Origin of the sequence: Mycobacterium sp., from assembly GCF_035314665.1 — a bacterium.
GTDB lineage: Bacteria > Actinomycetota > Actinomycetes > Mycobacteriales > Mycobacteriaceae > Mycobacterium.
Map to the genome: position 1 here is coordinate 1 of NZ_DATFZD010000145.1, position 44,180 is coordinate 44,180.

Here is a 44,180-nt window from a genome sequence, read left to right on the forward strand (position 1 = left end):
GGCCGGCTGCATTCATCGGCCGCCGATTCTGTTGAGCACCCGGGCCGTACCGCCACCGACGAACAGACCAAAACCGAGGTCGTCGACCAAGCGAGGATTGTCGTCGCCGTCGGTGCGCTTCAAAACGCAACGGCGGGTTACCTTTTGATGTCCTGTAAAAGCCGCGATGCTCCTCCCTATCAAGGAGCGGTCTACCTGAACTTCGCCGTCCCCACCGATGCGCACGGCGACGAGTATTTCCGGAGCATCGCGGCGGCCATGGTTGCCCGCGGCTGGCGTGAGGGGTTAGCGCCCCATCAGAACGTTTTCGGCAAGACACTGTCCAAGGATGGCGTTACCGCGATCCTCTACCCGGACAGCGATTCTCCGCAGCAGGGAGTCGGACGTATCTATGGTCAGTGCCGCGACATGAACAACCATCGTGGCGACTCGATGGCATGGATTGACATCAGCGACCGGCTGCACTGAACTTTGCGCCAAAAACTGCGCTTGACGGATCACCGTCAAGCGCAGTTTTGCTCCCGAGGCTGTTACCCGCCGGCGTGAGCGCCGAGAGAGCCCTGCAGATCACCCTTCATGGCGTTCAGCGCGGCACCCCAGTACTCCCAGCTGTGCGTGCCGTAGGACGGGAAGTTGAACACGGCGTTGTGGCCACCCGCGGCCTCGTAGGCGGCCTGGAACTTCTTGTTGACACCGATCATGAAGTTGCTCTCGAGGAAGGTGGCCGGCAGATTGGCGCCACCCAGTTCGTTCGGAGTCCCGTTGCCGCAGTACACCCAGAGCCGGGTGTTATTCGCGACGAGTTGGCCGACGTTGACCAAGGGGTCGTTGCGCACCCATGCCGGGTCGCTGTCGGGTCCCCACATGTCTTCCTTCTTGTAACCGCCGGCATCGCCCATCGCTAGGCCTATCCAGCCCTGCCCGGTGGACGGGCTGAGGTAGCCGGACAGCGAACCGGCGTAGATGAACTGACCTGGGTGGTAGATCGCCAGATTCATTGCCGATGCACCCGCCATGGAAATCCCGACCGAGGCGCTACCGGTCGGCTTGACGCTCTTCTCCGAGGAGAGATAGCCGGGCAGCTCGCTGGTCAGGAACGTCTCCCACTTGTAGGTCGAGCAGCCGGCCTTGCCGCAAGCCGGGCGGTACCAGTCGGTGTAGAAGCTGGACTGCCCGCCGACCGGCATCACGATCGACAGCCCGGACTGGTAGTACCACTCGAAGGCGGGGGTGTTGATATCCCAGCCGTTGTAGTCATCCTGGGCACGCAGGCCGTCCAGCAGATACACCGCCGGCGAGTTGGCGCCGCCGCTCTGGAACTGGACCTTGATGCTGCGGCCCATCCCAGCCGAAGGTACCTGCAGGTACTCGACCGGAAGGCCGGGCCGGGAGAACGCCCCTGCCGTCGCCGATCCACCGAGAAGGCCGACGAGGCCCGGCAGTACGGCGACCGCAAAAGCGGCGACCGCAAGTCGCCGCACCCAGCCACGCATCTTGTCGTTCACGTATGTCATCCCTGCCCCTTGTCGTAGGCCGTCGTGCGCTAATCGCAAAACTTACCGTGTGGTACTCCATATGTCGATCAGGACGCAAAGGTGTCTCGATTCGGTATCGGCCGTCGCGACCTGCGCGGAGCCTGTGGTAGCTGGGTCCTTGGCAACGTGCCGATGCAGTTTTTAGAGCCGGAATTTGGCGGCTCTTTCACTACGCATGGCTGGTCCGCTGACCGTGTGGCTGCGCGTCGCCTGCAGGTGTCTGGCGCGATGTCGCAGGTCATCGCGACCTCGCGCGGGGCTATCGACACCCGTTCAGCTGTTGTCGCGATGAGCGCGTAGGCTCACCCGGGGTAGACCGACGAGACCACGTAGTCCCGGTCCTTCCGCAGCACACGAACCAACCCGCATCGACGGTTTCGTGCTGGCGGCGGCGCATGGGCATTGGGACACGATTGAGGTGCAGATTTGGACACGGTAGTTGGACTGTCGCTGACATCCACATCGGTCGGCTGGGTCCTCGTGGAAGGCCGCGACGCCGACGGGACCATCCTGGATCACGAGGATTTCCAGGTGGATTGCGGTGGCGGAGTGCGTGTCGTCAACACCTCAGAGCAGGCGACTGCGGCCGTGTTGGACGCGCAGGCGGCCGCAGCCAACTATGACCGCCGTCTTCACGTTATCGGCGTCACCTGGAGCGACGAGGCCGCCGCCGAGGCTGCGCTGCTGCTGGAATCCCTGACCGACGCCGGCTTCCACAATGTTGTGCCGATTCGGTTGCACGATGCGTGCGACCTGCTGGCCCGGGCAATCGCGCCGGTCGTCGGCTATGACAAGGCCGCGGTCTGCGTGCTGGACGGCGATTCGACGATCGTCGCAATGGTCGACACGTGCGACGACGAGCCGCAAACCGCCGTCAAGCATCTGACCGGCGGCGCGGGCCGACTCGTCCAATGGCTGACCAGCCTGTTCGAGCGGAGTTCATGGCAACCGGGCGGCATCGTCGTGGTCGGCCCCGACGAGGACCTCGAAGCCTTGTCCTGGCGGCTCGAGAAGGCAGTCCCGGTCCCGGTCATTACGCAGACCGGTGCAGAGCTGGCCATGGCGCGCGGAGCCGCTCTCGCGTCGGCTGGCCGCACGGAATTCATCGACGCCGAAATGGTTGAGGCCGTCGACAGCGGGCCAGCGGAGCGGGAAGGCTCCCGGCAGAACTCCTACGCGGGGGCGTTGACGATGCTGGTCGCCGGTGCGGTCACGTTCGTGGCATCGCTGTCGCTCGCGCTGGGCCCCCATCTGGTTCCCAACCGCGCTACCGGATTGGTCCAACATGTGGCGCACCGGGCGGCGGCTCCTCCCGTCGTGCAAGCCCCGGCTCCGCAGCCGGCAGCGGTCGAGACACCGATTGCGCGACCAGCACCGCCGCCGGCACGGGCCAAACAGCCGACCGAGGCTCCGGCGGCCGCCCAGCCGCAGCCCGTCGTTTCCCAGCAACCGCCGGCCGAACTTCCCGCGGCCCAACCGGTCCCACCGCCGGCGCCGCCACCGCCGGTTGCCCCGCCGCCGCCCAATCCACATCCGCTGCTCACCAAGCTCCTTGAGCGTCTGCACGGTCAGCAGAACCCGCCGGACCAGCCGGCGCCACCGCAGGGCCCGCCGCCCAACCCGGGCGCGCCACCGCCATAATCCAGGACTATCGCAATACCCAAGCGGCTCAGAGCGTTTCGCGCAGCGTCAGAGCGTCGCAGTGCAGTAATAGTTGTTCGCGAACGACGGCTGACCGTTGGTGGGCGGAAGCGCCGGTAATCCGTTGTCGGCCAACAACGTGCTCAAGGGCGTGCGCACCACGTGCCATCCGCGGTCAGCCAGGTACGTCTCCACGTCATGACGCTCACCCTCGTAGCCGAGGGCGGAAAGCTCGATGTCGAGACCGTGTTCGCGCCACCGGGCCGTCGCCGAGTCCAGCAGGCTCGCAGACTGCCCGTTGTCGACGTCCGGCGCGTTGACAAAAATCTCAGCGGCCAGACGGCTGCCGGTGGCGCTCAGCGCGGCCACATTGTCCAGCAGCAGGTCCTGTGCCGCGGGCGGAAGAAATGCCAACAACCCCTCGGCAATCCACGCGGTGGGCTGGTTGGCGTTGAAACCAGCCTCCTGCAATGCTTTTGGCCAATCGTGGCGCAGGTCGATCGGTACCGCCCTCAGGTCGGCCGTCGGATCGGCGCCCAGGCCCGCGATCGTCGCGGACTTGAACTCGATCACCTGCGGCTGATCGATCTCGAACACCTTCGTGCCGCTCGGCCATGCCAACCGGTACCCGCGCGCGTCGAGACCGGAAGCCAGAATCACCGCCTGACCGATCCCGGCTGCAGTCGCGTCGAGCAGAAAGTTGTCGAAATACCTTGTCCGAGCTGCCATCAGATCGGCCATCGGCCGCATACCCCACGCCGTGTCAGGTGGATCGACGTCAGCGGGATCGAGCTCTCCGGTGGCCCATCGAGTGAAGAAATCGACGCCAACCGCGCGGACCAGTGGTTCGGCGAACGGATCGTCGATAAGCCCGTGAGGCGCCTTGCTGGCAACCGCCCGGGCAGCGGCCACCATTGTCGCGGTTGCTCCGACGCTGGTAGCCAGGTCCCACGTGTCGTTGTCTTTGCGCATGTTCTCCCTTTCGACGCGGCCCGTTCACCAGTTAGTTAGCCGAGGTAATGAGCTTCCTCCAGCGTACGCCTCGCGCGCGACTAGTGGACGGGGCGCTAAGTCGCGAAGGCCCTGGCGATTTCGGCGGCCATGGTCAACGCGGCAAGGTGCTCGTCGACCGACGCCAGCCCGGCCTTCATCGTGTTGATCGAAATATGCGAGGCACCGGCCTCGGCCCACACGCGAAGACCGTCGGCAAGGTCGTCGGCGCTGCCGTTCCAGGACACCCGACCCTCCATGGCGATCTGGGCCGGGTCGCGGCCGGCCTCCGTCGCGGCTTGCGTCACCGCTTGCAACGCCTGCTCGAGTTTGGGGCCGGGGCCGACCATGGGAAACCAGCCGTCGCCGAGCCGACCGGCGCGCCGGCATGCGCGCGGTGAAGCTGCCCCGAACCACACCGGAATCGGCCGTTGTATCGGCAGCGGCGCGATTCCGGCTCCGGTCACCCGGTGATGGGTGCCGTGGTAGGTGACGGACTCTTCGGTCCACAGCTTGCGCATCAGGTCCACCTGTTCTTCGCTGCGCTTGCCGCGGTTCGAAAAGTCTTCGCCTAGCGCCTCGTATTCGACCGCGTTCCAGCCGAGACCGACGCCCAGGCGTAGCCGGCCGCCGCTGAGCAGGTCCACCTCGGCCGCTTGCTTGGCAACCAGGACGGTTTGCCGCTGCGGCAGGATCACGATGCCGGTGACCAGTTCCAGTGCGGTGGTGACGGCGGCGAGATAGCTGAACGTGACGAGCGGCTCATGGAACGTGTCGTGCAGGTCATAGAAACCGTCCCAGCCGGCGTGCACCTTCGGATCGGCGCCGACGACGTGGTCGTAGGCAAGCAGGTGCGCGTATCCCAGGCCCTCGACGTGTTCGGCGTAGGCGCGAACCGCACCTGCGTCGGCGCCAATCTCGGTCTGCGGGAACACCACTCCGATCCGCATCGTCACTTCCCTTCGTCAGGTGTCTTTGGCGCGGGTCGCGGTGAACGACACCGTGACGTCATCAGCGACCTTCAGCGCGCCCAGCAGTTGCGAGTACGGCTTCACACCGAAATCGGATTGCCTGATCGCGGTCTCGCTGGACAACCGCCAGGCATTGCCGAGATCCTCGGTCCGCAGGTCGATTACCTGCGGTCGCGTCTTTGCGCGGATCTGCAGTGCTCCGGCCAGCCGGTAACCGTCCGGGCTTTGCTCGATCGTGTCGGCGGTGAAGCTGATCTGGGGATAGCGTCCAGCACCCAGCTGCCGTAAGGCGTTGGACCGCACCAGGATTTTCTCCGGCCCGGACAACGGTGTCAGACCACCTTCGCCTTGCCGGACTTCGAGCGAATCCACGTCGACTTCCAGTTGCGCCGCCGCGGGTTCGCCGTCCGACCACGTCACCGTGGCCTGCCAGCGCTTCATTGCGATGGTCAGCCGGTGACCCATCTTCGCCGCCCGGCCCGCGACACCGGTGTGAACCAATAACTCACCGTCGTCCGGATTGAGCGTCCACACCTCGTTCACATGGTCAAAACGGTGCGGTAATGAGCTCGCCCCTGCTCCAAGGTTGCGTAGCCTTCAGCAGCCTGCGACAACGGCAGCTCTTCGATCCAGGCCCGCACACCCGACAAAACCGCGAAATGCAGGGTGTCTTCGATTTCCTTCGCGGTGCCGGAGGGATGGCCGACGATGCTGACCCCCGGCGTGATGAGCTGGATCGGACTGATCGGCAACGGTTCGGGTGTCACGCCGACGGTGACGAGCTCACCCTTTGGTGATATCCCGCCGACCGTTGCGGCCATGGCCGGCGAGTTGCCCGCGGTCGCCAGCACGACCGCGGCACCGCCCAGGGCCTTGAGCGCTTCGGCGGGATCGTCAGCGGTGGAGTCGATGTAGTGATGCGCGCCCAGTTTGAGCGCGTCCTCTTTTTTGGCAGTGCCGCGATTGATCGCGATGGTCTCGAAACCCATCGCGCGGGCGAACTGCACGCCGAGGTGACCGAGCCCGCCGACGCCAAGGATGGCGACCCGGTCGCCGGCCACCGCCTTCGTGTGCCGCAAGGCGTTGTAGGTGGTAACGCCGGCGCAGCCCATCGGCGCGGCTTCCGCGTCGGAAAGTCCGGCCGGTATCCGGGCGAGCGCACTGCCCGGGACAGTCACCGACTCCGCATATCCGCCCGGATATTGGTAACTGGGGATCTTCCCGTTCTCGCAATGAATGAACAGGCCTTTTCGGCACTGATCGCAGTGATAGCAGCACCCGCCGAACCACCCGACCGCGACGCGATCGCCGACCGCGAAACCCTCGACACCCGCGCCGAGCTCCGCGATCGTTCCGGCGATCTCGTGCCCAGGGGTCAACGGCCACGTCATGCCCGGGAAGCCACCGGCGACGAAGTGCGCGTCGGTGCCGCAGATCCCGCACGCCGTGACCGTCAGCCGCGCTTCCTCGCGACCCGGCGGTTTGGTTTCGACGTCGACCAGCTCTAAAGATGCATTTGCGGAGGCTACGTGTACAGCTCGATGGGTCGCCATAGCTTGAATATAAGTCCTAGTGCGCGACAGGGCATTTCGCCCCGTCGGTGTGGTAGTCGACCTGCCAGTGCTTGATGCCGTTGAGCCAACCCGAACGCAGCCGCTCCGGCTTGCTGATCGATTCCAGATCGGGAATAGCGTCGGCGATCGCGTTGAACATCAGGTCGATCGTCATTCGCGCCAGGTTGGCACCAATGCAGTAGTGCGCCCCGGTGCCGCCAAATCCCACGTGCGGGTTGGGATCACGCAAGATGTTGAAGGTGAACGGGTCGTCGAACACGTCCTCATCGAAGTTGGCCGAGCGGTAAACCATCACCACCCGCTGGCCCTTTTTGATCTGCACACCGGACAGCTCATAGTCCTCCAGGGCGGTCCGCTGGAACGACGTGACCGGGGTGGCCCACCGGACGATCTCGTCAGCCGTGGTGACGGGACGCTGCTTCTTGTACAGCTCCCACTGATCGGGGAAGTCGGTGAACGCCATCATCCCCTGGGTGATGGAGTTGCGGGTGGTCTCGTTGCCCGCGACAGCAAGCAGGATGACGAAGAAGCCGAACTCGTCGTCGGAGAGCTTGTGGCCGTCGACGTCGGCCTCGACCAACTTGGTGACGATGTCTTCTCCGGGGTTCTGGGCCCGGTCGGCGGCCATTTGCATGGCGTAGGTGATCAGCTCGACCGACGCGCCCATGGCGTCATTGCGGGCGAACTCGGGATCCTGATCGCCAACCATCTCATTGGACCAGTGAAAGAGTTTCTTGCGGTCTTCCTGCGGCACACCCAGCAAGCCGGCGATCGCCTGCAGCGGAAGTTCACACGACACCTGCTCGACGAAGTCGCCTGAACCTTGTGCAGCCGCCTCGGCAACGATGCGCTGGGCCCGCTCGTGCAGGTCGTCGCGGAGGCGCTCGACAGCCCGGGGTGTGAAGCCACGAGAGATGATCTTGCGCAGGTGGGTGTGCTGTGGGGCGTCCATGTTGAGCAGCACGAACTTACCCGTGTCGCGCTGTTCGCGAACCGTGCCCTCTTTGTAGCGTGGCAACGCGGTGTTCTCCAGGCTAGAGAAGACGTCGCTGCGTCGTGAAATCTCCTTGACGTCCTTGTGCTTCGACACCACCCAGAAGCCGCCGTCGTCAAACCCGCCCACCCCGTCGGGCTGTTCGTTCCACCAGATCGGCGCGGTCTTTCGGAGCTCGGCCAGCTCTTCCACCGGCAGCCGCTCGGCGTGAATGTCGGGGTCGGTGAAATCGAATCCAGGCGGGATATTTGGAGTCGGCATTAGGGGGCACTCCTACGTGAATAGGACTTGAAGACCTCTGAAGATGACGCGTTCTGGCTCAGTAAAGCATCGTGACCGCCCAGATGGAACGTGTCTCACGGGATTGCCCGACGACGGATTGAAACGTGTTCTCGCGACCGGCTGCGATGAGTTTCGGCTGGATCTGGGGTCTGGATCTAATGCCAGGCAGAGCAACCAGGAAAGGGATCGGTCATGCACATCGCTGTCAGCGACTTCATCAGCCTCGACGGGGTTGTGCAGGCACCCGGAGGTCCGGGGGAGGACGACGACGGTGGATTCCGCCACGGCGGCTGGTCGATGCCGTACTTCGACCCCGGCACCATGGGCCCGGCGATTGACGAAATAATGGCCCCAACCGAGGCGCTGCTGTTCGGCCGACGTACCTGGCAGACGATGGCCGCCGCCTGGCCCGAGCGTGCCCGGCGACCCGTTCGCCGACCGGATGAATGAGATTCCCAAGTACGTGGCGTCGCGGACGCTGACCCAGCAGGATCTCACCTGGCCCCGCTCGACCCTGCTGCCCGCCGAGGACGCGATCGGCGCGGTGCGTGAGCTGCGTGCACGCGACGGCAAGGCGCTGCAGGTGATGGGCAGCGCATCGCTGGCTGCACAGTTGATCAGCCACGGGCTTGTCGACGAATACCGATTGATGATCGAGCCGATCCTGCTCGGAGGCGGCAAGCGATTGTTTCCCGACGACGGCTGGGCCCGTGCGCTCGAGCTGGTCTCGGCGACGACGACCGCTACCGGTGTCCTGATCTGCACTTACCGGCCCGCCGACCGCTGACCGACCGCTGGATGCCGACATGCAAAACGGCCTTGTGGCCCGGGCCGTACTGGCTATGCTGGCCCAAGACCGCCGGGGGCGTGCAATGTCCCCTGCAACGTGACACCGAAGGTGGGTCATGATTCGCGAACTGTTCATCGCCACTGCGATCACGGGTGCAGCTGTCGGCCTGGCGCCGGCCGCCGTTGCCGACCCAGGACATTACGACGGCGACGTGCCGGGCATGAACTACGACGCCTCGCTGGGTGCACCATGCGACAACTATGAGCGGTTCATCTTCGGACGCGGCCCGGGTGGTCAGGCCGAGGCGTGCCATTTCATCATCAATCAGTTCCCGGCCGCGCAGTCGGGGTTCTGGGTGATCACGTACCCGCTCAATGGAGTTCAGCAGGTCGGTGCGCCGTGCCAAAACCCCCGCGGGTCGTCGGCCCAGAGCCCCGACGGGCTGCCGATGCTCTGCACCGAACACGGGTGGCAGGTTGGTCAGCTGACCGGCGGCGGGTTCCCGAACGGTACTGGCGGAGGCTTCCCGTCGGACACCGGCCAGACCGGCTAACCACCTAACACACCTATCAGGAAGACTGCGATGGCTTTCAAGCCGAAAGATGCGATCGACGCCGCCCGAGACATCGTGACGAACGCCGTCGAGAGGTCGTCGGACATCGTCGAAAACGCCGGCCACATTATCAAGGGGGACATCGCCGGCGGCACGGGCGACATCGTCCATAACTCACTGGACATCGCCACCTACGCCGTCAGCAGAGCCAAAGAGGTCTTCACCGGCAAGTACCCCGACGACGACGAATAATCCTGCCGCGCAGGGCCGTTCGCTAGTCGGTGGCTGCCTCGTTGAGCTCGTCCAGCCGGTTCGTCGCCTCTAGGTACTCCTGCACCCAGCGTTCGATGACCGTCGACGTCTTTTCCACCTTGCTGAATTGTCCGACGACCTGACCGACCGGGTTGAACGCCACGTCCACGGATTCGTTGGGGTAGCGGTTCGTGGCCCGAACCGCCATGCCGGACACCATGTACTGCAACGGCATACCGAGCGGCTTCGGGTTGTCCGGCTGCTCCCAGGCTTCGGTCCAGTCGTTGCGCAGCATCCGGGCCGGCTTGCCGGTGAACGAGCGGCTGCGGACGGTGTCGCGGCTGCCGGCCTTGACGTAGGCCGCCTGCTGAACCGGGGTGTTCGACGATTCCTCGACCATCAACCATTGCGAACCGGTCCACGCGCCCTGCGCGCCCAGCGCCAACGCCGCCGCAATCTGCTCGCCGCTGCCGATGCCGCCCGCAGCCAGCACCGGTACCGGGGCGACCTCCTTGACGACCTGTGGCCACAACACAATCGAGCCCACCTCGCCGCAGTGCCCGCCGGCTTCGCCGCCCTGGGCAATGATGATGTCGACGCCCGCATCGGCGTGCTTGCGCGCCTGCGAGGGCGAGCCGCACAGCGCGGCAACCTTGAGTCCGGACTCGTGAATGTGCTTGATCATCTCGGCCGGCGGGGTGCCGAGCGCGTTGGCGATCATCTTCACCTTCGGGTGTTTGAGGGCCACCTCGACCTGCGGCGTGGCGGTCGCCTCGGTCCACCCGAGCAGCTGCAGGCTGTCGCCGTCGCTGTCCTCAATCGGGACACCATGATCGGCGAGGATCTTCTTCCCGAAATCCAGATGCTCCTGCGGCACCATCTTGCGCAGCGTGTCGGCCAGTTCCTCGGCGGACAGGTGCGAGTCCATGCCCTCGTACTTGTTCGGGATCACGATGTCGACGCCGTAGGGGTGATTGCCGATGTTCTCGTCGATCCACTTCAGCTCGATCTCGAGCTGCTCGGGCGTGAAGCCGACCGCCCCCAGCACACCGAAACCACCGGCCTTGCTCACCGCGACGACGACATCGCGGCAGTGCGTAAACGCGAAGATCGGGAACTCGATGCCGAGCTCGTCGCAGATGGGAGTGTGCATGCCTGATTCCTTACTGGTCTGCTTGCTGGCGACGTAATTGGAACGTGTTCTAGTTTAGTACGGAATTCTTCCGCTGTGACCATCCGGGTTGGTCAGACCACCGCGTTATGGGCCGTCCACAGCACCAGGAAAGCGAGCATGCAGCCCGCGCACACCAGATGATCACGCCAGATGGACCGCGCTAGGCGGGTTTGGTCGGCCGGACCGCCCGAACGACCGCCGAGTCGGACCGCGTTGGGAACCGTGCGTGTCAGTGCGAGCAGCACGGGCGCGCCCGCGAGCACGGCGGACGCCGCCACCAGCCAGCCCGGGTCGTTGCCTCGGACCGCGCGGAAAGCCAACGCTGCCAGTAGCACCACCATGACGACCGCGATCAGCCGGCTCATCGGCCGGGACTCGGTGACGGCGCGGCGGTAGTAGCCCGCGATGGAGGCCAGCACGGATTCGGGCAGGTCGCCGCCGGGTTGGCGGTCGGCGAGGACCTGGGCATCGAACATCAGATCCATCCACAACACCGCCAACAGAAACCCGCTGCACGCGGTGAGTAACGAGGTCGCGACGCTCATCGCTCGATTGTTTCCCAACTCGCGGCCGCTAGTCCGGCGGTGGAACAAGTTCTAATTCTTTGCCCGGCTGCGGTAGCCTGACGCCCCATGGGACGCGTGGACGGAAAAGTTGCAGTGATCAGCGGCGGCGCTCGGGGGATGGGCGCTGCCGACGCCAGGGCGCTGGTCGGCGAGGGCGCCAAGGTGGTGATCGGCGACATCCTCGACGACGAGGGCAAGGCGCTGGCCGACGAGCTCGGCGACGCCGCGCGCTATGTTCACCTCGACGTCACCCAACCCGACGACTGGGAAGCCGCGGTATCCACCGCGGTCAGTGACTTCGGCAGCCTCAGCGTGCTGGTCAACAACGCCGGGATCGTGGCGCTGGGCCAGCTGGGCCAGTTCAATCTGGACAAGTGGCACAAGGTCATCGACGTCAACCTGAACGGCACCTTCCACGGCATCCAGGCCGCGGTTGACCCGATGAAGGCCGCCGGCGGCGGTTCGATCATCAACGTCTCGTCGATCGAGGGCCTGCGCGGCGCCGTCATGGTGCATCCGTATGTCGCCTCCAAGTGGGCGGTGCGCGGCCTGTCCAAATCGGCGGCCCTGGAGTTGGCCCCGCACAACATCCGGGTCAATTCCATCCACCCCGGGTTCATCCGCACCCCGATGACCAAGCACTTCCCCGACGACATGGTCACCGTCCCGCTGGGCCGCCCCGGCCAGTCCGACGAAGTCGCCGCGTTCGTCGTGTTCCTGGCCAGCGACGAATCCTCGTATGCCACCGGCGCGGAATTCGTGATGGACGGCGGCCTCATCAACGACGTCCCGCACCGGCTCTAGCGGCTAGCGAACCTTCTCGATGACGGTCTGCGCGAACCGCTCGATCGACGGCCGATAGTCCCGGCCACCGGCCCACGGAGCACACATCACCGCTGTGATCCCGAGGTCTTCGGCGCGCTGGTAGAGATCAATCGACGGCGGCTCAAGCAACGCCAGCATGATCTCGAACGGTTCGCCGTGGCGCCCGTATTCGCGCCTTAGCGCGGTCAGCTTTTGCACGTAGCCGACCGCGTCGTCCCAGGCGTAGGCCGTGCCGACCCACCCGTCGCACCGCCGTGCGGCCCGGCGCAGCGCCGCCTCCGATTCGCCGCCGCACAGGATCGGCACCGGCGTGGTCGGGTGCGGCTCGAGCATCAACTCGGGCACCTGGTAGTAGCGGCCGCTCCAGGACACCCAGCCGCCCTGCCACAACGCCCGCAACGCCGGGATCATCTCGTCGAGCCGTTTGCCACGGTTGCCGAAATCCTGTCCCAGCAGGTCGTATTCCTCGCGCATCCAGCCGGTGCCGACAGCCAGTGACACCCGGCCCCCCGAAATGACCGACGCCGTGGCCACCTGTTTGGCGACTTCCAGCAGGGGACGGGCGGGCGCCACGTACACGGCGTTGGAGAAGCGCAGCCGACGCGTCATCGCCGCCATGGCACCGATGAGGATCCACGAGTCCGGCCACGCTGTCTCCGGCGGCCACGGCGGACGCTCCGCCCCGGTCGGGTATCGCGACCGCAGGACACGCGGGTAGATCAAATGGTCGGCACAGATCACCCCGTCATAGCCGTACTCGTCGAGCATGCTCGCGACCGCCAGCGCATCCGCGGAGTCCATAAATGCTGTGCCAGACCAGAACTGCATTACCCGGCTTTCCCGATGAACGACCTGGCCCGCATCCGGCCGCCCGACGCCGCCATCCGAAGCACCGGCCAACCGCGTTCGGCAGACACCGCCGCAAGCCGCGGCCGCGGGTTGACCGGTCGGGGATGGCCGACCAACGCCATCAGCGCCGCGTCCTCGTCGCCGTCGGCATAGAAGTAACTACTGTCCAGCGTGACTGCGTTGTCGGCGCAAAACTGTTGTACAGCTGTAGCTTTCGTCGGCCCCCACACGATCGGCCGGACAATATCCCCGGTCAGAAAACCGTGCTCGTCGAGCGCGAATTGGTTGCACAGCACGTAGGTGATGCCCAGGTAGCGGGCGACCGGCTGGGCGTGGATGGTCAGCGCCGACGAGCAGAGCGCGACGGTATGCCCACGCTGCTGATGCGCCTGGACGATCGCTCGCATGCCCGGAAAGACGCGTGCCGCGATGCGGTCGACGAACAGTCGCTCACCGATCTCTTCCAGCTCCGCCAGGGATTCACCGCGCAGGTAGCCGGCACCCCGCACCACGAGCCGCCCGAACTCCATGCGGCCGAACCGATATCGCATCATGGCTTCGGCGACGCCGAGGACCTCGCCGATCCTGGCCTGCCGGCGTCGGATCCGATCACCCGCATGAGCCGTCGCCGTGAAGCCGTCGACCAACGTGCCGTCGAGGTCGAAGAAGGCTCCCACCGCGGGGCCTGGCGAATCGGCGGCGATCTCCGCGAGGGCGCCGGCCGCCGACTGCGGATGATCGATGGGCACGTCGTAGTACTTTAATGTTCTTGAACTTGTTCCGCGGGTCGTGGTCGGTCAGAGCCCGTGAGTGCCGAGCCAGGCGGAAATTCGCTCGGCGACGCCAGTCCACTTCGGTTCGAGCATCATGTCATGACCCATATCGGCGAAGATCTCCGCGTCGGTGCCAGGGGTGGCGCTTCGTTTTGCGTAGCAGGAATCCAGCAGCCCCGCGCGGGGGGTACGGACGCGACCAGCACGCCGGCGGACGCGGGGTGCGTCTCCAGACACTTCTGCACGACGAAGCCGCCCACGGAGTGCCCGATCACCGCCGGCCGGGTGGGCAGACCGCTGGCCACCGAGTCGACATCCTCGACGTAGTCAGCGACCGAACACGCATGCTTACGCCGTGGTGTTGGGCTGTTTCCATGACCACGAAGGCTCACAGCTAGCGCGCGATAACCCCTATCCGCGAAGAGTCTAGGAAATACTCATCCCAGCACCATGCCGCATGCCAGGCCCCGTGCACGAAGAGCAGCGGCACCGGATGAGATGCACTGCAAGATCCCTTATCGACCACCTCGTGGAGCATGCGCGTGACTCCTTGCATGGGGCCCGTCAGGGGCAACCGAGGCCTGTGGGAAAGCTGCAATGCCGCTGAGAATAGCTCTTGGCCAGGTAGCGGACACCCTCAATTGGCTAGCCATTCGTGCCGACGACAACGCCAAGTGACGCGGCCAAGGTTGTCGAACTGATGCGCCGACAGGTTGAGCGCAATTCCTTTTCGAAATCCCGGGCGCAAGCAGGTAAGACGCGCTAGGAAAAGGATGGTGGATTTTGAACTCGACGCAGCGCAGAACGCCTGGTTGGCGGAGGTGCGTGACTTCTTGCAGGCGAACGTCACGCCGGCGCTGAGGTCCGAGCTGGCCGAACACGGCCAGGAGTTTCCCGATGGGGAAGTGGCGTCGTTTCGGCGCAAAATTGGCGCGCGGGGATGGTTCGGGCTGAACTGGCCGGCGGAATACGGCGGTCTGGGACTCGGCGCCATCCATCAGCACCTGTTGATGCGCGAGTTCGAATACTGGGGCGTCCCGGGGCCGGATCTCACCGTGACCTCGGTGGCGCCGATGATCATGCGGCACGGCACCGAACAGAACAAGACCGAATTCTTGCCGCCGATAGCGCGCGGAGAACTGACCTGCGCGGTGGGCTACTCGGAACCCGACGCGGGCACCGACCTGGCCAGCTTGCGCACCCGCGCGGTGCAAGACGGCGACGAATGGGTCATCACCGGATCCAAGATCTGGAACAGCGGCGCTCAGCGAGCAACCCATGAATGGCTGTGTGTCCGAACCGATCCCAATGCCCCACGGCACCAGGGCATTTCGGTGATCATGGTCCCGGTCGATTCGCCCGGTGTGCAAATCCGTCCCCTCTACGCCTGGTCGGGGTATCGCACCAACGAGGTGTTCTTCGACGAGGTCCGGGTGCCCGTCAGCAACCTGATCGGCGAAATCAACCGGGGCTGGACCTACATCACCGGTGCGCTGGATCTCGAGCGCGGGGCCCTGACCAACGCGGGCGATATGCGCCGCGCACTCGACGAGCTGACCGAGCTGGCCGGCCGTCCGCGTGGCGACGGCTCGATACCCCTGCAAACATCCAGCTTTCGGCGGCGGCTCGCCCAGGCCGAGGCGGATGTCGAGGCGGCGATGCTGATGGGATATCAGGCGGCGTCACTGCTGGACAGCGGCGTCATCCCGACCGTGGAAGTCAGCGTCGAGAAAGTCTTCAGCAGCGAACTGCGGCAGCGGATCGCCGATTTGGCCATCGACCTGCTCGGACCCGACGGCCTGTTGGCCTACCGCAGCCCGAACGCGCCCGCCGAAGGGAAGTTTGAGCGGCTCTATCGGGTATCGCCGCTGATGCGGTTCGGCGGCGGCACCAACGAGGTGCTGCGCGACGTCATCGCCCAGCGTGGCCACGGCATGCCGTCCTACGGACGGTGACGGCATGAGACTGCTGCCCAGCCAGGACGAGCGAGATTTGGCCTCGATGCTAAACGCGCTGTTTCTCGCCGAATGCCCAACCAGCCTGGTCCGCCAACTTCGTGATTCGGACCGGCGGCAGATGCCGGACAGGTTGTGGAAGGCGTTGGCCGATGCCGGGGTCTTTGGGCTGTTCCTTCCGGAGGAATACGGCGGCGCCGCTGGCACGCTGTCCGACCTCGGCGTGTTCTGCGTGGAAGCTGGCCGCGCCCTTTGCCCAACGGTCGTGCATACCACCCTGCAGGCGGCGCTTGCCATCCTGCTACTGGGCGGACCGGACCAGCATGCCGCGTGGCTGCCTTCGCTGTCGGCCGGAACGCTTTGCGCCACAACAGGTTTGTGGAGCGCACACGATGCCGCGGTGATCGCGCCGACAGTGCGAGCCTATGCGGGAGCTGGGCGAAGTTGGCGGCTGAGCGGCACCGTCGACTTTGTCGCAGACGCCGACCTGGCCGACCACATCGTCGTATCAGCAGCCTCCGATACGACTGCCGCGGCCGACCGCACATTGGGCTTCGTTGTCGCGCTATCGGCCGACGGAGTACATATCGAGGCGCAACCCCTGATGGGCGGCCATCGAGCGTTTCGCATCCTCCTCGACGCTGTCGAGGTGATGGATCGACGTGCGGTGCTTGCCGGGCCGCACGGTGAGGGCGTACACGATCAGGACCTGCGCCGGGTGGCCAACTCCGCGGTGGCGCTGCTGTCGCTGGACTTGGTCGGTGTCGGCGAAGCGGTGCTGCGGCGTACCGTCGACTACACGGTGGCACGTCAACAATTCGGCCGCCCGATTGCGTCCTTTCAAGCGGCGCAGCATCTGGTGGCGAATATGCATATCGCGCTGGCCGCAGCCCGGCTGGCAGCTCACTCAGCGGTGTTCTGGATCGGGCAAGGCCGCACCGGAACCCGGGAGACCGCGATCGCCCGAATGCACGCGGCCAGCGCTGCGAAGTCGATCACGCTCGACGCGCACCAATTGCACGGCGGCATGGGTTATGTGGTCGAGACCGACTTGCATTTGTTCTCCGAGCGCGCCCGGGTGCTGTCCACGCTGGGGGGCGGCGCGGATGTGGCAGCGACGTGGCTGGAGGAGGGACCTTGAGCGAGCAGAGTCTGATCGACGCCGAGTCGGCGTCGCGAGTGGGCACCGTCGCCGCAACCGCGACAGGCGAAGTCAACCGCCGCGATTGGCAACGCTGGGCCGCGGCGGTCGGTGATCACAATCCGTTGTGGTTCGACACCGAATACGCTCGCGCGCAAGGCTACCGGGACACCATCTGTCCGCCGCTCTTCCTGCAATTCGCCGTCTCGGGGGTCACCGCGCTGGACGGGTTGCGGCCGGATGGCTCTTCCGGCGCGGCATCGGGCAGCCTCGCGTTTCCCCGCGCGCCCAGACGCATGGCCGGCGGGGAGAGCACCACGTTCTTCGGGCCGGCGTATCACCGCGACGAGATCGAGATGGTGCGCACGATCCAGTCGATCGTCGAGAAGCAGGGTCGCTCCGGCCGGTTCATTCTGGTGACCTGGCGAACGGTGTACCGCAATCAGCACGGTGAATTAGTCGCCGAGGCAACAACGTCGATGATCGCCCGACCGTGAGGAGTGCTGTGACCCCCGAAGAAAGGCCGGTACAGGTTTTCTACGAGGACGTCCAGACCGGCGACTCGTTGCCCACGCTCGTGGTGACGGTCGACGAGCGGCAGCTGTTTTTCTTCAGCGCCGCGACGTACAACGCTCACCGCATCCACTACGACAAGGATTGGGCACGCAACGTTGAGGGTTATGACGATGTCATCGTGCAGGGCCCCCTGCAGGCCGCGTTGCTGGCCCGAGCAATCACCGACTGGATGGGCGGCGGCGGCCGGCTGGTCGAGTACGCCGTGCAGAACCGCGCGATCGCGTTCGCCGGCGAAGAGCTGACCTTCGGCGGGGTGGTGACCGGAAAACGGTTGGCCGACAACACCGGGCTCGTCGATCTGGACATCGCCGGGCGACGGGGTGACACCGTGCTGATGCCGGGGACGGCCACGGTCGCACTGCCATTGCGCGGAGATTCATCTTGACGGGCCTGCGCGGTGAGGCGGCCATCATCGGTATCGCCGAGCTGCCCGCCGAACGCAAGCAGACCCGGCCACCCTCGTTCACCCTGGACCAGTACGCACTGCTGGCCAAGATGGTCGTCGAGGACGCCGGTGTCGATGCCACGGTAGTCAACGGGCTGGTGTGCCACGGCGTTGCGGAATCCGATATGTTCGCCCCGGCCACGTTGTCTGAATACCTTGGCCTGCCGGTTGATTTCGGGGAACGGGTCGACCTGGGCGGCGCCACCTCGGCCGGGATGGTGTGGCGGGCGGCGGTCGCCGTCGAACTCGGGCTTTGCGACGCGGTACTGGCCGTCGTCCCCGGGTCCGCCGTGTTGCCCACGTCCGCCCGCCAACCGTCGTCACCGCCGGGCTGGCACGGTGCGTCGAGCAACAAGTACGGATCGCCGCAGGCCGAGTTCGAGATCCCCTACGGCAACGTCGGCCAGAACGCGCCGTACGCCCAAATCGCCCAACGGTATGCGGCTGAGTTCGGTTACGACGCAGCAGCTCTGGCGAAGATCGCGGTGGACCAGCGCACGAATGCGTGCGGGCATCCGGGCGCGGTGTTCCACGGCAAACCGATCACCGTGGATGACGTGCTGGCCAGCCCGATGATCGCTGATCCGATCCACATGCTCGAGACGGTGATGCGGGTCCAGGGCGGTGCCGGTGTTCTCGTCGCCAACAAAGAGGTGGCGCGCCGGGCGCGGCATAGACCAGTGTGGGTCAAGGGATTCGGCGAACACATCGCCTTCAAGACCGCGACCTACGCCGAGGACCTGATGACGACACCGATATCGCGTGCCGCCGAGAAAGCCTTCGCGATGGCGGGGCTCACGCCGTCCGCTGTCGACGTCGCGTCGCTCTACGACTGCTACACGATCACCGTGCTGATGACGCTCGAGAATGCCGGATTCTGCGGCAAAGGTGAAGGCATGAAATGGGTTAACCAGCATGACCTAACCTTCGCCGGCGACTTCCCGCTCAACACCGCAGGCGGGCAACTCTCCTTCGGACAGGCAGGCATGGCCGGCGGCATGCATCACGTTGTCGACGCGGCACGTCAGGTGATGGGCCGAGCGGGCCGGGCCCAGGTAACCGACTGCCACCGGGCGTTCGTCAGCGGCACCGGCGGCATCATGAGTGAGCAGGTCGCGCTGGTTCTGGGCGGTGACTGACGATGACCGAGCCGCGACCACTTCCCGAGGCCACACCGGTCTCAAAACCGTTCTGGCAGGGACTCGCCGACCACCGGATCCTCGTGCAATATTCGCCGTCGCTGGGACGGTACGTGTTCTATCCGCGCACCCTGGCTCCGGGCACGCTGGCCGACGACCTGGAATGGCGTGAAATCGACGGCGCCGGTTCGGTTTACACCTTCACGGTGGCACAGCGACCGACCGGCCCCCCGTGGGCGGATGCGGTGCCTCAGATCCTGGCGGTGGTCCAATGGGACGCCGGGCCACGATTCAGCACCGAGCTGGTGGACGTGAAGCCTACCGACGTCCGGGTCGGCATGCGGGTGAGCCCGGTGTTCTGCGACATTCCCGATACCGGCGTCACCCTGCTGCGGTATCGACCGGAGCCGACCGATGTTTGAGACCGTCCAGCAGCTGCTGCGGGCACGCATGCACGCCGACACCCCGGCGGTCGCCTACGGCGAGAAGACCTGGACCTGGCGCGAGCACCTCGACGAAGCAGTGGCCGAGGCGGCGGTGGTGATCGGGCTGGCCGACACCGCGCGTCCGCTCCACGTCGGTGCGTTACTCGGCAATTCGCCGGCCATGCTGCGCTCGATGGCCGCCGCCGCGTTGGGCGGCTACGTGTTGTGCGGCATCAACACCATCCGACGCGGCGCCGGGCTAGTCGCCGACATCCGGCGCGCGGACTGCCAACTGCTGCTCGTCGATCCCGACCATGCGCCGCTGCTCTCTCGCCCGGATCTGGGCGACGTCATAGTGCTCGACGTAACTTCGCGCCGCTACCTCGATGCGGTGCAGGCCGCGCCGCCGCTTGTGCCGCACCGCGAGGTGGGGCCGGGCGACACCTTGATGATGATCTTCACGTCGGGAACCTCCGGCGACCCGAAGGCGGTCCGGTTCGCCCACGTGGCCGCAATCATGTGCGGCGCAAGCCTGATCGCCCAGTTCCAGATCACCGATAGCGACGTGTGCTACTTGTCGATGCCGTTGTTTCATTCCAACGGCGTGGCGGCCGGCTGGGCAGTGGCCATCGGAAGCGGCGCGACGATGGTCCCGGCGCGGTTCTCGCCGTCGCGTTTCCTGCCCGATATCCGCCGCCACCACGTCACCTACGTGAACTATGTCGGCAAGCCGCTGGCGTTGGTGCTGGCCACCCCGGAGCACCCGGACGATGCCGACAACACGCTGCGCGTGGCGTTCGGCAACGAGGCGACTGATCGCGATATCACCGAATTCGCTCGACGATTCGGCTGCCGGGTCGTCGACAGTTTCGGATCGAGCGAGTTTGCGGTGATCGTCACTCGCGAAAACGGCACCCCGGCCGGGTCCATCGGCAAGGGATATCCCGGTGTCGCGGTGTACCACGCCGAATCTGTTACCGAATGCACGCCAGCGGTTTTCGACGAGAACGGCGCCCTCGCCAACTTCGACGAGGCGGTCGGAGAGCTGGTGAACACCCAGGGTGGCGGCGCATTCTCCGGCTACTACAACGATCCGACCGCCACCAACGAGCGGATGCGCCACGGCATGTATTGGTCTGGCGATCTGGCCTACCGGGACGCCGACGGCTGGATCTACCTTGCCGGTCGTACCGCGGATTGGCTGCGAGTGGATGGCGAGAACCTGGCCGCGGCACCGATCGAGCGAATTCTGCAGCGGCTGGCCCCGATCAACCAGGTGGCCGTTTACGGTGTGCCCGACGAACAGGTGGGTGATCAGGTGATGGCCGCCGTCGTTCTCAACGACGGTCAGTCCCTGACGCCGGAAGAATTCGAGAAGTTCCTTGCTGCTCAACCTGACTTATCCGCCAAGGCGTGGCCCCGCTTCGTGCGGATCAACAACGAGCTGCCCAAAACGCCAACCAACAAAATTCTTAAACGTGAACTGATTCAGGCGGGTGTCACCGCCGCGGGCGGTGTCTTGTGGAGGCGGGCGGACCGCGGAACTACGTACGTGGCGGGGGAGTAGTGCGGCGCGTGTGTTAACGAGTCGCGGTGATGTATTCGGAGTGCATGATCTGATCGACCTGCAGGTCGACTTCGGGTGGGGTCCGGCCGTACTCGGCCTGCAATTCGGGATTGGTGCGCACGGGCTCAACCGACCAGCCGTGGTCGGCGAGCCAGTCAGCGGGTTTGGTTTTCTCCGCGTCGTCGTAGGTCAACGTCGAGAAATTCACCTCGCCCGACAGATTGAGGCCGGGGTAGGTCTCTTCCAGTTCGGCGAGCCGGTCGTGGGCGAGAGACGAGCCCAGCGCACCTATCGCGAGTCGGCTGCCCGGCGCGGACAGGTCGCTGATACGGGCGAACAGCGTGTCCTGTGCGGCGCCGGTCAAGTAGGGCAGTATCCCCTCGACTGACCAGGCGGTGGGGCTTTGCGGGTCGAACCCCGCCGTCCGCAGCGGTATTGACCAGTCGTCTCGCAGGTCGGCTGCCACCTCGATGCGATGTGCGGCGGGCTCGGCCGCGAGCTCGGCCAGTACCCGCTCCTTGAACTCGAGGACCTTCGGTTGGTCTACCTCGAATACCGCTGTGCCACTTGGCCAATCTAGCCGGTAGGTTCGAGAGTCCAAGCCGGCCGCGACAATCACCGCTTGCCGGATGCCTCGGGCAGCAGCGGAGTAGAAGAATTCGTCGAAGAACCTTGTCTGGACCCCGTAAAGCCGTGGGAAGGCCGTCGCACCCTCAGACGTTCCCGGGTTGAGCAGCACACTATTCAGATACGGGTCCGCCGAAGCGGTGATGAAGTGCTGTGCGTAATCGTCTCGCGCCAGCGGCTGCGCACTCATGGCATGTAGCGCACGCCATCCGGCGACCAGCAGCGCGGTGTAGCCGACGCTGCTGACGATGTCCCACTCGTCGTCGTCGGATCGAGCCCATTTGCCTTGCGGTGCGGTCATTTAGCCTCCACCCGATGTCCCTTTTAGCCGAAGGTCCGGATGCGTGCGGTGCGCGTCGGCGATGACCTCAGGGCCGAGCTGCGTGACGTGATAGGGGCAGACAACCGTGACATCCCGGCCGAGGAAGGCCCTATTGATCAACACCTCATGCTGTACGCAGGCGGGGTATTCGACCTCAGATCGACTCGGCCACATCGGTTCGCCGACAATGCGCACCGGCTGATCTGCATGCTTGTCGACAAAGCCGCTGAGCACCTCGCCCAGAATTCGGCCGGGGTTGCGGCCCACCTCGATCATGTCGGTCATGACCACACGCTCGGCCAACCGGCCCAACCCCTCGGTGAGCACCGCCAGGTGCGGTGCTGGTACCGCGACCAGCACCGCTTGTTCTGCTTGGACGGACTCAGAGATAAACGGCAACAGGCAATCCAGATACTCCCGCTGCGTGCGGTAGAGGAAGGCGGCGTGACCGCTCCGCGCGTACGTCACGTCAGCTCCACAACACCGGGGCGCGGCCCTGCCAACCGCCGCATTCGAGTCACGCTACGCGCAGCCGTCCCAGATGCAACAATACCCGCCCATCACAGCTCCAGCAGAACGGTCACCGGGCCGTCATTGATCAGCTCGACCTGCATGTGAGCGCCGAATTTGCCGGTTTCTACGTCGGCGCCCTGCCGCCGCAGCGCCTGCGCGAACGCGTCTATCAGCGGCTCGGCGACGGCCCCCGGCGCCGCAGCATTCCATGACGGTCGTCGGCCCTTGGCGGTGTCGGCGTACAACGTGAACTGGCTGATCACCATGATCGGCGCGTTGATGTCAGCTGCGGACCGCTCGTCATCGAGAATCCTTAGCTGCCAAAGCTTTTCGGCGAGCCGCTGGGCTTTGCCGATATCGTCGTCATGGGTGATCCCGACCAACGCCAGTAGCCCCTGGCTGTTGGGCCGGATCGATCCCACGACGTGCTGATCGACCGACACCGTCGCCGATGAGACCCGTTGCACCAGAACCCGCATGGCCCCGATGCTGCCATGCGCCGCGAGTAGGGTCGTGTTGTGTCCGTACTGGTCGCATTCTCCGTCACACCGCTCGGCGTCGGCGAAAGCGTCGGTGAGATCGTCGCCGAAGCAGTCGGCGTGGTGCGGGATTCCGGGTTGCCGAATAAGACCGATTCGATGTTCACCGTGATCGAAGGCGACGATTGGGGTGAGGTGATGGCGGTCGTGCAGCGCGCGGTCGAGGCCGTGGCGGCTCGCGCGTCGCGGGTCAGCGTAGTGATCAAGGCCGACTGGCGATCGGGTGTCACGGATGCGATGACAACCAAAACCGAGTCGGTGGAACGGCACCTTTCCGCAGAGCGCGACGATCGCTGAAGCGAGCGGCGACTCTAACTCGATCATCGATCCCTCCTCCTCCACGCCTAGTGTCATAGCGGTGAGCGCACGCGCGAGCATTGTCGTCACCGGGACCGAGGTATTGACCGGCCGGGTCGCCGACCGCAATGGTCCATGGATCGCCGACCGGCTGCTCGAGTTGGGCGTCGAACTCGCGCACATCACCATCTGCGGCGACCGCGCGGCGGACATTGAGGCCCAGCTGCGCTTTCTGGCCGGCGAGGGCGTGGACCTGATCGTGACCAGCGGCGGTCTCGGGCCGACCGCCGACGACATGACCGTCGCGACCGTGGCGCGGTTCTGTGGACGCGAATTGGTGCTGGACACCGAACTCGAGGCCAAGATCGCGGCGATCTTGAAGAAGTTGATGGCGCGCCTGGGAAACGGGGATTTCGAGGCGGTGCGCGCCGCCAACCGCAAGCAGGCCATGGTCCCGGTCGGGGCGCTGGTGATGGACCCGGTGGGAACCGCACCCGGTGTCGTCGTCCCCGGTAAGCCGACCGTCGTGGTGCTACCCGGTCCACCCCGCGAACTGCAGCCCATGTGGCGGACCGCCGTGCAGCTGCCCGCGGTCCAGGAAGCCATCGCCGCCCGGACGATCTACCGCCAGGACACCGTGCGGATGTTCGGGCTGCCGGAGTCCGGCCTGGCCGAGACCCTGCGCGACGCGGAGCAGCACCTGGCGGGGTTCGACGAACTGGAGATCACCACCTGCCTGCGGCGCGGGGAGCTCGAGATTGTCACCCGCTACGAGCCCGACGCCGCCGAGGCGTACAGCCACCTGGTCGAATTGCTGCGCGATCGGCATGGGCAGCACATCTTTTCCGAAGATGGTTCGCAGATAGATGATCTGGTGGCGCGGCTGCTGACCGATCGCCGGATCGCGACGGCCGAGTCCTGCACGGGCGGGCTGCTGGCGGCACGGCTCACTGAGCGGTCAGGTTCGTCGGCCTACGTCGCCGGCGGACTGGTGGCCTATGCCAACGACGCGAAAACCGAATTGCTCGGCGTGGATCCGGCGCTGATCCGGGCAAACGGCGCCGTGTCCGAGCCGGTCGCCCAGGCGATGGCCGCGGGTGCGCTGCGGCGCTTTGCGGCCGACACCGCGGTCGCCATCACCGGAATCGCCGGTCCCGGCGGCGGGACCGAGGACAAACCGGTGGGAACGGTCTGCATCACCGTGATGTTGGCCGACGGCGGCGCATCGACTCGAACACTTCAACTGCCGGGCAACCGCGCCGACATTCGGGAGCGGTCGACGACGGTCGCGATGCACCTGCTGCACCGGGCGCTCGACGCGACGCCGCTACCATGACCGATTCGGCCCAAGCGCTTCAGCGGAGGACCTATCGGCGACGGTCTTCGTCAGTGAACGCGACGACGCTGCTTTGCTTGGTGCCGAAGCGGATTCCGGTGGCGTCCTTGCCGATCGCCGTCAATAGTGCGACGGCGAGCAATACCGGCACAATCGTCGCGGCCAACGCGAAGGGATAGCCGTGGGTGGCGGCCAATCGTTCTTGAATGGGCAAGTTGAATGCCGCCAGCACATTTCCCAGCTGATAGGTGACCCCGGGGTAGAAGCCCCGGATCGCGTCCGGCGACATCTCCGTCAGGTGCGCCGGGATGACACCCCACGCACCCTGCACGACGAGTTGCATCAGAAACGAGCCGAGGCACAGCATCGCCGCGCTGTGCGAGTAGGCGAACAGCGGCACGATCGGTAGCCCCAGCAGCGCGCAGAACACGATCGTGTACCTGCGGCCGAATCGTTGGGACAGTGTGCCGAACGTCAGCCCGCCGATAATGGCGCCGATGTTGTAGGTCACCACGATCCACTTGGCGGTGGTGCTGGACAGCCCAGCGCCGCCATTGTGCGTGGTTGACAGAAACGTCGGATACACGTCCTGGGTGCCGTGGCTCATCCAGTTGAACGCGGCCATCAGCAGCACCAGATAGATGAACCGACGGACGATGGCGGCGTCGCGCAGCACATCGCGGATTCTGGTCTGAGTCACCCGCATTCGGTCCTGTTCGGCCTCCCACACCTCGGATTCCTTCACCCGGTACCGGATGATCAGACTGACCAGCGCGGGGATGATGCTCAGCCCGAACAGCCAGCGCCACGACAACCCGAGCCGGTCCATCACCAACAACGACGCCAACGTCGCGAGCAGATAGCCGAACGCGTAGCCCTCCTGCAGCAGGCCGGAGAAGAAGCCGCGTCGCTCGGCCGGAACCTTCTCCATCGCCAGCGCAGCGCCCAGACCCCACTCACCGCCCATCCCGATGCCGTAAAGCAGCCGCAGGATCACCAGCACAGTGAAATTCGGTGCGAACGCACACAGGAAACCGACCACCGAATAGAACGCCACGTCCACCATCAGGGGCAGCCGTCGGCCCACCCGGTCGGCCCACACCCCGAACAGCAACGCGCCCACCGGCCGCATCAACAGTGTGGCGGTGGTCAGGAACGCGACCTGGGTTCTGCTGTGGTGGAAAGTCTTTGCGATATCGGCATAGACCAACACAACGAGGAAGTAATCGAAGGCGTCCATTGTCCAACCCAGCAGCGCGGCAATGAACGAGTTGCGCTGATCGTTGGTCAGCGGCAGTTTTCTGGGCACCCGCACCATGTATCACACCGTCGGCTGCGGCGTGGGTGCTCGGAAGGAAATCAGCTCTTCTCGATGCTGTCCCAAAGCTCGACCATGGAGTGCAGAATCTCCTCGGCGCGACCCAGCCCGGCCAGATGACTCTCACCGGGCAGGCGAAACAACTCCGCGTCGGGCAGCCGGTCGACCACGTGCTGCCCATGGGCGAACGGGACGATGTGGTCGCGATCGCCGTGCCACCACCGGACCGGGGTCTTCACCTGCTCGAGCCGGAACCCCCAGTCCCGGGCGAAGACAATGACGTCGGCGAACGGCGCCGCCAACTGCTTGCGGCTGCCGTTGAGCAGATCGTCGAGGAACATCGCCTGGAATTCCGGTCGCACCAGCAGACGGCGATCGGCCTCAGGCGACACCCGGGCATACGCATAAAGCGCGGTGGTGGCAACCGGCCGGATCAGCCGGATCAGACCGACCGCCGCCCACCGGATCGGAAATCCCGCCACTTGCAGCAGCGGTGCCACCTGCGAACCGAATGCCATCACGCCGCCCCCGACGGCGTCCGCGCCGACGGTGGGGGCGACGCCACCGAGCACTCCGACCGCCACGACGCGATCGGGTATGGCCGCCGCGCAGCCGAGGGTGTAGGGCCCGCCGCCGGACAGGCCGATGACGGCCATCTTGTCGATGCCGAGGGTGTCCGCCATGGTGCGCAGGTCATCAGCGAATGCGGCGACGGTGTCGTATTGGTAGGGCGTGGATGCGCCGATGCCGGGTCGGTCAACGCCGATCAGGCGGATGTGGTTCTCCTCGGCGTAGACCCGGGCTTCGGTCGGGATCTGCCGCCGCGCGCCCGGGGTGCCATGCAGCCAGAAGATGGCGCGTCCCTGCGGGTCCCCGAACTCGGCGAACCCCAGCTGACGATCGTCACCGACCGCGATGTTGCCTTCCAGCTTGGGACGAGCAATAGCGATAACCATGACCGCAGTGTTACATAGAGCGCACCAGGCAGCGGTAGGAGTGACGCATGCAGATCATCGACGCCGACGGACACGTCGCCGAGAACCCGTCGCTGGCGATGGAGGCCATGAAGCGCTGGCCGGACCACGTCAAGGCCAGTCCCGACCGCAAGCCGAGGCTGGTGATCGAGGGTCGCAAGTATCCGGAAGACACCGGCCCGGGCGCCGGTTGCCCGCCCGAGCACGGAATCAGTAACGCGTCGGACATCAACTGCAGATCGGTCGAAGGCGTGCTCGGCGACGCCGATCGCGACCAGATCAACACCATGGTGCTGTATCCCAGCCTCGGCCTTTGCGCGCCCAGCATCGAGGATCCGGAGGTCGCCGCCGGGTTCGCCCGCCTCTACAACCAGTGGATCGCGGATTTCTGCGCGCCGGCGGGCGGCAGGTTGCGCGGCGTCGCGGTGACCCCGATCGAGCATGGGCGCGCGGCGATCGACGTGATGCGGGAGGCCAAAGATCTCGGGCTGGTGGCCACCCTCGTCCCGCCGGCGCTGAAAACGCGCAACCTCGACCACCCTGACCTCGATCCGTTTTACGCCGCGGCGGTAGAACTCGACATGCCGCTCGGCATTCATGGCGCGCCCGGCATCCATCTGCCGAAGATCGGCGTCGACCGCTTCACCAACTACATCCAGGTGCACTGCATCAGCTTTCCGTTCGACCAGATGACGGCGATGACCGCGATGGTCTCCGGCGGTGTTTTCGATCGGCATCCCGGATTGCGGGTGGCCTTCCTCGAGGCGGGTGTGGGCTGGGTGCCGTTCTTCATCGACCGCCTCCACGAGCATTTCGAAAAGCGCGGCGACTGGATCGAGCGTGGCTGGCAACGCGATCCGCAGGAGTACGTGCGTGCCGGCAACATCTTCGTGACCTGCGAGCCGGAGGAGCCGATCCTGCCCGGCGTCATCGATGTGCTCGGCGACGACTTCATCATGTTCGCCAGCGACTACCCGCACTGGGACGGCGAATGGCCCGAGAGCACCAAGCACCTGCGCACGCGCCCGGACATCAGCGAAGCAGCCCGCGCGAAAATCGGCGGGCTGAATGCGCAGCGCTTCTACGGCCTCAACTGAGGCCGATCAGCGCGCCTGCCATTTCGGAGGTCGTTTTTCCGCGAAGGCACGCGGGCCTTCTCTAGCGTCCTCGGTCGCGAAAATGCGGTCGCTGTGCCGAGTTTCGTTGGCATACGCAGATTGCAGATCAAGCGCCAGGCCCTCGACAGCTGACTGCTTCGTCGCCGACACGGCAAGCGGCGCGTTGGCCGCGATGCGCTCGGCGTACTCATAGGCGGTGTTCATCAACTGGTCCGCCGACACCACACGGTTGATCAGACCGATGTCAACCGCGCGCTGGGCGTCCACCATGTCCGCGGTCAACAGCAATTCCATCGCAAGCGGGTAGGGCATCTGGCGGGGCAGTCGCACGGTGCTGCCGCCGCCCGCAAACAATCCGCGTTTCGGCTCCATCACGGCGAATCGCGCCTCGGGCGCGGCGATGCGGATGTCGGTGGAGGTCAGCATCTCGAATCCGCCCGCGACACACACACCGTTGACGGCTGCGACGATCGGCTTGTAGATCGGAAACTGGTGCAGGACAGCGTGAATGGCGTCGGTCTTGTTCCATCCGGCGGGCTGCGGTAAGTCGCCGGTCAACTCCGGAATGAACTTCTTCAGATCGGCTCCGGTGCAAAAGTCGCGGCCAACACCGGTGATAACGGCAACCCAGCCATCAGTGTCGTCGCGAAAGGCGGCCCAGGCGTGAGCCAGGTCGCGGAAGTGCGCCATGTCTAGCGAATTACGCGTCTCGGGCCGGTTGATCGTGATCGTCACGATGCGGCCGTCGCGCACGTAGTCGATGCTCACCGCGTCCTTCGAGATTTGCAGTCGCTATCTTTGCAATGATAGTAAATCACCTCGGCAGTGCTCCGGCCATCGCGTGGTACCGGAGTTAGCACTCGCATAGCCCGGACTGCTAGTTGAACGCACGCGCAGTATCCTGATGCGGATCGACGCCTTTGCCGATACCCTCTTTCGTGCAGCTGTCGAGACGGAAGTGGTCGAGGGCCGTCGACCCGAGCTGAACACCATCCACGAACTGAGGGACCATGGCCGAATTCGATCCACATGAAGGCGAAGCGCAAACGATTGTGAATCTCGCCGAAGCGGCGATGCACATGTACCGGTTTGCCATCGATTCTTTGCCTTTCCCTGAGGACAAGAAGTTTCAGAAGCGCGCCGAAGTGGTCCTGACCGGCATGCGGAAACTGCGCGCGGCGCTGACGGAGGCGGCTAGCCACAGCAGGCCGAGCCCCACGGTGATGATGGCGCTCAGCGATGTCCGCCGACGCTACGACGATCTGATGGAGCGTGCCGCGGACGCCCCCGGATCAACCCTCGGCCAACAGCTCTACAACGCACGCATTCACGCCAAGTTGACGGCACAGGAGGCGGCCTACGGGATGGGACTTCCACCCGATCTGCCCGACGAGCTCGAAGCCGGGGGCACTCCGACCGACAAGGAGACGCCGCTGATACAACAGCTGATTGCGGCGATCCGCACGGTCGCGGGACTTGGGGAAGCCGAGTATTCGCAGCCGCACGTCGACGAGCATGTCAGCGGCTGGGAGGAGGCACTCGTGGTGAACGGCGCCGGCGAAGAAGCCAACGCCACAGCCCACTAACTCACCGACTGGCTCGCAGTCACCGAATAGGAAGTCCCGTCAGCGCTCTGGCGATGACGAGTCGCTGAATCTCGCTGGTGCCTTCAAAGATGGTGAAAATCTTGGCATCGCGGTGCATCCGCTCGACCGGATAGTCGCGGGTGTAGCCGTTGCCGCCGAGGATTTGGATCGCTTCATCGGTGACGTACACCGCGGTCTCACTGGCAAACAGCTTGGCCATCGAGCCCTCTGCTGAGGTGAACGCTTTGTCGTTTCGCTGCATCCAACTGGCCCGCCAGACCAGCATTCGCGACGCGTCGATGCGGCTTTTCATGTCGGCCAGCTTGAACGCGATGGCCTGAAATTCGGCGATTTTGCGGCCGAACTGTTCGCGCTGGCCGGAGTATTCCAGCGCGTACTCGTAGGCGGCGCGCGCGATGCCCAACGCCATCGCACCCACGATGGGACGGGTGCGCTCGAACGTCATCATCGCCGCTTGGCTGGAGGTGCGATGTCCTTCTTTGATTTTGGCGATCCGGCGCTCGAATCGCTCTCGGCCGCCAAGGATCAGCTCGCCGGGGATGCGGACATCGTCGAGCACGACCTCAGCCGTATGGGATGCCCGGATACCGTGCTTCTTGAATTTCTGGCCTTGCGATAGACCCTTTGTGTCGGGCGGGACGATGAACGTCGCCTGCCCCCGCGTGCCCAACTCGGGTTCCACCGATGCCACCACCACATGGACATTGGCGATTCGCGACCCAGGGCGCCGGCGTGCTGGCCGCTGAACTCTGGGGTAACGATGGCGACCAAGCTCTCGAATCGGGCAGCACTTCGGCCCGCGGTGATCGCCGCGGTCAATGGCTTGTTCGGGGATGAATTGGCCGAGCGCGACCGCCCGCTCGCGGGGACGATGGCCATCCGGCGCCGCGGCAACGTGGTGGCGCCGACGGCCGACTGCCTTGCAGCCGCGTTTCCATCGGCCAGCTCGCGGGTCGTGGTGTCTATGCACGGCTGGTGTCTGACCGAAGGGTCTTGGTCTCGCCACCCGAGGACACGGAGGGAAACGACAGCCGCAGCTATGGCCAACGGCTGCGCGACGGCCTTGGATTCAGCCCGGTTCAGCTGCGCTACAACACCGGCCTGCGGGTGTCGGTCAACGGCCGGACGCTCGCGGAACTACTGCAGCGATTGCACACTCACTGGCCGGTTCCTATTACCGAGCTGGTGCTGGTCGGCCATTCGATGGGCGGGCTGGTAGCGCGCAGCGCTTGCCATTACGGCGCCGAGCAACTGCACCGATGGGCCGAGGCGGTGAGTCATGTCGTGTGCCTGGGCTCGCCGCATCTGGGGCCGATCTGGAAAAGGGCGTAAGCGTCGCGTCGTGGGCGTTGGCCCGGTTCCCCGAAACCCGTGCCATTGCAACCTTTTTGAACGCGCGCAGCGACGGAGTCAAGGATCTGCGCTTCGGCGCATGTCTTGACGAAGACTGGCACGACGCCGATCCGGATGAGTTCCTGCGGGATCGTTGCAACGAGGCGCCGTTTCTTCCGCACGCCACCTATCATTTCGTGGCCGCAACGGTCACGCCGCCGCTGCTCGGGATCGTCGCCGGCGACCACCTGGTGCGGCCGCATAGCGCATCGGGCCGCGGTAGATCACGGCGCATTCCCTTTGAGGAAGAGCAGGGACTGACGCTGACCGGGTTGAATCACCTCGACTTGCTGAACCATCCGCTGATCTACGCGAAGCTGCGGGACTGGCTGGCCCGCTAGGGAATCGTTGCGCCGCCGGGCGCCGCGGCGATGTGGGCCGCCACCTCGACCGCGACCGCCAGCGTCTCGGGGTCGTCGGCGGCCGCGTAGCGTCCGGCGGCGGCGTCGTAGCGGGCGCCGGCGATCGATCCGTGGTCGGCGGGTAACTCGACCACTTCCACCGGCCATTCGCTGCGCCGCAGGGCCGAGGCGAAGTCCCAGGTCGCCGCGACCGGAATGACCTTGTCGGCTAGCCCGTGCAGCAACCTGAAAGGGCGGCGGCGCGTAATGCGGTCGAGCTGGGTGGCCGGAACCCGATCGAAGATCGGGTCGCTGACCATGAACGCCCCGGCGAGACAGACGGTGTGCGCGAAATCGATTCCAAGCTCAGGTGCCTGGACCGTCAGCCCGGCAGCCGCTACGCCTCCCATCGACCAACCGACGAGTACCAAGCCGTCCGGGTCGTCGACGCGGTCGCGGGCGAAATGCACAGACCTCAGCAGGTCGGCGCGCCCACCGTCGTCGGCGTAAGAGTTCCAGTCGGGAACCACAACGCCTAGGCCATGGCCGGCAAGCAGCTCGGCGAGCGGCCGGACGGTGGCGCGCGCGTCGGGCTGCTGGCCATGCCACAACAGAACGGTTTGCTGAGACGGGTTGCCGAAAATGTCCGCCAATCGACCGGCGGCGTACTCGACGGTCTCCATACCCTCCAGGCTGCCCTACCGGCTAAGCCATCACGGCTTCGGTGGTGCTGGCGGTGCCGGTGCTGGTGGTGGTGGTGCTCCGCCTCCCAGCAGAGAGCCGAGGATATTCAACGGAAGGCCGGCCTGCTCCGGCGTCTTGCCCGGGTCGGGGACCGCCGCGTCGTCCTTCTGCCATGGCTGGCAGCCGTCGGTTTTGAACGCCTTATCGGTCGGGTCGATCCGCACCACCTGCGGCTTTTTGCTCAGCGCGTTGTCGACGAGCTGTTTGCCGTCATCGCCGGTGCCGATCCGCTTCCAGTAGCAGGTGCCATTTCCGATTGGCCCGGCGGAGGTGTAGGTGCCCGGCACGACATCGGTTCCCACCGCGAATGTGCCGTCGTGATCGATGGCGGTCTTGGGCCCCGGCCCCGGCGGCCCGGGGGCCGGTCCGGGCGGCGGCGCGGGTGGATCGGCATTGGCAAGGCCGGCGGTCGCACCCCAGCTCAGCGCAATAAGCGTCGCGGCCGCGACAGCGGTTGACTTCGACCTCACGAATAGCAGCATACGGGGTTTGCCCGGCCCGCGCCGGAGCCTGATTGCGCTGCTAGGCGGTCTTGGTGAGCAGCGGCAGAAGCATCCGGCGGCGCGCGGTGTTGGCGTCGGCGAAGTAGTGCAGCGCCTCGTGAACCGACTCAAAGATGGCGAAGCTCGATTCCTCATGGGTGATCAGCAGCGCGGTGTTCACCGCTTGGCTGGGAACAACGGCCCAGTCCAGCTCGCCGGCACCGCACACGTCATCGACACGGTAGAGAAGCCGAACAGCTTGTGCTGCAAAGCAATCCAGGCCCGACAGGTCTAGGACAAAAGGCTTGTCCGGCAGGATGAATCGCTTGGAGTACTCGCTGACCTGGTCGACATTCGTCGCGTCGACTATGCCGGTGATCGTTACGACGGTTCCCAGGCTGCGGCATTGGGCTCGCACCGCAGCACCGTTGCAGTCAAAAGGAAGAGGGGCGTGACGCGGTGCCACGCAAGCACCCGCCGTACCAAGCGAATCGGTCATGAGCGTCCCCCAGTTTCCAAAAGCTGTTGCTGCAATATCGGGTCGAAGAATGACCTCAACCTGTTTGAGACGCTAATTGGCTACTCTAAGGTCACTCGGTCCAGCCTTTAATACTTTGCTAAGAAACATTTTTCAGTTACCGGTCGGTAGCCCTTAGGCCAGTCGTCTGACCGGCCCCGCATAGCTCAGCGCGTGCTCGTAGATCTCGAGGTTGTCCCGAGAAATCTTCGCGTGCACCGGACGCTCGAGGAGGAATCGCAGCACGGGATTGAAGGCGTGATAGGTCTCGTGGAAGGTCAGCACGGTGCTGCCGTCGGCTTGCTCTTCCAGTTCGTGGTATCCGTCGGCGCGCGACCATAGCGGCTTGCCGATCGCCACATAACGCGAGAGCTGGTTGATCTTCGCCTCGGTGACGGTCTCCCACGAACGACCCTTGCCGCCCGACAGCAGATATCTAGGCACGGGAAAGACACACGTGCGGACCAGACCCTCGCCGGCCTCGTCGCCCTCGTTGAGGATCTCCATGCTGCCGGTCGGCCACTCGAGCACGCGCGGCTTGGGCGCGTTCGGCGGCACCGGTGGGTGCAGCACCCGCCACACCTTTTTCGGGGGTGCGTCGATGTGGAATCGCACGGTGTAGGACTGCATCAGCCTTCACCCCAGCTGTCCCAGTAAGTGATGCTCTCCGCCGGCGGCCGGACGGCTGGCCGGAAATCCGTCCCAATCGTGTAGGCCACCGGGAACAGCGCGGCCTGGGTGACCGTGTCCGGGATGCCCAGCAGTTCCGCGACCTCCCGCTCCTTGGCCAAATGCATTGTCGTCCACACTGATCCGAGACCGCGAGAGCGAAGTGCGAGCAAGAAACTCCAGCCGGCCGGGATGATTGACGCCCAAGCCGACGCGGCGGTCAACACGTTGGAGTTATCGATGCGGTTCTCCAGGCAGGGGATGACATGCACGGGAACTTGGCCGAGTGTGTCGGTGAGGCTGAAAGCGCTGGCGTACACCCGCTGGGTTTGCGGATCGGACGTGTCCTTGGCGGCCAGTGCAAGATACTCAGCGCCGATGCTGCTGTAGATCTCCGCGATCGCCGCGCGTTTGTCGGCGTCGGTGATCACCAGCCATCGCCAATCCTGCGTGTTGCTTGCCGTCGGCGCTTGCATCGCTAGTTGTATGCACTCGAGGAGCACCTCCCGACCCACCGGCCGGGTCAGGTCGAGACGTTTGCGCACCGACCGGGTGGTGCTCAGCAATTCATCGACGGTGGCCTTATCCATCCCGTCCAACCTCGCCTTCCCGCTGTGCTCAGATGTCGATCGCGCACGACTGATCGACGCCGAGCACGGTCAACGAACGGCCCAGACCGAGGAACACCGCCAAACACAACGTCAGATCGAGGACTTCCGGGTCGGTGAACAATCCGCGAAGCCGGCCGACGAACTTGTCGTCAATCGACCCATGGTCGGTTGCGAAACGCTCGGCGTACTCGATGGCCAGTCGTTGCCGCGCCGTATAGCCCGGGTAGGTGGCGTAGGCCGCGACGTTCTCATACAGCTCCGGTGCCACGCCCGCCTCGAGCACCGAATCGGCGCGGAAGTCCGAGCACGCGACGCAGTCATTGATCTGCGCAATCCGCATCCTGGCCAGCTCGCGCTCGTCCGGGGGCACAATGCTCTGCTGGTAAGCGCCCCGAATCATCCGCTCGACCATGTCGCCGAGTTGCGGTCGCAGCGTCCAAATCATCGCGGCCTCACCACCGGGGCCATCCGGCACATCAAGCCTAGCCATGGCGACGATGCGGCCGGAACGGCCGAGGAGGAGTCGGGCAATCAAGCCGGGCCATGCTTGCGAGCAAACCAGATGTCTGGCGTGACTGTCCAGGTCGCGGACCGTGGACAGGACGGGACGCCGGAGTTACCGTCCGTCTGAGCGAAAGCGCGGCGCAGCGCTCGCACAGGAGGTCTCGCGGCATGCTGTTCGTGCACGAGGTGCACAAGGTGCGGGGACGCGCCGAGGATGAGTTCGAGGCCGCATTCCGAGACGGCTGGATGGCCATGCTCGGTGCCGGTGACGAAGCCCGGTTGCTCTGGTACGCCAACCAGGCCCACGGCAGCGGACCCGCCTACACCGTCATCACCGTGACCGCCGTTCGCGACGGAGCAGCATGGGAACGCCTGGCCACACGGATTCAGAAAGGCGCTCTGCGGCAATGGATGCGCGAGCTCGACGAGCTCCGCCACGACGTCGACGCCAAGCTCCTCGTTGCGCTTCCGTGGTCGCCACTTCAGGACATCGCATTCGACGAAGTGCCCGTCGATGGAAGCGAACACGAGCTGACCCTCTACATGGAGGACACCATGTGGCCGTACGAGGATAAGTTCGTCGAATACATCGACCGCTGCGGTGAGGTGTACGCCAAAGGCCTCGACCGGCCGGCGTCGATGTTGACCATCCAGGCTGCGTTCCAGCCGGTGTTGGGCAGTCACCTGCGTCGAGAAGTGGTGCTGATGCAGCGCATCCGCCAGCCGGAAGCGCTGCTCAACCTCCTTCGGACCGAGATCCCACCGGACTACCGCGCACCGGGAACCTGGATGTACGACGCATTGGATCTGCGCGACCAATGGACCAGCCGGCTGCTTCGCACCTCCGCGTGGTCACCCCTGTATTGAGCCGCGAATGAACATCAGCATGCTCATCGACGCCGTCGCTACCGGTGATCCCGACCGCGTCGCGCTCATCATCGGCAAGCGCGTCACCGGTTATGGCCAGCTCGCGGCGGCTGTGGAACGGTGCGCCGCGGGTCTGGCCAACCACGGCGTGGCAGCCGGAACCCGCGTCGCCGTCGTCGACGGCGGCAGCCTGCTCTCCATCGCATCGGTTTTCGGCGCGGCGCGCATCGGTGCGGCGGCCGCGCTGATGAACCCCGCGCTCACACCAGCAGAGCTGCGGGTCCTGATCCAGAATGCGGGATGTGCCGACGTCGCGATCGCGGGAGAAGATTACGTCGATCGCCTCCGTGCAGCAGGCGCGAGCACGGTGTTGACAACCGCTGATCTGTTGAGCGACAGCCCGATTCCCGCGGCGAAGACAGCGGAGGAGACCGACGACCGCGACGCGCTGGTCTTGTTCACCAGCGGTACCACCGGGCTCCCGAAGGCGGTCGGAATCACCGACGGGCACCTGAGCACGCGAATCCGCGGAATGGCGCAATCGTTCCGCGCGGACACAGCACCCACGGTGACGATGATGTGTGTCCCGTTCTTCCACGTCGGCGGCTCCCTGGGCATCCTCGGCAGCCTGTACTCGGGCAACACCTCGGTCGTGCAGGAGCGGTTCGACGCCGCCGAGTGGTTGCGGCTGGTGCAGGAGCATCGGGTACACACCGCATTCCTGGTGCCGACGATGCTGCAGCGGATCCTCGACCATCGCGACTTCGCCGGCACCGACCTCAGCTCGCTGATCGCCATCGCCTACGGAGCGGCGGCCGCGCCCGTCGCATTGGTGCGCCGGGCAATGGCCGCCCTGCCACACGTCGCATTCGCCAACGTGTTTGGCCAAACCGAAACGCTGGGCGCCTACACCACCTTGTTGCCAGAGGATCACCGCGACCCCAACCGGGTGGGCTCGGTCGGGAAGCCGCTGCCCGAGGTTGAAGTCCGCGTGGTCGATCCCGACACGGGGACGGACGTCGACGCGGGAGTTGTCGGCGAGTTGTGGGTCAACACCATTCAGAACGTCACCGAAGGCTGGCTGCATACCGGTGACCTCGCACGGCGGGATGCCGACGGGTACATCTACCCCAGTGGCCGGCTCAGCGACACGATCAACCGCGGGGGCGAGAAGTTCGGGCCGATCGAGGTCGAGGAAGCACTGCGTACCCATCCGGCGGTGAGCGACGTCGCGGTCGCCGGCGTCACCGACGAGGAGATGGGTCAGCGGGTGGGCGCGGCCGTGGTGGCTGACCAGCCCGTGACGCTCGAGGAGCTCCGAACGCATTGTCGTCACCGGATCGCCTATTTCAAGCTGCCTGAGCGACTGATGATCGTCGACGGCATCCCGTACAACGCGACCGGCAAAGTGAACCGCCGGCAGCTCGCCGTGTTGATCGCCGACAACGCCTGAGTGGCCGAAAGGACTCGCCGTGCTGTTCCTTCACGAAACCCACCGAGTCGTCGGCGCCCGCGAGGACGACTTCGAGGCCGCCTACCGCGAAGGCTGGATGCCCACCTTGGCGCAGGAACAGAACGCTCGATTGCTCTGGTACACCAACCATGCGCACGGCTCGGGAGTGGCGTACAACGTCGTCACCGTCACCGGGATCGCCGACGGCGCGGCGTGGGAGAGCCTCGCCCGCCGGGCGCAACGAGGCGATCTGGCGCCGTGGATGCGCGAATTGGACAACCTACGCCACGAAGTCACCGGCAAGATCCTGCTGCCGGTCGAATGGTCGCCGCTACAAGAGGTGGACCTGATGACCGTGCCCACCGACGGTGCAACGCATCCACCGAGTTTGTTCATGGAAGACACCGGATGGCCGTACGCCGCGCTGGACGACTACATCCGCTCGTGGGACGAGATCTACTACCGGGTGCTTTCCAAGGCCCCACCCGGTAGACGGGTGCTCGAAATCCAAGCCTGCTTCCAGGTGGCGCACGGGAGCTACAAACGCCGAGAGGCGATGCTGTGGCAGAAGATTGACGCGACCAACGACTACGCCACCCTCAAGCATCTGCTGACGACCGACATCCCACCCGAGCACCGCGGACCGGGCACATACATGTTCGAGGCCCTGAAGTATCGCGACCAGTGGGAGAGCCGCTTACTTCGGACCTCTGCGTGGTCACCCCTGTACTGATCGAGGACTAAACCTGTTTTCTCCGTTCAGGATTCGATAGGCGTCAGCCGCCATCTCGACGACGATGTCAGCCGCCGGGCGAACTTCATTGATGCGTCCGATCGCCTCACCGACGAACATGGCGGCGATGTCGAAGTCCTCTGCAGCGACACCCTTTTCGAAGGTCTCGATCGCTTCGGGCAACGACGCCGAAAGTTGCGCCTCGTTGCCATGCCAGCCGTCGCAGAAGGGGTTGCTCAACGTTCGCTCGTTGTACTGGGGCGGCCAATCCAGCTGCCGCACAACGTCATAGACCCGCGTGCGGTAGGTGTTGTCGCCACCGGCCCGAAGGGCTCGCTCCTGCGCCCGCGGCGACACCAGCGCCTCAGACGAGGCCCAAAATCTGGTGCCGGCGAGCGCGCCATCGGCGCCAAGCGTGAGCGCCGCCGCGAGCCCACGCCCGTCGGCGACACCGCCGGCAGCCAGTACCAGCGTTTCGGGTGAACGTTGCGCCGCGAGGTCGACGACGTCGGGCACCAGCGTGAACGTCGAGCGCACAGTCATGCCATGCCCACCGGCCTCGCCACCCTGGGCCACCAGGATTTCCGCGCCGGCATCCAGAGCCTGACGCGCCTGGTCGAGCGTCTGCACCTGGGCAATGAGTGGGACGCCGGCGGCGTGGATACGGTCGGCGAACGGCTGCAGATCGCCGAACGACAGCATGATCGTGGCCGGTTGCCGCTCCAGCGTCTGATCCAGCAGCTCGGGCTTGCGGGCCAGGCTCCAGGTGATGAAACCGCACCCAACCCGCGTCCCCTCGGTCAGGTCGAATTCGCGCTCTAGCCAGTCCGAGTCGCCGTAGCCGCCACCAATGAGACCCAGGCCGCCCGCTCCCGTCACCGCGGCAGCGAGCCGGCCGCCCGAAATCATCGCCATCGGTGCGGCCAGAATCGGGTGTTCGATCCCGAAGAACTCGGTAAGACGAGTAGTCAATGGCATGGCGGCACTCACTTGAGCTCTCCGGTGAGGAACTGCGCCCGTCCATAGCCGAATGACCAGTCCTCGTCGTCGTTTTCGGTGATCGAGACGATCAGATCCGCCGGGTCGAGCCCGCACCGCTCGGCGAGATGTGATGCCAGCAGCTGGTAAAACCGTTCTTTGAATTCGCGCGGTCGTCGCCTGCTCACGACGTGCAAGACGACCTGCTGAGCTGACCGGTCGATGCCGAGACCGGTGTCCCAGGTGACGATCTCGTGAGCGGGATGGGTGTTCACCACCTGGTAGCGGTCGCGTTGCGGGACCTGAAAGGCTTCGACCACGGCCTCGTGGATTGCGTCCAGCAGTTCCTGAATCTCGGCCGGCGTGCGGCCTTCGATGATGTCGACATACAACAGTGGCATCTTTTCTCCTGACTCTGGTCTCCCGATGCTTCGGGACGCGGGGTGCGCCCCTCATGCCACCGACGTTAGACGCGGCAACAGGCGCTGTGAAATGCCCGCTGTAGAGCATCTATGCTTGTCAGGCATGAGCGCGCTGGGTAGCAGCCGAGTGGAACTGCGACACCTCCGCGCGTTCGAAGCGGTGGCTCGGCTCAAGTCGTTCACCCACGCCGCCGGCGAACTGGTGATCACGCAGCCAGCGTTGACGCGCACGATTCAGCAATTGGAAGACGCGCTGGGAGTGACACTGCTCGATCGCAGTTCGCGGCACGTTGAAGTGACCGCCGCCGGGCGGGCCTTCGTCGACTACGCGGAACGGATCCTCGCCGAGCTGGAACGCGGCATCGACGCTGTTCGGCAACAGGCCAGCATCCGCTTGGGGTTCAGCTGGCTACTGCCCGACCCATGGGCCCAGCAGACTGTCGTTCGCTTCGAGCAGGCCACTGGCATCACGGTCACGCTGGTCCGCACCGACGATGCGCTGGACGCCGTGCGACAGGGAAAGATCGACGTCGCGGTAGTGCGTGGACACGACACCCCGGCCGGCGTGCGCGTGGTGCACCTGTTCAACGAGTCGCGGGTGGCGGTGTGTTCGGTTAATTCCCGCTTGGCGAACGAATCGGAATTGGACTGGGCCGATGTCCCACAGTGGCCACTGGTCGTCAATGTCGCCAGCGGCACCACCGGACCGTGGTCGTGGCTGGCTGGAGCCGGGCCGAAAACCATTGTGGAGACAGGCAATTTCGACGAGTGGATCGAATCGGTCGCCGCCGACCGGGGCATCGGTGTGATCCCGGATCTAGCCGTCAGACGCAACATTCATCCGGGCGTGCGATTCATTGCGCTGCGCGGCGCCCCACCAAGCCCGGTCGTGCTGGCGTTTCTGCCCCGCGCGCATAGCGCCGCGCTGCGCCGGTTCGTCGAGGCGGCCGTGCAGGCCGCACGACACCCGGACGCATCGATTACGAAATGACGCCTCGCCTCGCAGCGAAATGCGCAGCGCCCGCTGGCCGTCCAAACACCGCTTTCTCAGGAGCCACACCGGGTTGACAACTCGCCATTCGGGTGATCGCACTGATACCCTCCCATCGCCGTGGTTTTGTCGGGTCGCGTGGAGTTAACCGCCCGGACAGGTGGCGCAGCAGCACAGATGAAGCGGCAGTGGCGATGACGACCAGTGGCCTGACGGAAAGAGTGTTGTGCGCAGCGGAGAGATAAAGGCCCTCACGGGACTTCGCATCATCGCCGCCGTGTGGGTAGTGCTGTTTCACTTCCGGCCGATGTTGAGCGATGCGTCGCCCAGCTTCCGCGACGCCCTCGCGCCGGTGCTCAACTGCGGCGCGCAAGGCGTCGACCTCTTTTTCATCCTCAGTGGATTCGTGCTGACCTGGAACTACCTCGATCGCATGGGCCGGTCGTGGTCGGCGCGCGCCACCCTCCACTTCCTGTGGCTGCGGCTGGCCAGAGTGTGGCCGGTCTACCTGGTCACGTTGCACCTCGCCGTCCTGTGGGTGATCTTCACCCTGCACGTCGGTCACGTGCCGTCGCCCGACGCCGGGCAGCTCACCGCGATCAGCTACGTGCGGCAGATCCTGCTCGTGCAGTTGTGGTTTGTGCCGTTCTTCGATAACTCGAGCTGGGATGGGCCGGCCTGGTCGATCAGCGCCGAATGGCTGGCCTACCTGCTGTTCGGACTGATCGTGCTGGTGATTTTGCGGATGACGCAGGCGACGAGGGCGCGCAGCCTGATGTTGCTAGCGTTCGCGGCGTCGCTGCCGCCGGTGGTGATGTTGCTGGCCAGCGGCCACTTCTACACACCGTGGAGCTGGCTGCCACGAATCGTGACGCAATTCACCGCCGGCGCCCTCGCCTGCGCCGCCGTGCGCAGGTTGCGGCTGACCGATCGTGGTCGCCGCATCGCGGGCTACACCTCCCTGCTTCTGTTGGTCGCCATGGTGGGCGTCCTCTACTGGTTCAGGGCGCATCCGATATCCGGGGTCGTGGAGAACGACAGCGGCGGAGTGGTCGACATGCTGTTCGTTCCGCTGGTGATAACCCTGGCGGTCGGCCTGGGCAGCCTGCCGAGGCTACTGTCGACGCGGTTGATGGTTTATGGCGGTCAGATCTCGTTCTGCCTGTACATGGTTCACGAGCTGGTGCATACGGCCTGGGGATGGGCGGTCGAGCAATTCGAGCTCACACCGTGGCATTCCGATTCCCCGTGGAAATGGAACGTCTTCGGCCTGGTGGCGATCGCCGTGGTTATCTCGGTCCTGATGTATCACTTCGTCGAAGAGCCCGCCCGCCGTTGGATGCGCAGGATGGTCGACTTCAGCGGCCCGAACGCCCACGCCCAGACCGATTCGGCGGCTCAACCCGCGACCGGCAAGCTGCAATCGGTCGACCGGGCGCTGGAGGCGCGCGCCGGGTAGCGATGGGCTCCGGACGCGAACGCTGCTGCGCCCCAGACTGATCAAGTACGATCCCTGTGGCACGGGCCCCTGGGTGTCCCGTGCCCGTCGACGAAGTGGGGGCCTTGACCTGCGCTGACCGGCTCCCACTCGGCGTCCAACTGGACACCCGCGCGTCGGCGGCGCAATGGCTTGTTTTGCTCATACGAATGCGGCACGCGGTCGAGGGGTGAACAGTGCAGGTAGCAGTGGTTCGGCTAGCGCCGGTGGTGATCTCCCTGGCGCTTGTCGTCGGAGTGGTCAGCCACCGACCGGCGCTGGCACGGCCGTATCAGCCCGCGGCCCGGGGCACCCCGATTGACCACGTCGCGGTGATCGGGGACTCCTACACCGCCGGCACGGATGAAGGCGGGCAGGGCTCGAATGCATGGACCACCCGCACCTGGCTGGCGCTCGCTCACCAGGGCGTTCAGATCTCGCCCGACGTGGCGTCCGAGGGCAGAGCCGGTTACGTCGTCCGCGGTGACCACGGCAGCGTTTTTGAGGATCTGACTGGCCGAGCGGTCCACCCCGACGATGCGCTCGTGGTCTTCTTCGGCTCCCGCAATGACCAGGGCGTGAATGCTATGCAGATGGCGGGCATGGCACACGACACTTTCGATCTGACGCGGCGCATCGCGCCCTCGGCGAAACTGCTCGTCATTGGGCCGCCGTGGCCGACCGCCGATCCGCCGTTCGACGTCTTGTACGTCCGCGACACCCTCAGAAGCCAGGCCGACTGGGCGGGGGCAACGTTCATCGACCCGATCGGCGAGGGCTGGTTCGTTGGTAGGCCCGACCTGATCGGCCCTGACGGGGTGCATCCCAATGACGCCGGACATGCGTACATGGCAGAAAAAATCGCCCCGCTGATACGTGCTCAGTTGTCCCGGTGGGCCTGAATTCCGGCGCGCAGTCAACGCGTTTCGCAACTACCGGGTCTGGGGTACCAGCGGGTGCACTTGACGAGACTGGGGATTGCGCATGAAGTCTGAAGTTCGGACGACGCTGGCATTGTTCGGCGCTGCCGCGATGCTCATGTTTCCGGTTGGCTGCGTAGTCGGCGGCAAGGGCGTGCCGACGCACGCCACGACGACAACGACCACGACGACAACCACCCCCACGACCACGACGACAACCACTCCTTCATCGACCGTCGAACCCGCACCTGAGCCACCGCCTGCCCCCGGCGACGGCGGGCCGGGCGGTATCACCGGCGGCGGTGGACCTAACGGCGGCAGTGGCAGCATCCCCGGCGGTCCCACCGGCGGCGGCGGACCGGGCGGCGGCTGGGGTCAAATCCCTGGCGGCCCCAGCGGCGGCGGCGGACCTGGCGGCGGCCACGGTTGTGTACCGGGCGTGGGTTGCGGCGGCTGGCCGTGATCGAGCATCGCCGTTGAGCTAGTCACGGGTTGCATGGCAGGTTTAAGGTTCGGGCAACTCGACTGCTAGGGGACCGCACATGGCCAAGCTCAGGTTTGGGTACTTCATCGCACCGTTTCACCGGGCGGGCACCAACCCGACACTGGCGTTGCAGCGAGATCTCGAATTCGTCCAACACCTTGACGCGCTCGGCTTCGACGAAGCGTGGATTGGCGAGCATCACTCGGCAGGCAGCGAGCTCATCGCCTCGCCGGAGATCTTCATCGGTGCCGCCGCGGAGCGGACCAAGCGGATCAAGCTCTGCACCGGCGTCATCTCGCTCGCGTACCACAACCCGCTGTGGGTCGCCGACCGGCTGATGATGCTGGATCACTTGACCCACGGCCGCGCGATCGGCGGCGTGGGACCGGGATCATTACCCAGCGACTCGTCGATGATCGGGCTGACGCCCACCGACACCCGAGAGCTGCTGGAAACCAATCTGGACATCGTCGTCCGGCTGCTGCGGGGGGAGACGGTTTCCGCCAAGACGCCCACGCACGAGCTGCATGACGCCCGCTTGCAGCTCGCCCCGTACTCCGACGGGGGTGTCCCGCTGGCGGTCGCCGCCGTCGCCTCGCCGACGGGGGCGCGGTTGGCCGGCAAGCATGGCATCGGCTTGCTGTCCATCGGGGCGACGCTGACTATCGAGGGCTTCAACGCGCTGCAGTATCACTGGGACATCGTGGAAGAGCGCGCGGCCGTATTCGGCACCCAGGTCGATCGCAAGAATTGGAGCCTGGTCGGGCCGTTCCACATCGCCGAAACCGAGAAGCAGGCGCGAGACGACGTGAAATTTGGCCTCGAGTCATGGTTCCGGTACTTCCAGAAGGTGGCCGCGTTCCCGCAGATGACCATGCCGGGCGAGCAGATCGACGAGATGATCGACGTCATCAACGACAACGGCGC

General features: G+C 65.4%; 53 protein-coding genes and 1 pseudogene. 28 read left to right on the plus strand and 26 right to left on the minus strand.

All coding sequences use genetic code 11. The features are described from left to right. Positions 1-468, plus strand: a 468-nt coding sequence (locus VKI00_RS11505; protein WP_324437585.1) for a hypothetical protein, incomplete at its 5' end; no start/stop codon positions are given. 62 nt (positions 469-530) lie between these two features. Here VKI00_RS11505 and VKI00_RS11510 read toward each other — a convergent pair. After that, complete coding sequence (locus VKI00_RS11510) at positions 531-1,514, minus strand: alpha/beta hydrolase family protein (protein ID WP_324437586.1); 984 nt, start codon at positions 1,512-1,514, stop codon at positions 531-533. Positions 1,515-1,961: 447 nt separating this feature from the next. On the opposite strand from VKI00_RS11510, the gene VKI00_RS11515 reads away from it, so the two are divergent. After that, positions 1,962-3,176, plus strand: a complete 1,215-nt coding sequence (locus VKI00_RS11515; RefSeq protein ID WP_324437587.1) for a DUF7159 family protein — start codon at positions 1,962-1,964, stop codon at positions 3,174-3,176. A gap of 48 nt (positions 3,177-3,224) precedes the next feature. On the opposite strand, the gene VKI00_RS11520 is transcribed toward VKI00_RS11515, so the two are convergent. The 5 genes from VKI00_RS11520 to VKI00_RS11540 all read right to left on the minus strand — a co-directional run bounded on the left by VKI00_RS11520 (position 3,225) and on the right by VKI00_RS11540 (position 7,966). Continuing rightward, positions 3,225-4,148, minus strand: coding sequence for an SAM-dependent methyltransferase (locus VKI00_RS11520; RefSeq protein WP_324437588.1), 924 nt, complete (start codon positions 4,146-4,148; stop codon positions 3,225-3,227). Positions 4,149-4,243: 95 nt separating this feature from the next. After that, positions 4,244-5,116 carry an LLM class F420-dependent oxidoreductase gene (locus VKI00_RS11525; protein ID WP_324437589.1) on the minus strand — a complete coding sequence of 291 codons (873 nt, stop codon included), beginning with the start codon at positions 5,114-5,116 and terminating at the stop codon, positions 4,244-4,246. A gap of 15 nt (positions 5,117-5,131) precedes the next feature. Further along, a complete protein-coding gene (locus tag VKI00_RS11530) occupies positions 5,132-5,671 on the minus strand; it encodes a YceI family protein (protein ID WP_414687173.1) in 540 nt (179 codons plus the stop codon). A gap of 5 nt (positions 5,672-5,676) precedes the next feature. Further along, a complete protein-coding gene (locus VKI00_RS11535) occupies positions 5,677-6,690 on the minus strand; it encodes an alcohol dehydrogenase catalytic domain-containing protein (protein WP_324437591.1) in 1,014 nt (337 codons plus the stop codon). 16 nt (positions 6,691-6,706) lie between these two features. Further along, on the minus strand, positions 6,707-7,966 hold the full coding sequence (locus tag VKI00_RS11540; RefSeq protein ID WP_324437592.1) for a cytochrome P450: 1,260 nt from the start codon (positions 7,964-7,966) through the stop codon (positions 6,707-6,709). A gap of 213 nt (positions 7,967-8,179) precedes the next feature. Here VKI00_RS11540 and VKI00_RS11545 point away from each other — a divergent pair, with 213 nt between their 5' ends. The 4 genes from VKI00_RS11545 (at position 8,180) to VKI00_RS11560 (ending at position 9,582) form a co-directional block, all read left to right on the plus strand. Further along, positions 8,180-8,437 carry a hypothetical protein gene (locus VKI00_RS11545; RefSeq protein ID WP_324437593.1) on the plus strand — a complete coding sequence of 86 codons (258 nt, stop codon included), beginning with the start codon at positions 8,180-8,182 and terminating at the stop codon, positions 8,435-8,437. Continuing rightward, a complete protein-coding gene (locus VKI00_RS11550) occupies positions 8,430-8,774 on the plus strand; it encodes a dihydrofolate reductase family protein (RefSeq protein WP_324437594.1) in 345 nt (114 codons plus the stop codon). Before VKI00_RS11545 ends, VKI00_RS11550 begins: the two co-directional genes overlap by 8 nt. A gap of 118 nt (positions 8,775-8,892) precedes the next feature. Further along, entirely contained in the window at positions 8,893-9,330 is a 438-nt protein-coding gene (locus VKI00_RS11555; protein WP_324437595.1) for a hypothetical protein, read from the plus strand. Positions 9,331-9,360: 30 nt separating this feature from the next. After that, complete coding sequence (locus VKI00_RS11560) at positions 9,361-9,582, plus strand: hypothetical protein (RefSeq protein WP_324437596.1); 222 nt, start codon at positions 9,361-9,363, stop codon at positions 9,580-9,582. A 22-nt stretch (positions 9,583-9,604) separates the two neighbouring features. On the opposite strand, the gene VKI00_RS11565 is transcribed toward VKI00_RS11560, so the two are convergent. Then, complete coding sequence (locus tag VKI00_RS11565; RefSeq protein WP_324437597.1) at positions 9,605-10,735, minus strand: nitronate monooxygenase family protein; 1,131 nt, start codon at positions 10,733-10,735, stop codon at positions 9,605-9,607. A 92-nt stretch (positions 10,736-10,827) separates the two neighbouring features. Continuing rightward, on the minus strand, positions 10,828-11,301 hold the full coding sequence (locus VKI00_RS11570; protein ID WP_324437598.1) for a hypothetical protein: 474 nt from the start codon (positions 11,299-11,301) through the stop codon (positions 10,828-10,830). Positions 11,302-11,388: 87 nt separating this feature from the next. On the opposite strand from VKI00_RS11570, the gene VKI00_RS11575 reads away from it, so the two are divergent. Next, positions 11,389-12,126: a glucose 1-dehydrogenase gene (locus VKI00_RS11575; protein WP_324437599.1), complete on the plus strand. Its 738-nt coding sequence runs from the start codon at positions 11,389-11,391 to the stop codon at positions 12,124-12,126. Positions 12,127-12,129: 3 nt separating this feature from the next. On the opposite strand, the gene VKI00_RS11580 is transcribed toward VKI00_RS11575, so the two are convergent. The 3 genes from VKI00_RS11580 to VKI00_RS11590 all read right to left on the minus strand — a co-directional run bounded on the left by VKI00_RS11580 (position 12,130) and on the right by VKI00_RS11590 (position 14,161). After that, positions 12,130-12,975 (minus strand): TIGR03619 family F420-dependent LLM class oxidoreductase, encoded by an 846-nt coding sequence (locus VKI00_RS11580; RefSeq protein WP_324437600.1) that lies wholly within the window; start codon positions 12,973-12,975, stop codon positions 12,130-12,132. Beyond that, positions 12,975-13,739, minus strand: a complete 765-nt coding sequence (locus VKI00_RS11585) for an HAD-IB family hydrolase (protein WP_324437633.1) — start codon at positions 13,737-13,739, stop codon at positions 12,975-12,977. The genes VKI00_RS11580 and VKI00_RS11585 overlap by 1 nt, the downstream gene beginning before the upstream one ends. Before the next feature lie 122 nt (positions 13,740-13,861). Then, positions 13,862-14,161: an alpha/beta hydrolase gene (locus VKI00_RS11590; RefSeq protein ID WP_324437601.1), complete on the minus strand. Its 300-nt coding sequence runs from the start codon at positions 14,159-14,161 to the stop codon at positions 13,862-13,864. Between the two features lie 384 nt (positions 14,162-14,545). Between VKI00_RS11590 and VKI00_RS11595 the strand changes: the two genes are divergently transcribed. Genes VKI00_RS11595 through fadD1 form a run of 7 tightly spaced genes read left to right on the plus strand, consistent with a single transcriptional unit; the run spans position 14,546 to position 21,017 of the window. Further along, positions 14,546-15,724: an acyl-CoA dehydrogenase family protein gene (locus VKI00_RS11595; RefSeq protein ID WP_324437634.1), complete on the plus strand. Its 1,179-nt coding sequence runs from the start codon at positions 14,546-14,548 to the stop codon at positions 15,722-15,724. 4 nt (positions 15,725-15,728) lie between these two features. Next, the gene (locus VKI00_RS11600) at positions 15,729-16,865 is read left to right on the plus strand and encodes an acyl-CoA dehydrogenase family protein (protein WP_324437602.1); all 1,137 of its coding nucleotides are present in this window, start codon (positions 15,729-15,731) and stop codon (positions 16,863-16,865) included. Next, positions 16,862-17,362, plus strand: coding sequence for a MaoC family dehydratase (locus VKI00_RS11605; protein ID WP_324437603.1), 501 nt, complete (start codon positions 16,862-16,864; stop codon positions 17,360-17,362). The genes VKI00_RS11600 and VKI00_RS11605 overlap by 4 nt, the downstream gene beginning before the upstream one ends. 8 nt (positions 17,363-17,370) lie before the next feature. Continuing rightward, a complete protein-coding gene (locus tag VKI00_RS11610) occupies positions 17,371-17,826 on the plus strand; it encodes a MaoC/PaaZ C-terminal domain-containing protein (protein WP_324437604.1) in 456 nt (151 codons plus the stop codon). Continuing rightward, on the plus strand, positions 17,823-19,025 hold the full coding sequence (locus VKI00_RS11615; protein ID WP_324437605.1) for a thiolase family protein: 1,203 nt from the start codon (positions 17,823-17,825) through the stop codon (positions 19,023-19,025). Before VKI00_RS11610 ends, VKI00_RS11615 begins: the two co-directional genes overlap by 4 nt. 2 nt (positions 19,026-19,027) lie before the next feature. Continuing rightward, positions 19,028-19,447 (plus strand): Zn-ribbon domain-containing OB-fold protein, encoded by a 420-nt coding sequence (locus VKI00_RS11620; protein ID WP_324437606.1) that lies wholly within the window; start codon positions 19,028-19,030, stop codon positions 19,445-19,447. Then, a complete protein-coding gene (fadD1, locus tag VKI00_RS11625) occupies positions 19,440-21,017 on the plus strand; it encodes a fatty-acid--CoA ligase FadD1 (protein WP_324437607.1) in 1,578 nt (525 codons plus the stop codon). The genes VKI00_RS11620 and fadD1 overlap by 8 nt, the downstream gene beginning before the upstream one ends. Before the next feature lie 13 nt (positions 21,018-21,030). On the opposite strand, the gene VKI00_RS11630 is transcribed toward fadD1, so the two are convergent. From VKI00_RS11630 to dtd, 3 genes are all read right to left on the minus strand, one after another. Then, entirely contained in the window at positions 21,031-21,945 is a 915-nt protein-coding gene (locus VKI00_RS11630; RefSeq protein WP_324437608.1) for a class I SAM-dependent methyltransferase, read from the minus strand. Beyond that, positions 21,946-22,434 (minus strand): MEDS domain-containing protein, encoded by a 489-nt coding sequence (locus tag VKI00_RS11635; protein WP_324437609.1) that lies wholly within the window; start codon positions 22,432-22,434, stop codon positions 21,946-21,948. A gap of 92 nt (positions 22,435-22,526) precedes the next feature. Next, positions 22,527-22,958 (minus strand): D-aminoacyl-tRNA deacylase, encoded by a 432-nt coding sequence (gene dtd, locus VKI00_RS11640; RefSeq protein ID WP_324437610.1) that lies wholly within the window; start codon positions 22,956-22,958, stop codon positions 22,527-22,529. Positions 22,959-22,997: 39 nt separating this feature from the next. On the opposite strand from dtd, the gene VKI00_RS11645 reads away from it, so the two are divergent. Beyond that, positions 22,998-23,315 carry an MTH1187 family thiamine-binding protein gene (locus VKI00_RS11645; RefSeq protein WP_324437611.1) on the plus strand — a complete coding sequence of 106 codons (318 nt, stop codon included), beginning with the start codon at positions 22,998-23,000 and terminating at the stop codon, positions 23,313-23,315. 55 nt (positions 23,316-23,370) lie between these two features. Beyond that, complete coding sequence (locus VKI00_RS11650; RefSeq protein WP_324437635.1) at positions 23,371-24,651, plus strand: competence/damage-inducible protein A; 1,281 nt, start codon at positions 23,371-23,373, stop codon at positions 24,649-24,651. Between the two features lie 31 nt (positions 24,652-24,682). Here the strand turns inward: VKI00_RS11650 and VKI00_RS11655 are convergent, their stop codons facing one another. Both VKI00_RS11655 and VKI00_RS11660 read right to left on the minus strand, forming a co-directional pair. Beyond that, positions 24,683-25,942, minus strand: coding sequence for an MFS transporter (locus VKI00_RS11655; RefSeq protein ID WP_324437636.1), 1,260 nt, complete (start codon positions 25,940-25,942; stop codon positions 24,683-24,685). Positions 25,943-26,010: 68 nt separating this feature from the next. Further along, positions 26,011-26,925: an alpha/beta hydrolase gene (locus VKI00_RS11660; protein ID WP_324437612.1), complete on the minus strand. Its 915-nt coding sequence runs from the start codon at positions 26,923-26,925 to the stop codon at positions 26,011-26,013. A 47-nt stretch (positions 26,926-26,972) separates the two neighbouring features. On the opposite strand from VKI00_RS11660, the gene VKI00_RS11665 reads away from it, so the two are divergent. After that, a complete protein-coding gene (locus VKI00_RS11665; protein WP_324437613.1) occupies positions 26,973-28,040 on the plus strand; it encodes an amidohydrolase family protein in 1,068 nt (355 codons plus the stop codon). 6 nt (positions 28,041-28,046) lie between these two features. Here VKI00_RS11665 and VKI00_RS11670 read toward each other — a convergent pair whose 3' ends face one another. After that, positions 28,047-28,829 carry an enoyl-CoA hydratase/isomerase family protein gene (locus VKI00_RS11670; RefSeq protein WP_324437614.1) on the minus strand — a complete coding sequence of 261 codons (783 nt, stop codon included), beginning with the start codon at positions 28,827-28,829 and terminating at the stop codon, positions 28,047-28,049. Between the two features lie 242 nt (positions 28,830-29,071). On the opposite strand from VKI00_RS11670, the gene VKI00_RS11675 reads away from it, so the two are divergent. Then, a complete protein-coding gene (locus VKI00_RS11675; RefSeq protein ID WP_324437615.1) occupies positions 29,072-29,647 on the plus strand; it encodes an XRE family transcriptional regulator in 576 nt (191 codons plus the stop codon). 19 nt (positions 29,648-29,666) lie between these two features. Here VKI00_RS11675 and VKI00_RS11680 read toward each other — a convergent pair. Then, positions 29,667-30,380: pseudogene (locus VKI00_RS11680) on the minus strand (acyl-CoA dehydrogenase family protein); the annotation flags it as partial. Positions 30,381-30,643: 263 nt separating this feature from the next. Here VKI00_RS11680 and VKI00_RS11685 point away from each other — a divergent pair. Both VKI00_RS11685 and VKI00_RS11690 read left to right on the plus strand, forming a co-directional pair. After that, complete coding sequence (locus VKI00_RS11685) at positions 30,644-31,000, plus strand: hypothetical protein (RefSeq protein ID WP_324437616.1); 357 nt, start codon at positions 30,644-30,646, stop codon at positions 30,998-31,000. Between the two features lie 17 nt (positions 31,001-31,017). Further along, on the plus strand, positions 31,018-31,401 hold the full coding sequence (locus VKI00_RS11690) for a hypothetical protein (RefSeq protein WP_324437617.1): 384 nt from the start codon (positions 31,018-31,020) through the stop codon (positions 31,399-31,401). On the opposite strand, the gene VKI00_RS11695 is transcribed toward VKI00_RS11690, so the two are convergent. The 6 genes from VKI00_RS11695 to VKI00_RS11720 all read right to left on the minus strand — a co-directional run bounded on the left by VKI00_RS11695 (position 31,398) and on the right by VKI00_RS11720 (position 34,914). Continuing rightward, positions 31,398-32,084: an alpha/beta hydrolase family protein gene (locus VKI00_RS11695; RefSeq protein ID WP_324437618.1), complete on the minus strand. Its 687-nt coding sequence runs from the start codon at positions 32,082-32,084 to the stop codon at positions 31,398-31,400. The two genes, VKI00_RS11690 and VKI00_RS11695, sit on opposite strands and share 4 nt — an antisense overlap. A gap of 30 nt (positions 32,085-32,114) precedes the next feature. Continuing rightward, positions 32,115-32,615, minus strand: a complete 501-nt coding sequence (locus VKI00_RS11700) for a hypothetical protein (protein ID WP_324437619.1) — start codon at positions 32,613-32,615, stop codon at positions 32,115-32,117. 52 nt (positions 32,616-32,667) lie between these two features. Next, complete coding sequence (locus tag VKI00_RS11705) at positions 32,668-33,045, minus strand: STAS domain-containing protein (RefSeq protein WP_324437620.1); 378 nt, start codon at positions 33,043-33,045, stop codon at positions 32,668-32,670. Between the two features lie 234 nt (positions 33,046-33,279). Further along, complete coding sequence (locus tag VKI00_RS11710) at positions 33,280-33,774, minus strand: SRPBCC family protein (protein ID WP_324437621.1); 495 nt, start codon at positions 33,772-33,774, stop codon at positions 33,280-33,282. Further along, positions 33,774-34,403, minus strand: coding sequence for a nitroreductase family protein (locus VKI00_RS11715; RefSeq protein WP_324437622.1), 630 nt, complete (start codon positions 34,401-34,403; stop codon positions 33,774-33,776). Before VKI00_RS11715 ends, VKI00_RS11710 begins: the two co-directional genes overlap by 1 nt. A gap of 28 nt (positions 34,404-34,431) precedes the next feature. Beyond that, positions 34,432-34,914, minus strand: coding sequence for a carboxymuconolactone decarboxylase family protein (locus VKI00_RS11720; protein WP_324437623.1), 483 nt, complete (start codon positions 34,912-34,914; stop codon positions 34,432-34,434). A 182-nt stretch (positions 34,915-35,096) separates the two neighbouring features. Between VKI00_RS11720 and VKI00_RS11725 the strand changes: the two genes are divergently transcribed. The 3 genes from VKI00_RS11725 to VKI00_RS11735 are packed head-to-tail and all read left to right on the plus strand — an operon-like array spanning position 35,097 to position 37,981. Beyond that, positions 35,097-35,795: a hypothetical protein gene (locus tag VKI00_RS11725; protein WP_324437624.1), complete on the plus strand. Its 699-nt coding sequence runs from the start codon at positions 35,097-35,099 to the stop codon at positions 35,793-35,795. Between the two features lie 7 nt (positions 35,796-35,802). Next, positions 35,803-37,248: a class I adenylate-forming enzyme family protein gene (locus VKI00_RS11730; protein WP_324437625.1), complete on the plus strand. Its 1,446-nt coding sequence runs from the start codon at positions 35,803-35,805 to the stop codon at positions 37,246-37,248. Between the two features lie 19 nt (positions 37,249-37,267). Further along, positions 37,268-37,981 (plus strand): hypothetical protein, encoded by a 714-nt coding sequence (locus VKI00_RS11735; RefSeq protein ID WP_324437626.1) that lies wholly within the window; start codon positions 37,268-37,270, stop codon positions 37,979-37,981. Here the strand turns inward: VKI00_RS11735 and VKI00_RS11740 are convergent. Both VKI00_RS11740 and VKI00_RS11745 read right to left on the minus strand, forming a co-directional pair. Then, the gene (locus VKI00_RS11740; protein WP_324437627.1) at positions 37,967-38,959 is read right to left on the minus strand and encodes a nitronate monooxygenase; all 993 of its coding nucleotides are present in this window, start codon (positions 38,957-38,959) and stop codon (positions 37,967-37,969) included. The two genes, VKI00_RS11735 and VKI00_RS11740, sit on opposite strands and share 15 nt — an antisense overlap. Before the next feature lie 8 nt (positions 38,960-38,967). After that, on the minus strand, positions 38,968-39,360 hold the full coding sequence (locus VKI00_RS11745; RefSeq protein ID WP_324437628.1) for a tautomerase family protein: 393 nt from the start codon (positions 39,358-39,360) through the stop codon (positions 38,968-38,970). Positions 39,361-39,484: 124 nt separating this feature from the next. On the opposite strand from VKI00_RS11745, the gene VKI00_RS11750 reads away from it, so the two are divergent. From VKI00_RS11750 to VKI00_RS11770, 5 genes are all read left to right on the plus strand, one after another. Continuing rightward, positions 39,485-40,372, plus strand: coding sequence for a LysR family transcriptional regulator (locus VKI00_RS11750; RefSeq protein WP_324437629.1), 888 nt, complete (start codon positions 39,485-39,487; stop codon positions 40,370-40,372). 226 nt (positions 40,373-40,598) lie between these two features. Next, complete coding sequence (locus tag VKI00_RS11755; protein ID WP_324437630.1) at positions 40,599-41,831, plus strand: acyltransferase; 1,233 nt, start codon at positions 40,599-40,601, stop codon at positions 41,829-41,831. Positions 41,832-42,058: 227 nt separating this feature from the next. Then, positions 42,059-42,751 (plus strand): Rv0518 family GDSL lipase, encoded by a 693-nt coding sequence (locus tag VKI00_RS11760; RefSeq protein WP_324437637.1) that lies wholly within the window; start codon positions 42,059-42,061, stop codon positions 42,749-42,751. Between the two features lie 82 nt (positions 42,752-42,833). After that, on the plus strand, positions 42,834-43,232 hold the full coding sequence (locus VKI00_RS11765) for a hypothetical protein (RefSeq protein ID WP_324437631.1): 399 nt from the start codon (positions 42,834-42,836) through the stop codon (positions 43,230-43,232). Positions 43,233-43,311: 79 nt separating this feature from the next. Next, positions 43,312-44,180: LLM class flavin-dependent oxidoreductase (locus VKI00_RS11770; protein WP_324437632.1), on the plus strand; the 869-nt coding region annotated here is incomplete at its 3' end.

Coding starts and splice junctions, on each gene's coding strand:
- VKI00_RS11675 (WP_324437615.1), top strand. CDS start 29,072: ATGGCCGAATTCGATCCACATGAAGGCGAAGCGCAAACGATTGTGAAT.
- VKI00_RS11565 (WP_324437597.1), bottom strand. CDS start 10,735: ATGCACACTCCCATCTGCGACGAGCTCGGCATCGAGTTCCCGATCTTC.
- VKI00_RS11580 (WP_324437600.1), bottom strand. CDS start 12,975: ATGCAGTTCTGGTCTGGCACAGCATTTATGGACTCCGCGGATGCGCTG.
- VKI00_RS11725 (WP_324437624.1), top strand. CDS start 35,097: ATGCTGTTCGTGCACGAGGTGCACAAGGTGCGGGGACGCGCCGAGGAT.
- dtd (WP_324437610.1), bottom strand. CDS start 22,958: ATGCGGGTTCTGGTGCAACGGGTCTCATCGGCGACGGTGTCGGTCGAT.
- VKI00_RS11555 (WP_324437595.1), top strand. CDS start 8,893: ATGATTCGCGAACTGTTCATCGCCACTGCGATCACGGGTGCAGCTGTC.
- VKI00_RS11750 (WP_324437629.1), top strand. CDS start 39,485: ATGAGCGCGCTGGGTAGCAGCCGAGTGGAACTGCGACACCTCCGCGCG.
- VKI00_RS11535 (WP_324437591.1), bottom strand. CDS start 6,690: ATGGCGACCCATCGAGCTGTACACGTAGCCTCCGCAAATGCATCTTTA.
- VKI00_RS11660 (WP_324437612.1), bottom strand. CDS start 26,925: ATGGTTATCGCTATTGCTCGTCCCAAGCTGGAAGGCAACATCGCGGTC.
- VKI00_RS11710 (WP_324437621.1), bottom strand. CDS start 33,774: ATGCAGTCCTACACCGTGCGATTCCACATCGACGCACCCCCGAAAAAG.
- VKI00_RS11550 (WP_324437594.1), top strand. CDS start 8,430: ATGAATGAGATTCCCAAGTACGTGGCGTCGCGGACGCTGACCCAGCAG.
- VKI00_RS11560 (WP_324437596.1), top strand. CDS start 9,361: ATGGCTTTCAAGCCGAAAGATGCGATCGACGCCGCCCGAGACATCGTG.
- VKI00_RS11665 (WP_324437613.1), top strand. CDS start 26,973: ATGCAGATCATCGACGCCGACGGACACGTCGCCGAGAACCCGTCGCTG.
- VKI00_RS11745 (WP_324437628.1), bottom strand. CDS start 39,360: ATGCCACTGTTGTATGTCGACATCATCGAAGGCCGCACGCCGGCCGAG.
- VKI00_RS11540 (WP_324437592.1), bottom strand. CDS start 7,966: ATGCCGACTCCAAATATCCCGCCTGGATTCGATTTCACCGACCCCGAC.
- VKI00_RS11570 (WP_324437598.1), bottom strand. CDS start 11,301: ATGAGCGTCGCGACCTCGTTACTCACCGCGTGCAGCGGGTTTCTGTTG.
- VKI00_RS11620 (WP_324437606.1), top strand. CDS start 19,028: ATGACCGAGCCGCGACCACTTCCCGAGGCCACACCGGTCTCAAAACCG.
- VKI00_RS11575 (WP_324437599.1), top strand. CDS start 11,389: ATGGGACGCGTGGACGGAAAAGTTGCAGTGATCAGCGGCGGCGCTCGG.
- VKI00_RS11630 (WP_324437608.1), bottom strand. CDS start 21,945: ATGACCGCACCGCAAGGCAAATGGGCTCGATCCGACGACGACGAGTGG.
- VKI00_RS11545 (WP_324437593.1), top strand. CDS start 8,180: ATGCACATCGCTGTCAGCGACTTCATCAGCCTCGACGGGGTTGTGCAG.
- VKI00_RS11765 (WP_324437631.1), top strand. CDS start 42,834: ATGAAGTCTGAAGTTCGGACGACGCTGGCATTGTTCGGCGCTGCCGCG.
- VKI00_RS11715 (WP_324437622.1), bottom strand. CDS start 34,403: ATGGATAAGGCCACCGTCGATGAATTGCTGAGCACCACCCGGTCGGTG.
- VKI00_RS11520 (WP_324437588.1), bottom strand. CDS start 4,148: ATGCGCAAAGACAACGACACGTGGGACCTGGCTACCAGCGTCGGAGCA.
- VKI00_RS11730 (WP_324437625.1), top strand. CDS start 35,803: ATGAACATCAGCATGCTCATCGACGCCGTCGCTACCGGTGATCCCGAC.
- VKI00_RS11695 (WP_324437618.1), bottom strand. CDS start 32,084: ATGGAGACCGTCGAGTACGCCGCCGGTCGATTGGCGGACATTTTCGGC.
- VKI00_RS11510 (WP_324437586.1), bottom strand. CDS start 1,514: ATGACATACGTGAACGACAAGATGCGTGGCTGGGTGCGGCGACTTGCG.
- VKI00_RS11525 (WP_324437589.1), bottom strand. CDS start 5,116: ATGCGGATCGGAGTGGTGTTCCCGCAGACCGAGATTGGCGCCGACGCA.
- fadD1 (WP_324437607.1), top strand. CDS start 19,440: ATGTTTGAGACCGTCCAGCAGCTGCTGCGGGCACGCATGCACGCCGAC.
- VKI00_RS11600 (WP_324437602.1), top strand. CDS start 15,729: ATGAGACTGCTGCCCAGCCAGGACGAGCGAGATTTGGCCTCGATGCTA.
- VKI00_RS11720 (WP_324437623.1), bottom strand. CDS start 34,914: ATGGCTAGGCTTGATGTGCCGGATGGCCCCGGTGGTGAGGCCGCGATG.
- VKI00_RS11740 (WP_324437627.1), bottom strand. CDS start 38,959: ATGCCATTGACTACTCGTCTTACCGAGTTCTTCGGGATCGAACACCCG.